This window comes from Rhodococcoides corynebacterioides (assembly GCF_019834675.1).
GTDB classification, from domain to species: domain Bacteria; phylum Actinomycetota; class Actinomycetes; order Mycobacteriales; family Mycobacteriaceae; genus Rhodococcoides; species Rhodococcoides corynebacterioides_A.
The window spans coordinates 57,672-112,951 of the sequence record NZ_JABUBU010000001.1; the positions used below are offsets into that span (position 1 = coordinate 57,672).

The following is a 55,280-nucleotide window of genomic DNA, read 5'->3' on the forward strand; positions in this document are numbered from 1 at the left end:
TGTTCGATCCCGACGACGGCGGTGACGCGGCTCGCTGTCTGGTGCTGCTGGAGTCTCCGGGGCCGAACACGATGCGTCCGGGCGGGACCAACATGTGTTCGTTCGACAATCCAGATCGAACGAACCCCGTGCTGAAATCGGTGTTCGCCGACGCGGGTATCGACCGGGTGCAGTGCGTCAAGTGGAATATTGTGCCGTGGGCAGTGCTCGACGACGCCGGTTATCCGGTATCGCCGACGGCATCCGTTCTCGGTGAGGCGGGCCCATATGTCGGCGAGCTTATGGCCTTGCTGCCGAAACTGGAGGTGGTTTTCGTTCTCGGTGCGAAGGCTCTCGATGGCTACATGCGCGTCATCACCGCATCTGCTCCCACCCGCCTCCTCCCGGTGATAGCGGCACCGCACCCCTCGGCTCGCAACGCACACGCGCCGGCGGCTGCTCGCCAGCGGTTGATCAACGCAGCATTGTCGGTCGCAACGCACCTGGAGAAGGCACCTGAACCCCGGACTGTGCTGAGGTAGGGTGGATCGTGCCGCTGCTGCCTCCGACCGGTCAGTCCTGGTAGGGCTGGCGTTCGCCGGTGTCGGTGTCGATGTCGATCACCTCGTCCGGGCTGTCGGGGTGGTACTGGATGATGTGTGGTTCGGCGGCACCCCGGCGTGCACCGTCTCGATATGAGAACCAACATCCCGCGAACAGCACCACTGTCATGATCGCTGCGACGACGGTCCAGCCCTCGAACCCGCCGGCGAGGGCAGTGAAAAAGGCCCCCGCAGCAGCTGTTCCCGCCATCAGCAACAGCTAGGCCAGATAATTTTCGGTGACTCGTGCCCAGACGCGTCCGCGGCGGCCCCGTCTCGGGGTATCGGAAGTCGGTGTGTCTGCATTCGGTGTGCTCATCGATCGACGCTGTTCGTTCGGTATCAGCGTTTCGAGTGGGTACTACCCGGCGGTCGGTTCAGCTGGGTTGAAAAAGTTTTCCTTGCACGCTGCCGCGGAGAGTGTGGGCGGCGACTGTGCCCCAGGCTGCGAGCAAGGCCGCATACAGTCCGATTGCAAGGGCCTCGATCGCGGCCGACCCCAGAGCGCCGCCGAGGGCAGTGGCACCGGTGACGCAGGTGCCGATGGGGAAGGTGAACGACCACCAGGTCAGTGAGAATGTCAGTCCCTTCTGGGCGGCATGGATGGTGAGGGCGGTTGCGAGGATGAACATCAAGACGCCGAAGCCGCCCATCGTCAGTCCGTACAGAATGCCGAACACGTGCAGACCGGTTGCGACGGAGGCCGTCTCGCCGGTGAACACCAAGGGTGCATCGTTGCCGAGAAGGTTCGCGGCGGTGATCGATTGACCGATCATGCCGAGGGTGATCCACACCGTCGGTGCTGCCTGGACCGGCGGGATTCCGCCGTGGACGAGCCGTCCGTAGATGAGCGTCATGGTCAGCATTCCGATGATCAGTGACAGCCCGAACATCGCGTAGCAACCGGACAGCATGGCCAGGCGCCACTGCCCATCCGCGGTATGAGGGAGCAGCAGCGCACCGGTGGAGGCGGACACCATCGGCGGTACGACGGGCATCAACCACGCCGGGAGTGCGACGGCGGTCTGGTGATCGTGGGCGGTGATCATCAGGTAGGGCACGAGAATGCTGGTGATCAGCCCGAGGGCTGTGCCAGCGGTCCACAGGACGGCAAAAATCACGGTTGCGGGCCCCGCTCCGATGACGTCTTTGCCCAGCAGCATCGTCCCGGCACCGACGGTCAGCAGCGCCATGGGGGGTGCGCCGTAGAACTGCACCATCACCGGATGCGCGGCGTGCTCACGCGCATACTGCCGGTGTCGGATCCAGTGCACTGCGAAGGCACCGGAGAGTGTGATCAAGGCGACCGACGCTGCGATCCACACGATCGTTGCGAACACGTGCAGCCCGGGGATGTGGGCGGGCAGGGTGGCGGCGGCGTTGGCGACGATACCGGTGCCCATGACCGAGGCGAACCAGTTGGGCGTGATGTGTTCGAAGATCTGGCCCGGGTGGTCGAGGTCGGAGAGCACCGGCCACTTGCGCGGCCGCTCGGTATCGTCGCCGCGCCGACACGTGATGGAGGAGCGGTGCAGAGCTGTCGTGGTCATGACTTCCAGCGTCGTCGCACACAGTCGTCACCGGTAGACACCGACTACCTGGCCGGTCCCAACCTCAGGTTATGACTGCGGGGATCTGAGGGCGACGACGAGCAGGTCGCTCGACGGTCCTCGCAGTTCACGGCCCGCGGGCCACACGGCACGCAGGAACCGGCGCAGGTCGAGCCCCTCTGTGTGAACGCGGGCCAGTGTTCCGGCGGCGATCTCGGCGGATACCGCGAGGGAGCTGAGTACGGCCGGTGCGAGGCCGCCGATGACGGCAGCTTTGATGGCAGTGGTGGAGGACACCTCGAGCAGTGGCGCGGCGAGTGGGCCTGCAGTCCGGAGCGCACGTTCGAGCGCGAGACGTGTGCCGGACCCGGGTTCGCGGGTGACCAGCGGTGTCGCGGCCAGTTCGCTCGCCGTGATCGTTCGTCGAACCCATTGATGATCGGGGGCGACGACGACGACGAGTTCGTCGCGGGCAACGTCCTTCGAGTGGAGTCCGCTGGGCAGATCGGGGCTTTCGACGAATCCGATGTCGGCGCGGCCGTCGAGCACCGATGCGGCTACGTCGACAGAGTTTCCGGAGGTGAGAGTCGGTGTGATGGAAGTGTCGTGGGAGCGCAGTGTGATGAGCCATCGCGGTATGAGGTATTCGGCGATCGTGAGGCTTGCGGCGATACGAATGTGGCTGTGGCGGTCGGTGCGCAGCATTGCGATGCTCGTGTCGAGCTCGGCGGCTTCGGCGATGACGCGCTCGGCCCAGCCGGCGACCAGTTCGCCGGTTGCGGTGAGGGTGGCACCTCGCTGCCCGCGATGCAGGAGTGCTACCCCGACGCGGCTTTCGAGTGCTTTCAGGCGTGCGCTCGCCGCTGGCTGCGACATGCCATGCGCAGCCCCTGCGCGTCCGATGCTTCCCAGCTCGGCGACGGACAGCAATAATTCGTAGCTGATCAGGTCGGTCACATGGGTCGGCAGGGGCACGGTGCCAGCGTAGAGACTGCGATCGTAGTGGGCACGGGGCCACAGGCGCGTTTGCCGGGAAAGTCCCCATTCGATGCTCAATGCTCGCGGGAAGTGGAACGGGGTCGCGGCACTGGATCCCGTGGTTCGTTCACCCTCACTGACGCCACCTGCTTTTATCCAATTCTCGTCACCCAGGATTTGCCTTGGTTCGTGCGAGTTGTTTCGAACCTCACCGGTGCTCTCGCAGCGTGAGCTGGGACAAGGCAGGGGATGAGTCGGACGTAGGCGACCATTCCGATCAACTCCACCAGTGTCTGCGTCACCACGACCACGGAAGCAAGAGACAGTGCTGGTGGCAGCGCGAGCGCCAGCGGCAGTACGACCCACGAACTTCGGGTGGCGCCGGAGAAGATCAAGGCCCGAGCGTCCGGGACGTCCTGGCGGGTCACTCTGGCCGTCGCCCATCCGACAACCGCCATGATGACCAGGAACGCTACGAAGATCGGCACCGCGGCAATCAGCTGGGAGCCTTCGGAGCGCACTGCGTCGATCTGCGACGCCACGACGACGGCAAGAGTGGCCATCATGACCGGCACCAGCGCCGCGCCCAAGACATCCATGATCTGTGTGCCGAGTCGGCGGCGCGTCAGGATCTGCCTTCGGCCTCGGTGATACCCGTAGGGGGTATTGCTTGGTACGGTGGCAACGTGTGTGACGGTGCTCGGCGACGATCGTCGGCCTCGTCTGCGCTCTCGGTGCTTCGGACGGTGCTGATCGCGCTCGGCGTGGTGCTGATGCACACGACCCTGCCCGTCCCCACCGCCGCGGCCCACGACGCGATGTCCGCACCAGGGCCGGTGAGCAGCGTGGTCGCCCACCACTCTGCTGACACACACACCGTCGACGTCGAGACGGCGGCGGCGCATATGCCGTGCCCGAGCGGCCACGACATGGTGCATCCGTGCATCGGGACGGTCACGTCTTTCCCTGCGATGTCGGTGCCGACCGGGACCGCCGAGCTCATGCCAGCACTCGACACCGTGTCCGACCGCGTTGTCGCGATCGTGGCTCGGGCAGGTCGTGCGCCCCCGTGGGCTGTGCGCTCGCTGGACAAGTCGGTACTTCTTCGGGTGTGACGGGGAGTCCGGGGCCATGGCGCTCCGGCGGATCGCAGGCAGATCCACCTCGTCTTTCGTTCGACACACCTCAGGAGTACATCCATGCGCATCAACAGAAAAACAACCACTGTCCTCGCCGCCGCGGCGGTCGGCATCACCCTCCTCGCCGGGTGTAGCGACGACGGATCGGACACGTCGATGGAGGGCCACTCGATGGGCTCGTCCACCTCGATGGAATCCTCGTCGGCGCAGTCCGCGGATCCCGCCGCGAACTTCACCGACGCCGACGTCATGTTCGCGTCGATGATGTATCCACATCACGCGCAGGCCGTCGAGATGGCCACCATGGTCGACGGGCGCACGACGAACCCGGAGATCGTCGCCCTGGCAGGGGAGATCGCCGCCGCCCAGAAACCCGAGATGGAGCAGTTGACGTCGTGGTTGGCGCAGTGGGGTCAGCCATCACCGTCGTCGGACGCGAACTCGATGGAAGGTATGGACCACGGATCGGGCAGCGGGATGATGACCGCACAGGACATGGACTCGCTGATGGCCGCGTCGGGTGCTGACTTCGACCGGCAGTGGCTGACGATGATGATCGCCCACCACCAGGGCGCGGTCACGATGGCGGAGAAGGAGATCGCTGACGGCTCCAATGCTGACGCGGTCGCGATGGCCCGCACCATCGTCGAGACGCAGAACGCCGAGATCTCGCGTATGCAGCAGCTCCTGGGCTGACCGAGAACCCGGCCGGAACCGCAGTTTCGGGTCCTGTTCGACGAACGACGCAGCCCCGCATCGATGTCGATGCGGGGCTGCGTCGTGTCGGAGGGTGCAGGTCAGTCCTGCGGGGTAGCAGTGCCGGGCCGGAGGTCGAGTCGGCGGAGCAGTTGGGCGTTGGCGGCGACGATGATCGTCGACAGGGACATCAGTATCGCTCCGACGGACATCGGCAGGACGAACCCGATGGGTGCGAGCACACCGGCGGCCAGCGGCACGGAGAGCAGGTTGTATCCGGCGGCCCACCACAGGTTCTGCTTCATCTTCCGGTACGCAGCGCGGGAGAGGTCGACCACCGACAGCACCGAGCGGGGGTCGTCACTGGCGAGGATCACCCCGGCGGACGCGATCGCGACATCGGTGCCTGCACCGATGGCGATGCCGACGTCGGCGCGGGCGAGGGCGGGGGCGTCGTTGACACCGTCACCGACCATCGCGACCTTCCTGCCCTCGTCCTGCAGGTCCGCCACCCGCTGCGCTTTGTCCTCGGGGCGCACCCCGGCGAAGTAGCGGTCGATACCCAGCTCACCGGCGACCGAGGCGGCGACCGCGTCGGCGTCGCCGGTGATCATGACCACCTGCACCCCACGGGCGTGCAGGTCGGCCACCGCGGCGCGGGACTCGGGACGGATCTCGTCGGCCAGTTTCAGCGCTCCGATCACGGCGCCGTCGCCGAGGACATGCAAGATGATCGCCCCGTCCTGCCGCCACCGATTCGCCACACCGAGCTCGGACCGGTGCTCCTGCTCGAGCATCGCCGGACCACCCACCCGCACGGCGGCGCCGTCGACGACCGCGGACACCCCGACCGCGGGGGAGGACCGGAAGTCCTGTGCACGAGAGACATCGAGCCGACGGCTCTCGGCGGCGGCGACGATCGCGCGTGCCAACGGATGCTCGGAGTCCGCTTCCGCGGCGGCCGCCAGCGCCAGCACGTCGTCCTCGGTGCGTCCCGCGACGGCCTCGACGCCGGTGACGGCGGGTTCGCCGCGGGTGAGAGTGCCGGTCTTGTCGAACAGCACGGTGTCGACGGTGCGCATGGATTCGAGTGCGAGGCGGTCCTTGATCAGGACGCCGCCGCGTGCGGCGCGTTCGGTCGCGATGGACACCACCAACGGAATCGCCAGGCCCAGCGCGTGGGGGCAGGCGATGACCAGGACGGTGATCGTGCGCACGACCGCGTCGTCGGGGGAGCCGAGGACGGTCCAGGCGGCAGCGGTGAGAACGGCCGCGCCGAGGGCGAACCAGAACAGCCACGCCGCGGCGATGTCCGCGATGCGCTGCGCCCGCGACGTCGAGTTCTGCGCGTCGCTGACCAGTCGGCGGATCCCGGCGAGAGTGGTGTCCTCCCCGATGGCGGACACCCTCACGCGGATCCCGGAATCGGTGGCGACGGTGCCGGCGACGACGGTGTCCCCGTCGCTACGGCGCACGGTGCGCGACTCGCCGGTGATCATCGACTCGTCCATGCTCGCCGCCCCGGAGACGACGACACCGTCGGCCGGTACCCGGCCGCCGGGGCGCACGACCACCACGTCCCCGACCTGCAGATACGCCGGATCCACGACCGTCACCTCACCATCGGCGTCGACCCGCTCCGCGGTGTCGGGCAGCAACGCGGCCAGCGAGTCCAGCGCCGACGTCGTCTGCGCGAGCGATCGCATCTCGATCCAGTGCCCCAGCAGCATGATCACGATCAGCAGTGCCAGCTCCCACCAGAAGTCGAGCTGATGATCGAGCAGACCGACGCTCGCACCGAGAGACGAGACGAACGCGACGGTGATCGCCAACGCGATCAACAGCATCATTCCCGGTGTGCGGCTGCGGATCTCGCCGACCGCACCGGTGAGAAACGGGGAGCCACCCCACACGAACATGACCGTGCCCAGCACGGGGGACACCCACCCGATCCAGGAGCTGTCCGGCAGTGAGTACCCGAGGATCATCGCGAACATGTCCGACGCTGCGATCACCGGAACCGCCAGGACGACCATCACCCAGAACAACCTGCGGAACTGGCCTGCATGATCGCCGTGGCCGCCGTGGCCGCCGGCCATGTCGTGATGGTCGTGATCGTGCGAACTGTCCGTCCGGACGGTGGCCGGTGATGACTCGATCATGTCAATTCCTCGATTTCGAAGGTGTTGCTGTGCAATGCCCTGTACCGGTCGGAGATTCGGATGTGCCGTAGTCCATCGCATCGCTGCGGTCGGCTACCCGCTGTGTCCTGCTCCGCATCGATACCCCCAGGGGGTATATAATTCAGACCATACGCCACTCGGTCGGCTGTGGGAAGGTGTGCCGTCTCACTCGGTCTCGGTTCCTGCACGCATCGGATCGTGCAGCTGACGCGATTCCGCACCCTTCTACGGCAGTATCGATGAACACCGGGATCACGATGGTGCCGACGGTTTTGTTCTCGGCCAACCGGATTGCCCGCCCGACCGCCTGAACGATGCCGACCTCCGAGCCTCGTGGGTCGATGAAGGCGACACCGTCGAGGGTGGGGACGTCGACGCCCTCGGCGAGACATCTGGCGTTGGCCAGCACGCCGCGTTCGTCGTCGTCGAGTTGGCGGAGACGCTGAAGCTTCACGTGGCGTTCACCGGACGACATATCACCGGAGGCGAACCCGGCCACAATGTTCCGGACGGTCGTTCTTCTGCAGGCATCCAGTCGAGAACGTCGGGCATCTCGGCGGCGAATCTCTGTGCTCGCAGCACCCGCGAATGGAAGCGATGACCCGGCGGAGGTCATATTTGCGCATGGCTTTGGCCAGCCCGATCCGGCTGTGGTGTAACCGGTCCGTGGTAGCGATGAGGAGGCGATAGTCGAACCACTTCCTCGACGACTCGGAGAGGACCTTGTCGACGTCGCGCTTCGTGACGGCGTGATCGGGGCTCTACGCCTTAACCTGAACCGCCCAGGCCTTCCCGACACTGTCCTCGACCACGAGGTCGATGCCGGCGTCGCTGCCCCACCTGTGCTCCCAGTCGTCCCACAGCCAAACCTCCCGAACCGTGAGTCGGTAGTACGGGTCGTTCTCGAGGTACCACTTGCAGATGCGCTCGAACTGCCTGCCGCGGATGTGATTGTTTTCGGAGAGGCTGTCGTAAAGGGTAGCGAATGTGCCCATTCCGAGAACTTCAGCTGGCCGTACCGACTGGTTTGTCGCCCTCGCGTAACTACTCGAATGACTCCTCGGGACCGTTAGGGCGCAGATCCTGCGCCACACCACCCAGGAGTTGCGCGGATCAAACTAGTTGAGAGAGCTGGCGCGAGTACTTCCGACGAGCGTCCTCTGCGGCTCCGGCAGACCTCCGGTCGAGCTTGGCGGGTTGTCCTCGGAGGTGAGGTCGTTCCCACGCATTGCACTCGGCCGGTGTGGGCCTTCGTTCAGCCGCGTTTGCTAGTGACGCGATCGTGAAGCCGAGTCGCGACTCATTGACGCGTGACCGCAACTGTCATGCGGCTGGACCCGCGTCTGCTGCCTTGTCGATCAACGAGATACGATGTTCACCAGGGTAATACGGACTAGTCGAGTTCGACGTAGGGGATTCTCGGTGTCACGAGAGTGTCACAAGTCTGGACTGACGGAGGTGGACCGGGGCGGACGCTGATGGACGAACACGCAGCTCAGACCGGGTTTCGTGAGTCCAGGTGAATTCACCTGATCGGGCCGTCGAAGCCTTGTAAGCGAAAGGTCGTCAGTTCAATCCTGACAGGAGGCTCTCGATATGCCTCTGACCAGCACGAATGCTCCGAAAGAGCCTGATCTCACCTCTCGTTTCACGACTTCCCCCGGTACGTCCGTGCAGGTCCGCCACGGTCCAGGTGCGTCCGGTCACCTGCGAGAACTGCCGAAATGCGGCTCGATGTCACGAGTTGTCACAACTCATTCGTAACTCGTTCGATGGACTCGGGTGGACGTCGGTGGTGGTGGGTGGACCTCGACACCGAAGAGTCCACGACAGTCTGCGGATGCCCGCGGACTTCCGTGGACGGGAACCACTCGCTTCACGTCCGGTTGCCAAGGGCGTGGACGTGTGCGGACGTCAGTGGACGTGCGACGTTCGATTGCCGGAGCCTGGATCAACCGACAGTCACCGGGCCGAGCCATGTGGGTGGTCGTTGCTGTGACCATTGGCAATCATTCGCCACGGCATAGCTGATCGGGTGTCTGAAAACCGTTGTGCAACAGCAGAGTTTGTGTCACTGGCGAGAATGGCGACAAACGTGCCTCGTTGGGCGCCGCAGCTCTACCGCCGGACGAGGTCACCGCACAGACTCTCGGGGACGACCACGTCACCCACTCCATGATCGACCGACTCGCTCGGATGCTCGGCAGGGCACCGTGGCCGCCGACACGCTCGTCCGGCGACACCAGGACAGCGAGGCGGTGAACATCGCCATCGGGATCCTCGCCGCCCGGCACGGCTGCACCGTTGCGGTGGCCTCGGCGAGGTCTCGCCGTCGGGAGTCGTTGTGCCGACGAGTTGTTCGACGAAGTCCTTGACCAGGGAGTCCTTCAGACCGAAGACGATGTCGTGGCCGAGAAGGTCGTCGCCGCGGCCGAAGATGTGCGTGTCCTGCGTTCGGGGCTCGGGAGATGACGAGCCAGAGGATAAGCGCCACCTCCGACAGGATCGTCGCCGCAAGAACGGCGCCATCCGCCCATGGTGTTGGCGAACGACCAGATGGTGCTGGTGGACAATGCGAATGCGCCGGTGGCGAAGGCGCCGATGAGCTGGTCCCTATCTCAGTGACACGCGCAGCGGCAGGGATTTCCAGGATCGCATCGTGTTGTTGAGATGTCGCTCGGTTTCGCCCGCAAGGCTGATCGTGGAGATCCTCGCGGCCAAGGCCGTCAGAAGGACTTCGGCTTCCAGTCGGGCGACATGTTGCCCGACGCATCGATGGATTCCCATCCCGAAACCGACATGTCCTGAAGGATCTCGGGTCAGATCGTAGCTGTCGGGCGAATCCCACCGACGGGGATCGTGGTTCGCTGCACCCAGAGACAGTAAGACTTTGGCTCCGTCCGGCACATCTGTGCCGTCGATCGACATGTCGCGCGTCGCCGTTCGATGGAAGGTTTGAACAGGAGAATCCCATCTGATTGCTTCATCGAACGCCGTGCGTGCTCGAGTGGGGTCGTCGCGCAGACGCATCCATTGTTCAGGATGTGATGCGAGGGCGTACAGAACTGCCGCCAGACCACTCGCCGTGGTGTCGAACCCAGCTGACAGCAGGGACCGTACAAGGATCGGCGCCTGCTGTTCGGTGATGTCCCCGCGGTCGGCAGCGGACCACACCTGCGCGCCGAAACCGTTGTCTGTGAGGTTCTCGCGTCGGCAGTGAGCCATCGTCCACTCCACGGACCCAGCCTCGTGGACCTTCTGTGCACTGGCTTTCATCAGCGCGCTGTCGAGAGGTCCAACGGAGTTGAACACGAAGTCGCCCAGCGGCAGGAGATGTTCACGACCTGTATCTGGTATGCCGATCTCGTCGGCAAAAATTTTCAGTGGCAGCGCGTTCGAAAGAGCATCGATTCCGTCGAATTCCGTGGAGTCCGAGAGTAGTTCGTCCACCAAGCCCTCGGCGGCGATCGACCAGCTTGCTCGAAGTTGCTGGACGGCTGGTGCTCCGAGAATCTTCGACAGCACCAGGCGAGGCGCATCGTGGCGAGGCGGGTCTGCCTCGAGAAGGGGGCTCGGCGGTCGGATGGGCTTCTCGAAACGGAAGTTCGCAATGCCGACGCCGGCTGACGATTGGTACGACTGCCAGTCCGTGAGTGCTGCACTCACGTGGTCGAATCGACCCATTGCATAGACACCGTAGCGCTCGAGATAGACGACCGGGCCGGTCTCTCGCAGATGGCGATGGAATGTGGACGGATCGGCCAGGATCTCGAGGTCGTACGGGTCTGCGTCGCTCACCGGCGCTCGGGAGGATGTAGACATACGGTCACGCCCTTTCTGCTGTTGTCTCAGAGGTCCAGCACGAGCTTGTCGGAACAGGAGCTGGAGACGCACACGAACATCGAAGTCTGCGAACGGTGTTCGTCGTCATCGAGAATCGAGTCTCGGTGGTCGGGACGTCCCGCGAGGACAGTCACCTGGCACGTACCACAGGTTCCTTCGCGACACGAGGAGAGAACGTTCACCCCGCACGCGCGGACGGCGTCGAGGATGCTGCTACCGGGCCGGACCGTCACGGTTCGGCCTGAACGGGCGAGTTCGACGTCGAAGGGCGCATTGCGGACCGGGGCGCTGCGTTCTCTCGGGACGAAGCGCTCGGTGCGGAGCGTACCGAGCGGCCTGCCGGTGCAGAGTGCTTCCACCGCATCGAGGAGTCGGCCCGGCCCACATGCGTACAACTTCGTGTCGAAACCGGCTTTCTCCGATATCCACTCGGCCAGAGGGAGCAGGCCACCGCGATCCTCCGGGACGATCGTGACATCGCCACCCATATGAGAGATGTCGTCCAGGTACGCCATCGCTCGGCGAGTGCGCCCACCGTAGAGCAGTCGCCACTCCGCGCCGAGTACCTGCGCTTGCCGGATCATCGGCAGAAGTGGCGTGATGCCGATGCCTCCGGCGATGAACGCATATTTCTGTGAGGGCACCATCGGAAAGTTGTTCCTCGGTCCTCCGATGCCGATATGGTCTCCCACTTTCACGTGGTCGTGGATCAGAGCGGATCCGCCGCGTCCCTCGCTCTCTCGCAGAACTGCCACGCGATAGCTGTAAGGGTCCCACCGATCTCCGCACAACGAATACTGACGGGTCATTCCGTTCGGCAATATCAGGTCGATATGCGAGCCAGGCGTCCAGTCCGGCAGTCGTTGTCCGGAAGCGTGGCGGAGCGTCAGGGCGACGACATTCTCTGCGACCGTATTCTTTTCGCTCACGACATAGGGCGACTGCGCGGTCACGTTGCTCTGGAGTTTCAGGTCCATGTCGGATCCCCCTGGTGTTCGAAGACATGTGGAGCGATCAAGTCGAAAGACCTGGATCGTGCGATGAGAGACTCGGGAACAGGCGTCGCCTTTCGTGTGACGTCCGGCCGGCAGCGACGCCGTGCTGCCCGTTTCGGTGGACCGGCACTGCCGTCAGGGCGCGAGGACAGACTGTGTCAGGAATACAGCGATGTCCTGTCGGATCTGTGCGGCCACCGCAGCGGGGCGCGAGAGGAACGGGTTGTGTCCGGCGTCGAATCTGGTCGTCGTGGTGGTGTGCTCACTCATCGACTGTTGAATCGAGGGGGGCAGCGCACGGTCCTGTTCGCAGAGAATGTAACTCGTGGGGACTGACTTCCAGATGGCATCCCGTAGGGGGTGTGCGGCCGAATCGAGACTCTGGTGGGTCAGGCGCCCGCTGTGTTCTGCAGCCCGCTCCGGGGGGAGGTCGTGGTAGAAGACCTCCTCCGGGTGGAGTGCATCCATGTACCCCTCGCTGGGGTGGACATCCCACCAATCCGGAAGCCCGTGCTCCCCGGCGAGGTCTGCCACGGACTGGCCTACGTCCAGCACCCATGCAGCGATGTAGACCACCCCGATGACGTTGTCCAAGCCGCACAACGCCTGGGTTGTCGGTAGTCCTCCGTACGAGTGGGCGACCACGACCACCGGTTCGGTGATCGATCGGACCATCGAGCGAATGGCGTCGACGTCGTCGTCGAACGACCCGAGTTTCGCAGGGTCGTGTCCGGAGGAGGGGAGTTCGACAGCGTCGACAGTGTGGTCGGTCATCTCGGCTCGGAGGTCGTCCCACACCCACGCGCCGTGCCACGCGCCGTGAACGAGAACTACGGTCGGATTCTTCTGATCGTGCGTCATGACAGTCCGTTTCCTAGGGGCGAGGGGATGGTTGCGGTGCAAGGCTTGCGACATCACGTCGCGACAGCTGCGATGGTCAACCGAATGAGTGATCGACGGCCGTCGCGACTGTTCTGTTCGATGTCGCGGCCGGGCGCGGCGCCCGGACAGCGTCGAGGTCACGGCCGGAGCGCTCGGGCAACGACAGGGCGGCCCATGCACTCGCTACCGAGATCACCACCAGGAACAACGCTATCGGCCAGGTGTTCGTGCCGCCGCCCGCGGCTGCGAGCAGCGTTGTGGCGATGAGGGGGGAGAATCCGGAACCGATGGTCTGCGCGAGTTGGTAACTGGTGGATACTGCGGTGTACCGAACCTCGGTCGGGAACAATTCGGTGAGCATCACCGGTGCGACCCCGTTGACCGACGTCATCACGAATCCGATATAGAGCGACACGGTGATGACCATCGTCGCGGTGCTACCCGTGTTGACGAGGTGGAAGATGGGGAAGGCCAGGACTGCGGTTGCAGTGATCCCGGCGATGATGACCGGGCGACGTCCTATCTTGTCGGAGAGCGCGGCATAGACCGGCGTCATGACGATGCTCGACAGGGTGCCCAGGAGTACTGCGGTCAGAGCAGCGGAGCGTGAGTGCCCGATCGTCGGCGTGTAGGAGAGAAAGAAGATCGCGAAAACGCCCATCCCGCAATAGGGTCCGATCTGAAACAGGATCGACTTCAGCAGCGTGGCCGGCTCGGAACGGGTCAAGGCCAGGATCGGGGTTCCCTGTGCGGGAGCCTTCGTGGCCGAGCGGTTGTCCTCGAAGACCGGGCTCTCGGAGATGCGAGCCCTGAAGTACATGCCCAGAGCGAGCAGGCCGAAGCTGCACAAGAAGGGTACCCGCCAGCCCCAGCTGAGCATCTGATCCTCGGGCAGCGAGGCAACCCACAGCATGGCTCCGGTGGCGAGGACCGATCCGGTTGGGGCTCCCATTGCGGCAGAACTGCTTGCAAGGCCTCGCTTTTCAGTACTCGCATGCTCGGACACCATCAGGACCGCGCCGCCGTACTCGCCGCCGACCGCGAAGCCCTGCACCAGGCGCAACATGACGAGCAGCAGCGGTGCCGCCGCGCCTATGCGGTCGTAGGTCGGTAGCAGGCCGATCGCACCACTGGTGATTCCCATCGTGACCATGGTCACCACCATCACGTTCTTTCGGCCGAAGCGGTCTCCGAAGTGCCCGAAGACAATGGCGCCGACGAACCGGGCCACGTAGCCGGCGGCCAACGTCGCGAGAGCGACGAGAGTGCCGACGACCGGGCTCAGGTTCGAGAAGAAGACTCGATTGAACACGAGGGCAGCTGCGGTGCCGTAGAGGAGAAAGTCGTAGTACTCGATCGTCGTCCCGAGGTAGCTGGACAGTGCGACGCGGCGGACGTACGAGGGTGATCGATCTGGTCCGAGGGTGCTCACGGGCAGTCCTTCCGAGGATCTGTGTCGGCGTTTGCAGCCACTACTCGATGCGTGATGTGACTCACACTTGTCGGCCGCGAGCAACGTACATCACATGCAAGATTGAATGCAATAGCGCGTTGATGTGCACCCATCGGCTGGAAAACTGCAGCTCAAAGCTATTGCATTCAAGATTGAATGCAGAGTATGGTCCACATCACACGGTCGATCGTCGGTGATCGGCGCCCATGAAAGTGAGACACATCGATGGTTGCGACAGCTGCCGAACGCGCACCAGCCACCGGCGCGATCCCGACCGAACGCTTCTCCGCTGCCACGGCGCACGAGGCGGCCGGCCGGATCGGCGCGCTTCCGGCCCGGATTCGGCCCGCCTATGACGGTGCGGAGATCTACGGTCCCGCCTACCCGGTGCTGTGTCCGGTGGGGGACAACCTGTGGCTGCACCGCGCTGTCGCCGAAGCGTCCCCGGGAGACGTGCTGGTGGTTCAGACGACCGCCGGCGCGGAGTACGGCTACTGGGGTGAGATCCTCAGCGAAGCCGCGCGCGCCCGCGGCTTGGGCGGACTGGTTCTCGATGGAGGTGTCCGAGACGTGGGCGCTCTCGCGCACGTCGGCTTTCCCGTCTTCTCCTCGTCGATCTGCATCAACGGCACCATCAAGGATCCTGATGCACCGGGCAGGCTGGGTGGCCCGATTCGACTGGGCGCCCACCGAATTGCGCGCGGCGACGTCATCGTCGGTGATGTCGACGGTGTCGTGGTCATCCCCCGAGATCAGTGGCCCGAGGTGCAGAAAGCCTCGCGGGAGCGTGAGGAGAAGGAGGCCGCGATCATCGCCCAGATTCGATCCGGCGCCTCCACCCTCGACCTGTACTCCTTGCCCCGCTGACATCTCCTCCCCGCCGGTGGTCGGGTGCACCGACGCCGTGTCTCACTCACGAAAGAGGTTTTCCATGTACATGTTTCACGCTACAACAGTCAGGAACGAGGTCGATGCACGATGAGTCGAATCGTGGCCGTCGTCGGCACTTCTCACAGCCCGATGCTCGGCATGGAGCCAGAGCGCATGTGGAATCTGCGTGCCGAGAACGACGCGGCAGGCGAGTACGACCTGTACGACCGACGGGGAGCTGTTCGCACCTTCGAGGAACTCGTCACCGCGGCTGACGGCCGATACGACGACGAACTGTCCCTCGAGACCTGGAACGCGAAGTACGACGCAGCATCGGCCTGTGTGGACCGCCTTCGCAAGGATCTGATCGCGCTCGAGCCCGACCTGCTCATCGTCATCGGCGATGATCAGGAGGAACTGTTCACGGCCCGCAACCAGCCTGCGATCGCGGTGTATCACGGCGAGAAGATCGAGACGCACAAGCCGATCGAGATGGGAAACGCTCTGCTGAGCCAGGTGCAGCGCAACCTCGGCATGGACGGCGAGATATACCCCGCACATCCGACGGCCGCGCTCCACATCATCGAGGAGTTGATCTCCCGCGATTTCGACATTGCGTCGAGCTCGGAAACCGAGACCGAAGGTGGCTTCGGCCACGCCTTCGCGTGGGTGGTGGGCAAGATGCTGAAGAACGTCACCATTCCGATGGTGCCGGTACTGATCAACACATACTTCCCGCCCAATCAGCCGACCCCCGGCCGGTGCTACGACCTCGGCCGTGCTCTGGCCGGTGCGGTCGACTCTCTGCCCGGTGACCTTCGAGTCGCGGTCGTCGCCTCGGGCGGGTTGAGCCACTTCGTGGTCGACGACGAGCTCGACCGTCGCATCCTCGACGCCATGATCGACCACGACGAAGCTACTCTGCGCGCTCTGCCTGTCGAGCAGCTGAACTCCGGTACGTCCGAGGTTCGCAACTGGATCGCCGCTGCCGGCGCAGCACAAGATCTCGACCACCGCTGGAGCGAATACATCCCCGCCTGGCGTAGTCCCGCCGGCACCGGTATCGGTCTCGCGTTCGGGCTCTGGACATGAGCGAGTGCGGACGGCTTGCCGCGCTCGACACCTGTGCGGTCTCGGACGCGCTCGACGCGCTTCGACTACCGGGTGCGGCACTGGGTCTGCATGCGGTGTCCGGTGAGCGTCGGATCGCGGGACGCGCCGTGACTGTCGATCTCGTCGAAGCAGAGGGTGCCGGCGCCGCGCCGAGGCATCTGTGCACCGCCGCAGTCGATGCCTCCGGACCAGACACGATCATCGTGGTCGCGCATCACGGACGCTCACACGTCGCGGGTTGGGGCGGCGTGCTGTCCGCCGGAGCCGTCGCTCGCGGTAGCGAAGGCGTGATCGTCGACGGTGCGGTACGGGACCTCGATGAGGCCCGCCAGTTCGGACTGACCGTGTACGCGGCGACGTCGGTACCCGTCACCGCACGCACACGCATCGTCGAACGAGCGTGGGATGTGCCGGTCGAGATCGCCGGCGTCCGAGTCGAACCGGGCGACTACGTACTTGCCGACGGCAGCGGAGTGGTCTTCGTTCCGCGCGATCGTATCGACGAGGTACTCGCCATTGCCGAGAGGATCGCCGCCAAGGAGGCCCTCATGCTCGCCCGTGTCCGAGAGGGCGAATCGATGGCGACAGTCATGAGCGCCGACTACGAAACCATGCTCGATCGAGAGGCAAGCCGATGACCGACCATGCGCAGATCACCGAAGACCTGTCCTCGCTCGACACGAGTCACCTCAGCGACGCACTGGACAAACTAGGCCTCGCCGGACAGTGCGCGGGGCTGCTCCCCCTCGATCGCACGGTTCGTCTCGTCGGTCGGGCCTTCACCGTTCGCTATGTCCCGGTGGGGGACGACGGCGGAACAGTCGGTGACTACATCGACGACCTCGACCCCGGCACCGTTGTCGTCCTGGACAACGCGGGGCGCCTCGACACGACAGTGTGGGGGGATCTCCTCACCGCGACCGCATCTCATCGCGGTGTGTCCGGGACCGTCATCGACGGAGTGTGCCGTGACTCCGATTGCGCAGTGGAGCTGAACTACCCGGTGTTCAGCCGTTCGCGGTGGATGCGAACCGGCAAGGACCGCGTACGGGTGGACGGCTACAACGTGCCGGTGTCCGTCGGCGGGGTACGGGTCGAACAAGGGGACTGGCTCGTCGGCGACGCCGACGGGGTCGTCTCCATCCCGCTCGGCCGGGTCGGCGAGGTCATCGACCTCGCGTCCGGAATTCGCGACACCGAAGACGTCATTCGACGCGCCGTCCGATCAGGACAGTCGCTGACCGACGCGCGCCGCGCGCACGGTTACCACACTCTGCAGACCCGACGGAAAGGCTGACCGGCATGGCTCTCGCCGACATCGCCGATGTCGTGATCGTGGGCGGTGGCCCTGCGGGGTTGACGGCCGCGATCCAACTCGCGCAACTGGGAATCGACGTCACCGTCTACGAGCGACGTGCCACCACGTCGCACCTCCCGCGAGCACACCTGCTCAACCAGCGCACGATGGAGATCTTCGACGCGATGGGGGTCGCGGACGACGTGTATGCCCTGTCACCGCCCGAGGACCGATGGCACCGTGTCGGCTGGTACACCTCGCTCGCCGGCGACCGACCGGGACAAGGCAGGGAAATCGGCCACATCGACGCCTGGGGAGGGGGCGCGGACCGCGAGCGGTATGCAGCAGCCAGCCCCAATCGATACGCCAACGTTCCGCAGATGCGCCTCGACCCGCTGCTCCGGACACACGCAGACCTGCACTGCGCGGGCAAGATCCACTACGGACACGAGGTGCGTGACCTCCGGCAATGCGATGGCCATGTCGAGCTCGACATAGTCGAGATGGCCTCGGGTTCCACGCACACGGTGCGAGCTCGTTACGTCATCGCCGCCGACGGTGGGCGAGTGTGCTCGACACTGCTCGGCGTGTCTATGGAAGGGCCGACACAGCTTCTGGACATGGTCAGCATGCACGTCACCGCAGACCTGTCCTCCTGGGCCGTCGACGACCAGGTACTGCTCTACTACTTCGTCGATCCCAGTGGTTCGGGTTCCTTTCGAGGAAGCATCTGCGCCATGGGGCCCGACACGTGGGGGACAGAATCTCGCGAATGGGCATTCCACCAGGCGTTCTCCTGGGGAGACCCCGCAGCCAAGGACACCGACACCCTCGTCGCTCGTGTCCGGGACATGCTGGGTATCCCGGATCTGCGCTTCGATGTCCACGCGATCAGCCATTGGGAGTTCGAAGGAGTGACTGCCGCGCAGTACCGTGTCGGCGACGTGTTCCTGGTGGGCAACGCGGCTCACCGCCATCCGCCGACCGGTGGGCTCGGACTCAATACCGCGGTGCAAGACGTCGACAATCTTGTCTGGAAGTTGTATCAGGTACTGCGCGGGCACGCCGGCGACGAACTGTTGGACACCTACGACGCAGAGCGCCGCCCGGTCGGCCTGTTCAACGTCCGTCATTCGCTGGAGAACGTCGGCGGTCATCGACGCGTCGCAGCAGCCCTGGGATTGAGTGCGGGCATCTCGACCGACGAGGGCTGGGCCGCCATCGACGCGTGGCTCGCACCGGGTGCCGACGGGGAGCGGCGCCGCGCCGATGTCGCCGATGCGGTGGCCTCCAACGCCGACGATTACGGCCAGCTCAACGTCGAACTGGGCTTTCACTATTCGGAGGGCGCTGTCGTCCCCGACGGCAGCGCCCCACCGGTCCCGAGCAACCCGTTACGGGACTACATTCCGACCAGCCGGCCAGGCCACCATCTGCCGCACGCACGGATCGACCAGAGCGCGTCGGCCGGATCGACTCTCGATCTGATAGATCGCCGGCGGTTCACCCTGCTCGTCGATCCTCGGACCGCACAGATCTGGACCGATGCCGTCGCCGCACGACACTTGCCCGTCGAGGTCGTCGCCATCGGCGGAGACGGCTCGGACGAACGGCCGGGAAGTTGGACACGACTACGCGAAGTGGATTCCGGCGGTGCAATTCTCGTTCGTCCCGACCGCCATGTTGCATGGCGGGCGATGACACTGCCGTCCGAACCTGGATCCGACCTCGCTGCTGCGCTGCACACACTCACACGCACGGAAGGAGCGCTGGCATGAACGACTCGGTCCCTGTCATCGATGACGTGATCTCCGCCCGTCGACATTCGGTGGCAGACGTCCTGCACCGCACCGCGAGGCGAGTCCCGACCAAGACGGCACTCGTCGGCGGCGATCGCGTCATCGACTACCGCGAACTCGACACCTCGGTCGATGTCGTCGCCGGGGCACTCCATGCCCGTGGTGTCCGCCGCGGCGATCGAGTTGCGATTCTCTCGCGCAACAATTGGCAGTTCGTCGTGCTCACCTACGCCACAGCGCGGCTGGGTGTCATCCTCGTCCCGATCAACTTCATGCTCACCGCAGACGAGATCGCGTTCATCCTCGGCAACAGCGAGATCGCAGTCATGGTCACCGAACCGGCGTTCGTACCGGCTGCCGAGCGAGCACTCGCCGTCTACGATCGGCCTCTGGCGGCGAGGGCAGTCATCGGAGCCACCGACGACCACACCGGCTGGGAGCCATTCGAGTCCTGGCTCGGGGTAGGCGACGCCGCTCCCGATGTGGTTGTCGGAGATGATGATCCGGTACGGATCATGTACACATCGGGTACCGAGTCGCGTCCCAAGGGCGCACTGCTGTCCAACCGTGCGCTGATTGCGCAATACACCAGCTGCATCATCGACGGCGGAATGGCGAGCGAGGACGTCGATCTGCACACCCTACCGCTGTATCACTGCGCGCAGCTCGATTGCTTCCTCGGCCCCGACATCTACCTCGGAGCCACCAGCATCATCCTTCCCGCGCCCGACCCCGACAAGATCCTGGCGGCGATCGAGACCCATGGCGTCACCAAGTTCTTCGCACCACCGACGGTGTGGATCTCGCTGCTGCGATCTCCGAACTTCGATCGAACGGACCTGTCGTCTCTTCGCAAGGGGTACTACGGCGCATCCGCGATGCCCGCCGAAGTGCTGCGCGAGATTCTCGAGCGCATACCGGACGTGCGGCTGTGGAACTTCTACGGACAGACCGAATTGGCCCCGGTCGCCACGATCCTCGGTCCCGATGAACAGGTGAGTCATCCGGGTTCCGCCGGCCGCCCGGTGCTCAACGTCGAGACCGTCGTCGTGGACGAGAACAACACCGTTCTTCCGGTCGGAGAGATCGGGGAGGTCGCTCACCGCAGTCCACAAGCCACCCTCGGCTACTGGCGTGATCCGGTACGTACCTCGGAAGCGTTCCGCGGCGGCTGGTTTCACTCGGGTGATCTGGGCTGCTTCGACACCGACGGCAGGCTGACCATCGTCGACCGCAAGAAGGACATGATCAAGTCCGGCGGGGAGAACGTCGCCAGTCGCGAGGTCGAGGAAGAGATCTACCGTCATCCGGATGTCGCCGAGGTCGCCGTCTTCGCGATTCCCCATCCGAAATGGGTGGAGGCCGTCTGCGCGGTTGTCGTGGCCAAACCGGGAACCGACCTCGACGAGGTGGCAGTGCGGTCACACTGCTCGAATCGATTGGCGGGATACAAGATCCCCAAACACGTCGTGATCGTCGACACCTTGCCGAAGAACCCGAGCGGAAAAATTCTCAAGCGAGACCTACGCACCGCCTTCGCCGACCTCGCAACTACAGCCGACCTCGCAACCACGGAGAGATGACCGATGACACGTCGATCGATCGAGATCCCGGGCCTCCACCACGGCAGAGCCCCCATCCCGCAGGCCTCGCTGGTGGGTCCGTTACTGACCTCGAGCGGAATCAACGGACTCGACCCCGACAGCGGAGCCGTACCCGAGACCGTGGACGCGCAGGTAGCGCTGATCTTCTCCAATATCGGCCGCATCCTCGACAAGGCGGGCGGCACCACGGACGACATCGCCAAACTGACGTTCTTCGTGCGAGACCGGGCGGCACGGGCGGTCATCGATCCGCACTGGGTGGCGATGTTCCCCGACGAGGTCAGCCGCCCGGCACGGCACACCCTCGAGTACCCGCTTGCCGACCCGCTGCTCATCCAGTGCGAACTCATCGCGTACGTCGGCGACGCCTGACACCCCGCGTGACCCACACGATCGAACTACCCCCAGACACGAGGAACATGATGATCATCGACTCACACGCCCACATCGTGGCACCCGACGGTTTGTACGCCTTTCGCGCGAACCTGATGGCCGACGGTGGGTATCACATCGGGCAACCCAAGATCAGTGACGACTCGCTGGCCGCGTGTTCGCACAGCAACGTCGAGACCATGGACGCCGTCGGCACCGATGTGCAACTGCTGTCCCCGCGCCCGTATCACCAGGGACATTCGATGAAGCCCGCACGGCTGGTGGACGCGTGGATCCGCGCGAACAACGACGTCATAGCGCGCACCGTCGAGATGCACCCGACACGGTTCGCCGGTGTGGCCGGTCTGCCCATCACACCCGACGAGCCGGTCGAACGTGCGTTCCCGGAGCTGCGCCGTACCGTCGAGGAGCTCGGATTCGTCGGTGTGACCGTGAATCCGGATCCCCACGAAGGCACCGGCACAGCGCCGGCCCTCGGAGACCCCTACTGGTATCCGCTGTTCGAGCAACTCGTCGAACTGAAGGTTCCGATGCAGGTGCACTCGGCCGGGTGTTACAACGGCCGTGAGACCTACAGCGAACACTTCATCACCGAGGAATCGATCGCGATTCTGTCGATGATCCGGGGAAAGGTGTTCGAACGCTTTCCGACGTTGAACGTGATGATCTCGCACGGCGGTGGCTCCGTGCCGTATCAGCTCGGTCGATGGCAGGCCGAACATCTTCATCCCGGACTCGGCGGCGACCCGCATGCGCCGCGCTTCGAAGACCACCTGAAGCATTTCCATTTCGACACCGTTCTGCACTACTCACCCGCGCTCGAACTGCTGCTCAAGACTGTCGGGTCGGACCGAGTGCTCTTCGGAACGGAACGTCCGGGTAGCGGCTCGACCGAGAATCCTGAAACGGGGCGCCCATTCGACGATTTGAAGCCGGTCATCGAGGGCTTCGACTTTCTCGACGAGACCGACCGCAGAAAAGTGTTCGAAGAGAACGCGCGACGCGTCTTCCCACGGCTGAAGGTCTGAACTGCGCGGAGTGGACCTCCTGTCGGACGAGGGGCGTGATCTGCGATTAGGCTGCAGGTCACGCCCGTCCTGTAGGGACGGGTTCGGATCGTGGAACGGATGACCTCGGGCGAGGAGGATGGGATGGCGTTGCGGACACGGCTGGGTACCGCCGGAATCATCGCCCAGCTACGCAAGCTGATCCTCCTCGGAGAGCTTGTCCCCGGGGAGGCGCTGCGCCAGGAAGAGCTGTCACAACGACTCGGCGTCAGCCGCGTCCCCATCCGCGAGGCATTTCTCGTCCTGGCCAACCAGGGTCTGCTGGTGCACCGCCCGAACCAAGGCTTCGTCGTGGCGAAGCGAACAGCGTTCGAGCTCAATCAGTTGCACACCCTGCACACTCTCCTCGAGACCGAACTCAACTCGAGCATTCACTGGCCGGACGCATCCGCACTCGAGCACCTGCGCAGCCTCAACGCCGAGATGGAAGCGAAGGACGACGACGGCGATGTCATCGGGTTCATCGACCTCAATCACGAGTTCCATCGGTCAGTGTGGAGTTTGTCGCCCCACAACCTGGTGATCACCGAGGTCGAACGCATCTGGACTCTGTCGGATGCATATTTCGTCAGCAACTACGGATCCTCGGAGCGACGGCGGCACGCTGTCGAACAGCATGCGCAGATCATCGACGCCCTCGCCGCCAAGGACATGACGATGTTCCAGAAAGTGTCGGCCGAGCACCGTGACGACACGCGCGGGGGAGCAAACGACGCCCTGACGCGCGCCCACACCTGACTGATCCGGCGGAGCCCTGACATGCTGCTCAGGAAGCAGGCCTTCGTTAGTCCGGGTAAATCCAGCTGATCGGGTCGTCGAAGCCTTGGAAGCGAGAGGTCTTCGGTTCAATCCTGACAGGAAGCTCTACGTCCGCGCAGGTCCGGCACGGTCCCGGGGCGCCCGGATCAGAGGTCTACGAGCACTGTGATGCGCTTGCCGTCTCGCAACTCTGCGAAGGTGTCGACGAGTGCGTCCAGTGGTGCGTGGGTGACCCAGCCGTCGAGTGGTGGGGGCCGATTCTTCACGAGTCGTACTCGTCGACGGAGGCCAACGGCATCACCCTCATCGGACCCGACGACTGGCTCGAGCATCCCGGAAGTGTGGGCAGAGCAGGGTTGGGCATCATCCACATCTGCGACGACGCGGGAACGGAACTCGCGGTCGATGAGATCGGCACAATCTACTTCGAACGTGACTCGATGCCCTTCGCGTACCACAACGACCCCGAGAAGACGCTGAGCGCGCAACATCCGACCGAACCGACATGGTCCACCGTCGGTGACATCGGCTACGTCGACGACGACCGATACCTCTATCTGACGGATCGGAAAGCGTTCATGATCATCTCGGGTGGGGTCAACATCTACCCGCAGGAAGCGGAGAATGAATCACCCTAGGTTCCGTGCCGTCTCCAATCGGGGCTGATCCTCGGTGATGAGGCCAGCGTAGTGGAGCGTCTCGTACTCGATCGGTGGCACGTGCCCGATGCTCGAATGCAACCGCCTGTTGTTGTACCAGTCGACCCATCCGGCGGTCGCGAACTCGACATCGGAGGCCGTCCGGTACGGCCCGGAGTGGAAGATCGTCGTGCGGATGCACTCGCTCTTGTAGAGCCCGTTCGCCGACTCGATGAGGGCGTTGTCGTAGGCGTCCCCGACGGACCCGATGGATGCGGCGATGTCCTCGAGCGCCAATCTCTCGGTCAGCGTCACCGACGTGTACTGACTGCCTGCATCCGAATGATGTATCAGCTCAGCAGCTTTCACCGGATAGCCTTCCCTCCGGCGTTGCCGCAACGCCATCCTCAGCGGCACCGTCACCAGCTCCACCGACTTCGAGGTGGAGGCGTGCCAGGCGACGATCCGGCGTGAGAAGACATCGACGATGAACACCACGCATACCCACCCAGCCCACGATCTGACGTAGGTGAAATCGGTGACCCAGACGCGGTTGGGTTCGTCCGCCCGGAATTGCCGGTTCAGCAGATCCCCGGCACGAATGCCGTCAGCGGCGGGAATCGTCGTCCGGATACCCTTCGACCTGCGCACACCGTTGTGGCGCAGGGTTCTCATGGCACGATCGACCGCCCCGTGGGACACACCGGGCAGAACGGTGCGGTCGAGGTGGGCTCGCATCTTGACCCGCCCGTACAGGCCTTCCGGCGTCATCCGCCGACGCCCGTCGTCGGCGGTGCGCCAGACGGCATCGCGCACCGCGTCGACGACCACTGCGTCGGAGACGGTCCGTACCGCGGGCCGACGTGTTCTCCAGGCGCGGTAGGTTCTCGCGGCGATCGCCACACCCTGCTCCCGCAGGACCCGGCAGATCGACTCGACCGCAAAACCATTCGCGCGCAGCGTATCTATGAATCCGATGATCATCGGTTGCGGGGGTCGAGTTCCCCCGCGAAGAAAGTCGTCGCTGCTTTGAGAATCGCGACGTCCTCGCGGAGTTGCCGGTTCTCCGCTTTGAGTTTGCGAATCTCAGCCGATTCCTCCGACGTCGTCCCCGGGCGAGCGCCGGCGTCGACCTCCGCTTGCACCGCCCACCGGCGCACTGTCTCAACACCGACACCGACCTGCTTCGCGATCGCCGCCGACGCCGCAGTCAGCGACGGGTACTCCTGGCCGTGGGTCTGCAACAACCTCAAGGCCCGCGAGCGGACCTCCGGATCGATCTTCTTGGGCATGTATTGCATCCTTCCTGACTCAGAAGGAAGCGGCATCAAACCCGGGGTGATTCAAGCTCACCGGAAACTCTCCGCATCAGCAGGTCACGCCAGGGGGCACGGGACGACAGTGGGCACATCACGATGGTGAGCGCCACCTCCAGCTGCTGTCGGCGCTCGGTCCACGTCGAGGGTCCGGTAGACGATGCGGTCGATCATCGCCGAGGCGATGGTGGCTTCGCCGAACACGTCTCCCCAGCGGGCGAACGGCGAGTCGATCCTCCAGCGGCACCCTCATCGGCAGCACGCAGGGTCCAGGACGGCGCGAAGTGCGTGGTGGCCTCCGAACGCCGGGGCATGAACGTCTACTACTCGGCGCGCCCCGAGGCGCTCGACCCTATGCGGACACCTATTCGACATATGTCGCAACCCTGGAGGTTCGGATGTCCCGTGCTCAGCTCGCCCTCGACGTCGACGACATCGACACCGCGATCACGTTCTACAGCAAGCTCTTCGGCGTGGCGCCGGCGAAGGTCAAGCCCGGCTACGCCAACTTCGCCATCACCGAACCGCCCTTGAAGCTGGTGCTGATCGAGAACCCCGGCCAGGGCGGCACCATCAACCATCTCGGCGTCGACGTCGACTCGTCGGGCCGGGTGCACGAGGAGATTGCCCGCCTGACCGGCGAGGGGTTGTTCACCGACGAGGAGATCGGCACCACCTGCTGTTTCGCCACCCAGGACAAGGTGTGGGTGACGGGACCCGGTGGGGAGCGCTGGGAGATCTACACCGTTCTCGCGGACTCCGACACCTTCGGTTCGCAGCCGATCCCGGCGCCCGCACCCAGCGTTCGCGCCGATGCGGCCCCCGCAGGGGCGACGAACACCACCTGCTGTTGACACCGGTCGGCGTCCGCGCGGTGCATCGCGCACCCGACACTGGTTACCGCTCAGGTCAGGGTCGAGGTGAGGTGCTCCACCGCATATCGTGCGGTGCGGCCGACGCCGATGAGTGTCGCGGATGCGGGGCCGGTCCAGTCGCCGTAGCCGAGGAAGACCATGGTGGGTTCGCCGGCGGCGTGCAGCCCGTCCATCGCGATGCCGCCGTCAGCGGTGGGCAGGTGCAACGGACGGAGATGTCGTAGCGCCGGCCGGAATCCGGTGCACCACACCACCGCATCGATCCGTTCGACGCCGCCGTCGTCGGTGACGACACCGTCGGTCGTGAGTGCGGCGAACATCGTGCGCGCCCGCAGGGCGCCGCGATCACGGGCGTCCCGCACCGACGGCACCATGACGACATCGCCCAGCCCGGCCACACCGCCGGTGTCGTCACCGGCGGCGAGTGCGCGGGCGCGCCGGGTGGCGACGTCGAACAGCACACGACCGTCGACGTCGTCGGGCAGGAACCGCGGCGGCCGGGTGGTGAACCACAGTGTGTCGGCGAAGGTGGAGATCTCGGCGAGAATCTGCGCGGCGGAGTTGCCGCCCCCGACGACGGCGACCCGGCGCCCGGTGACGGTGCCGGGCCCGTCGTACTGCGCGGTGTGAATCTGACGGCCCCGGAACGATCGCATGCCGGGGTAGGTGGGCCAGAACGGCCGGGACCAGGTGCCGGTCGCGTTGATCACCGCCTCGGCCGACCAGGATCCCGCTGTGGTGTCGATCCGGTACCCGGAACCGTTGCGGCGCACCGCGGTCACGGAGACCGGTCGTCGCACCGGCAGCTCGTAGCGTTGTTCGTACGCGCTCAGGTAACCCACGACGTGCGATCCGGGTGGGAACTCCTGTGACGACGGGGACATCGGCCACCCGGGCAACCGGGAGTGCGCGGCGGGGGAGAACAGATGCAACGACGGCCAGTGGTCCCGCCAGGACCCACCAGCGGCCGGTTGGTCGTCGAGAATCATGTACTCGAGGCCTGCTCGGCGTAAGTAGTACCCGGCGGCGAGGCCTGCCTGACCGCCGCCGATGACCACCACCCGGGTTCGGGCGGTGGTCATCGGGTTCGTGCCGTCGGTGTGCGGTGCGGTGATGGCGTCAGTCCCGCAGGCGAGCAGCGAGTTCGTCGACGCGGGCGGCGATGTCGTCGCGCACCAGGCGCATCCGCTCGATGCCCTCGATCCCTCGCGTCGAGGGCTCGTCGGTGTGCCAGGTCAGGTAGGTCGGTCCCTCGACCGGGTCGAGGGTTGCCTCGCTGCCGAGGGTGATCACGTAGTCCATCCGCGACAACAGGTCCGGATCGATCGGCTTGGGGTGCTCGCCGGTCAGGTCGACACCGATCTCGAGCAGCGTCTCGGCGGACAGGGCATTGACCGCGTTTCCGGGGGCGGTGCCGGCGGAGTGCACCTCGACGTCGTTGCCGGCGGCCTTGCGCATCAGCCCGGCGGCCATCTGCGATTTGCCGCCGTTCTTCACGCAGACGAACAGCACACTGGGTGTGTCGGACATGGGGGACTGCACCTTTCGGGTGTTCAGCGGCGGAAGTGCGTCAGGTGTGCGCAGTGCTCGGACATCACGATTCCTTGCTCTGGGATACCGGCGCGGTCCGCGAGGAGGTGAAACGCCTGCGGAGAGCGAGAGAGACGTACACCAGGCCCACCAGGACAGGTACTTCGATCAACGGTCCGACGACGCCGGCGAGGGCCTGGCCGGACGTGGCGCCGTACGTGGCGATCGCGACGGCAATGGCGAGCTCGAAGTTGTTGCCCGCTGCGGTGAACGCCAGGGTGGTGGTTCGCTCGTAGCCCAGGCCCATCGCTGCGCCGAGTGCGTATCCGCCGCCCCACATCACCGCGAAGTACACCAGCAGCGGCAGTGCGATACGGACGACGTCGAGGGGCTGGGAGGTGATGCGGTCGCCCTGCAGGGCGAAGAGAACGACGATGGTGAACAGCAGCCCGTAGAGTGCCCACGGCCCGATCTTCGGGATGAACGAGGTCTCGTACCAGTCGCGGCCCTTGGCGCGTTCCCCGAAGTGGCGCGAAGCGAATCCGGCGATCAACGGGATGCCCAGGAAGATCAGGACGGACTTCGCGATCTGCCACGGCGATGCCTCGATGGTGGTCTGGTCGAGGCCGAGCCAGCCGGGGAGAACCGAGAGGTAGAACCAGCCGAGGACGGCGAACATGACCACCTGGAAGACCGAGTTGATCGCCACGAGGACGGCTGCGGCTTCGCGGTCGCCGCAGGCGAGGTCGTTCCAGATGATGACCATCGCGATGCACCGGGCGAGCCCGACGATGATGAGGCCGGTGCGGTACTCGGGCAGGTCGGGAAGGAACAGCCAGGCTAGGGCGAACATCAACGCCGGTCCCAAGATCCAGTTCAGGGCAAGGGAACCGAGCAGGAGCTTCTTGTCGCCGGTGACGGTGTCGAGCCGGTCGTAGCGGACCTTGGCCAGCACCGGGTACATCATGATCAGCAGGCCGATCGCGATGGGGAGCGAGACGCCGTCGACGGAGATGGACGACAGCGCGTCGTTCATCCCCGGAACCAAGCGACCGAGCAGCAGTCCGAAGACCATCGCGACGCCGATCCAGATCGGCAGGAAACGATCGAGCGTGGACAGCTTGCCGACGACGGCGGGGTGGTCGGCGGTGTTCGCCGTGGTGCTCACGCCGTCACCAGCCCGGTGTCGGAGACGTCCACGTCGTCAGCGGTGGGATCTGTAGCGGCGAGCACCGCCGACAACTGTTGCAGCGCAGCGGGAACGACCCAGTAGTAGACCCAGGTGCCGCGGCGCTCGCAGTCCAACAGTCCGGCCTCGCGGAGCACCTTGAGATGGTGGGAGATGGTCGGCTGAGACAGGTCGAACGAGCCGGAGATGTCGCAGACGCAGGCCTCGCCGTTCTCGTGGCTGGCCACCAGGCTCAGCAGGCGCAGACGGGCCGGGTCGCCCAGTGCCTTGAACATCCGCGCGAGATCCTCGGCCCAGTCGGTGGTCAGAGGTTCGCGGGTCAGCGGTGAACAGCATCCGCCGCTGGTCGCTGCGACGGCCACGGTTTGATTCGACACCCGTCTATATTGACGGTTGTTGAATCGACGGTCAAGTGCATCGACGCTCTCGGGCCCGAAGCCACTCGACCCGAGGGTCTTTCGTTGCCTCCGTCGGTGTCCCTCGTCGCTGACGAGGCCGCACTGCTGCGCGCGACGATGACGTCGTGAGCATCGTCGATCGCGACGATCCCTGCGGAGCGACAGGAGCGAAGCCCCATGGCATCGAGACGCATCGTGGTCGCCACTGCCAGCCGTCACGGCGCCACCGCCGAAATCGGTGAGCGCATCGCCCGCGTCCTCGTCGACGAGACCAGCTCGGGTAGGCGGTTCCGCACCCCGCGTCAGCCTCGCCGCCGCAGGACGAGGTACCGCAGCCCGAACGAGCCCATGGCCACGACGAGCACCGACGCGAGCGCCACGGAGGCGGGCATGTCGAATCCGGTCAGTGACACCACGGTCGCCGCCGTTCCGGCGACGAGCAAGACGTCGGTGAACGCTCCGCTCGCCGCGCGGTCGTGCCAGACGCTCTCGATCGACCGATCGGGATCTCGCGGAGCGCCGGAGATCGTGTTCCTGTCGACCGCCACCACCCAGGCCAGGCCGGCTGCGGCCCAGCCGAAGGCGAACGCCATGGCGAGCTGTCCGACGCCGGCGGGAGTGCCGATGGAACCGGTGTCCACGACGACGACCGCGACGACCACTGCGACGACGACACCGATGGGAACCGCCAGCCACAGGGCGGACAGGTGATGGGAGCCGACCGTCGTTCGGCCCCAGCGACTTCGCGATGCGTCAGCTGTCGATGCGGTGGCGATTCCCGGATCGTCCACGGCGGTTCCCTTCGCTCGGTGTCACGTGTGCTCGACGCGTGCCGACAGGGTCGCATGTCAAGCGTGCTTGACACAAGGGGACGGCGTCGAGCTCACCGGCCCATCGTGTGGAACTCGGCGTTGGGCACGACCCCGGTCAGATGTGCGAGACGGTTCGACGCGGCGAAGAACGCCGTGATCGCACCCACGTCCCAGATCTCCTCGTTCGAGAGACCGGCTGCGCGAGCGGCGTCGACGTCGTTGTCGGAGAAGCGTTCCGGTGTCCTGGTCAGAGCGAGCGCCACATCGACGATGGCGCGCTCCCGATCGGTCAATCGCGCCTGCTCCGGATTGGTGGCGACCCGGTCGGCGATATGAGGATCCTTCGTCCGTACCCGGAGGATGGCGCCGTGGGCGACCACGCAGTACACGCATCGGTTGGCCCCGGAGGAGGCCACCACGACCAGTTCTCGCTCGGCCTTGGTGAGCGGCCCGGGCTGATCCATCAGAAGATCGTGATAGTCGAAGAATGCTCGCATCTCGTTCGGTCGGTGGCCGAGCGCGCGAAAGATGTTGGGCACGAACCCCGATTTCTCGACGATCGGGTCGATCCGCTCCCGGAGGTCCGCGGGAAGTTCGCCGATCTCGGTCAGGGGGAAACGGCTCTCGTTCATGGGACCTCCGGTGGTGCGACGTTGGGGCACTGTGTCCGTGAACGGTAGAACAGCCGTCTCAGCGCTCGCCGGCATCGTCGCGTTGGCCGGCGGGGATTGCCCGCATGATCAGCCACGCGGCGCCGCCGGCCACGACCATCAGGCATGCCGCGACGGCAGACGTGAGGACCACCCCGCCGGTGAAGGCGTTCGCTGCCGAGTCGAGCAGTCCGTCGGCCAGGGCGGTCGGCAGTCGGTCCGCCACGGTGCGGGCGCCACCGAGAGTCTCACTCGCCGCGGACGTGTCCAGCCCGGCGCTGTCGGGCGTGATGACGTCGGCGCGGTACTTCGCCAACAGGATCGCGCCGAGTACCGATGTGCCGGTGACGGCGCCGATCTCGTAGGCCGTCTCCGAGATCGCGGCCGCTGCACCGGCCTTCTCCGGAGGAGCCGTCGACAGGATCATGTCGTTGGAAATGGTCTCGGCCACTCCGATACCTCCACCGAGGACAGCGAACGCGATCACGAAGGGCCACACCGCTGTCGGCTCGGCGAACACCGCGATCGTTCCGTACCCGAGCGCCGCCAGGGTCATTCCTGCGGAGATGATCACCGCCGGCCGCAGTACCCGCGCCAGGAGCACCGCCAAGAGACCGGCGGCGATCATCGCCAGGATGCCCGGCACCAGGCGAAGCCCTGCCTGCATGGGGCCCAGCCCGACGACGAGCTGGAGGTGTTGCGAAACGAAGTACAGGAATCCGACGAGCGCGAAGATCGAGAGCAGGTTGACCACCACGGCGCCGGCGAACGCGGGCACGGTGAACAGGCGGACGTCGAACATGGGGTCGGGCCGTCGGAGCTGACGGCGGACGAACAGCCACACGGCCAGCGCGCCGATCACTGCGGGCACGGCGGTTCCCGACCAACTTCCGCCGTTCGCCGAGTCCTTGATCGCGTACACGATCGGGGTCAGCGCGAGCAGGGACAGGGCGATGCTGACCGCGTCGACACGTGCGGGGTGCGGATCCTTGGATTCGGGCACCAGAGCGGGTGCGAGCAGCAACAGGGGAACGAGAAGGGGGACCGCGAACAGGAACACCGAGCCCCACCAGAAGTGCTCCAGCAGAAACCCGCCGACGACCGGTCCCATGGCGGCTCCCGCACCGATGGAGGCGGACCAGATCGCGATGGCCAGGCGGCGCTCGGATCGATCGGTGAACAGATTGCGCAGCAGAGACAGGGTCGCGGGCATCAAGGTGGCACCGAACAGGCCGAGGCCGACGCGTGCTGCGATCAGCATCTCGGCGGACTGGGAGTAGGCCGCGACGACGGATACGGCGGCGAAGCCGGTCGCGCCGACGAGAAGCAGTCGTCGCCGTCCGATGCGATCGCCCAGGCTCCCCATCGCGACGAGGAGCCCTGCCAGAACCAGCGGGTAGGCATCGATGATCCAGAGTTGTTGCGTCCCAGTAGGTTGCAGCGATTCTGCAATCGACGGCAGGGCAAAGGACAGCACCGTGTTGTCGATGGCGATGATCAGCACGGGAAGCATCAGGACGGCGAGTGCGGACCATTCGCGCGGTCCGGCTGTTCTGCCCCGGGTTTGCCGGGTCTCGGTCGGGGGATGGGTGAGTTCTGACATGTGCCGTCCTCGGTGAGTGGGTGTGATCGTTACTGTACCGACTGGATGGCGCAGTAACGAGGCCGACTCGATCCGACCCGTACCATCGCCCCGTGCCCCCTCCTCCCGTCGCGCGCGAGAAGTCGCTGAACGCCTTCGTCAAACTCGTCCTCGAACAAGGTGAGAAGGCTGCGACCCTCGACGCGGTCGCGGCGGCGGCCGGCATCTCGAAGGGCGGCCTGATGTACCACTTTCCCAACAAGGAAGCCCTGGTGGACGGACTGATGGGGGTGGTCGAGGAACTGGCGGCCGAGGACGTCCGACGGATGCGAGCGCACCCAGAGGGCGCTGCGGTCTATCACCTCCGCACCTCGACGTTCCACGACACTCCCGTCGACCGCGCCGTGGTGGCCACCATGCGCCTCAGTCAAGGGTCGAATGCGGTCGCGCAGCAGACCCTCGCGCGGATCCGGCAATCCTGGCTCGACGTGTTGAACGAGCAGATCGCCGATCCTGCCGTGGCGGAGGCCGTCCTTCTCATGGGGGACGGCCTCTACTTCGCCGCGGCCTCGACCGGACCGTACGGCCGGCCCCCCGACAACATCGACGCGCTCGTCGAGGTCGCGCAGAGGCTCGTCGACGCTCGATTCTGACGTGTGGACAGTGGACGGTCAGCTTTCGACCGAGGAGCCGACAGTCCACGACACAGGGCAGTCAGGAGCGGCAGCTGTCGAAGACGTAGGCCTCGTCGTCGGGCTTCACGAGGTCGTGATCGCGCAGGATCACCGAGAGCGCAGGGTCCGTGTTCGCGCACGCCCTGTCGAAGGAGTCACGACCCAGCTCGTCGGTGTACTCGATGTCCAGGACGACGTCGTAGTGCTCGGTGTAGTCGGCGCATTCCTCGAACTCGATGCAGGACTCGGTGATCGCGAAGTCGTATCCCGCGCTGCGGAGCTCGCCCGCCCGGTCGGCCGTGTTCTTCTGGGCGATGGCCAGGCCGGCCCGGTGAGCGGTGTCGGCGAACAGCCGTGCCAGGGCCAGGTTGTCGTCGGCGCTCAGCATGTCGTTCGAGCGGGTGTAGGAGTCGAGGTTGTCGATCTCCACCGCCTCGTAGCCGTCGCTCCCGCATCGCTCGATCCACGGTGCGACGACGGCCGCGAGGGCGGAACGCTTGGCGTCGGTGGAGGTGTCATAGATGTACTCGTCCGGCCACCCGGGGTCCACCAGCGGCTCGCCGTCGACGCGCAGCACCAGATCGGGATTGGCGGCGGCGAAGGACGCGGACTCCGCGGGTTGGGTTTGGAAGCCGTTGACGTAGCAGATGTCGTACCCGGCGTCCGCGGGTCGATCGGTGCGGTCGCGGGCGACCACCGTCACGCCGGGCGGCGGGGGATACCCGCCGCCGAGCTGGTAGTCGAACGCGGAGCCGGGGAGCGGCAGCGTGACACCGCCGTGGCCGACGACAGAACTGCCGGTGGTGTCGGCGGTGACGGTGTCGTCGCCCTGTCCGGCGTCCGCGTCGTCGTCGAGGGAACACCCCGACACGGAGACGAGCACGTAGGCGGCGACGAGCAGGACAGCACGGGAGAAGGGCCGGAGCACAGCGCCTCGCATTTCGGTTCGGATGCCCCGCCTCGAGCTGCTCTCTGGCGACCGGTGCAGACGTGCGGTCTGCTGGACCCTCCGATGACGGTAGGAGCTTAGCTTCCGACCGCTGCGGCGTCTCGGGATCCCGTGGTGACCGGCGAGGGGTGTCCGTTGGAATTCGGGCGGGACGAGGTGCCTGCCCGCCGCAGAGCGGCGGCGGACGCTGTGTCGAGGACACGGTCGGGGACGAAGTTCCCCTCCGCGATCGTCGTTGCTGCACAACGCATGTGCGACGAGTTCCTCGTCCTCGTGGTCGACGCCCTCGCCGAGCGGAACGCGCAGCGCTACGCGGCGGTGCTGCTGACCGGCGCCCACGGTGCAGGCGGTCTGGAGTCGATTTGTCAATCGTTCGATCCTGATACCTCTACCTACGCTCGACGTCAGGCGAACACGAGCCGATCCGCGAGCCCGGCCTCGCGGAAACGCGCCACGAGGTCGTCGGCGCCTTCCGTGAAGTGGCTCCACCCCTCGTAGTGCGTCGGGACGATCGTGGCGTTCGGCGTCAGCGCCGCTGCCCGGGCGGCGAGTGCGCTGTCGAGCGTGAGCAGGTTTCTGTCCGCCACGGGGGCGATGCGGGCACCGCCGGCGAAGAGGGCCGTGGGCCACGTTGATCGTGCGCGAGCTGCTGTCGGGGCCGCGCCGATTCACCGAGCTGCGGGACGGGCTTCCGGGAATCAGCGCGCACACCCTGACCGCCCGCCTGCGGTTGTTCGAAGAGCGGGGCATCGTCACCAGGACGGTGTTCCCCGAGATTCCTCCGCGCGTGGTGTACGCCCTGACCGATCGCGGCGCATCGCTCGAGCCGGTCCTCGCCGCGATGAACGAGTGGGGACGATCGACGGACGCGTCCGCGTTCGTGCCGTCTCGATAGGTGGCGCCGCGGAGTCGATCCGGCTGATCCACCCGACGTGGATCCACCGTGTCCCGCACAGAAGTCCCCGCGTCACGTCGGGGGCACGCGCGGTCCGAGCCGATCGCCCGAATCCGTTGCGGTGCAGGAGTGGTCCGCAGGAAGCAACCTTCGGCGGGAACGACAGCGGCCGGGTGGCGGAGCGCACTCACTCCTGCGTGGAGTCGGCGTCGTCGAAGATGGCCTCGATGGGGCACTCGAAGACGCGAGCCAGACGGAACGCCAGGGGAAGAGAGGGGTCGAAGCGCCCGCGCTCGATGGAGATGACGGTCTGACGCGAGACGCCGAGTACGTCGGCCAACTGCTGCTGCGACCAGGTGCGCTCTCGCCGTAGTTCGGGCAGGCGGTTCCGCACTCCGCGTCAGCCTCGCCGCTGCAGAACGACGTACCGCAGGCCGAACGAGCCCATGGCCAGGGCCACCACCGACGCGAGTGCCACGGCGGTGGGCATCTCGAATCCGGTCAGCGCCACCACCGTCGTCGCCGTACCGGTCACGAGCAGGACGTCCCCGAACGCACCGCTCGCCGCGCGGTCGTGCCAGACGCTCTCGATCGAGCGCTCGGGATCACGCGGAGCGCCGTCGAGCGTGTTCCGGTCGACCGTCAGTACCCAGGCCAGGGCGGCCGCGGCCCCACCGAAGGCGAATGCCATCGCGAGCCCTCCGACGACCGCAGGAGTGCCGGCGGTGCCGGTGGCCACGACGACAGTCGCGACGACCACCGCCACGACGACGCCGATCGGAATCGCGACCAGCAGAGCGGACACGTTCTTCGTGCCGACAGTCGTTCGGCCCCAACGGCTTCGCGAGACGTCAGCGGTGGACGTCGAGTCGGTTCCCGGATCGTTGTCCACGGTGGCGCCCTTCGCTCGGTGTCAAGTGTGCTTGACGCTCGCCGACAGTGTTGCATGTCAAGCGTGCTTGACACAAGGTCGTTCGGCGACCGGAATCATCCAGAACGCGGGGTCGATCCGTCGGCCGTGACCGCATCGACCACGGCGATGGCGTCGGTCGCACCCAGGCCGGCGATGACCAGGGCCACGACGGCGACATCGCGCGCCGGGTCGGCCGAGTTCCCGGCATCCGCGTCGGCGAGCAGGCCGAGTGTCGCCCCGTCGGTCAGCGTCACGATGGTGCTGGGCGGCAGGTAGGCCGGGAAGAGCCCCGACCGTTGCCCTGCTTCGACCAGGTCGATCGACAACTCGCGGCCGGGGGCCAACAGTTCCAGCACGCGATCGTCGCCCAGTTCCTGCCGCCCGATGCCGAGCAGTGCCCGGTAGCGGCCCGCGACGGGCCAGGTAATCATGGCGAGAGCTGCGACCGCGCGATCCGGTTCCGCGGGCAGGGCCGCACGCGCCGGGATGATCGCGGTCAGGTCGGCGGCGGCCGATTCCGCGATGCCCACGATCAGATCGCGCCGAGTCGGGAAGTGGCCGTAGATGGTTCGCCGCGCTATTCCTCCTGCGGCCGCGATGTCCGCGATGCTCGCGTCGGGCTGTCTCCCCAGGACGTCGATGGCCGCGTCGATCACGATCTGCCGTTTCGACGTGGTTCCGCGCCTACCGGCGCCCGCCGTGGAGTTGTCCGTCACCACCCGATCATCCCTACTTGCACACTGTTGTGCAAGTAGCTAACTTGCACATTGTTGTGCAAGTCGATGCGGAGGGAGTGCGGGATGTCCACGAACACGGAAGTCGCGACGGAGGACCGGGCGGCCGATCCACGCCGGTGGTGGGCCCTCGGGGTGCTGTGCGTGAGTTTGTTGGTGGTGGTCATGGCCAACACGTCGTTGATCGTCGCCCTGCCGTCGATGACGCGCGATCTCGGGCTGGACAGCAGCGGCATGCAGTGGGTGGTGGACGCGTACACCGTGCCCTGCGCTGCGTTGATGCTGCTCTGCGGAGCCGTCGGCGATCGGATCGGCCGTCGGCACGCCCTGGTCGGCGGGTTGGCACTGTTCGGAGCCGGGGCGATCGTCGGCGCCGTCGCCGACACCACCGCGGGTGTCATCGTGGCTCGCCTGGTCATGGGTGTCGGCGCCGCCGTCATCATGCCGGCGACCCTCGCTCTGCTGGTGGCGATCTTTCCCCGGCACGAACGCGCGCGGGCGATCTCGCTCTGGGCGGCAACGTCCGGACTGGCCATCGCGGTGGGCCCGTTGCTGTCCGGCGCGCTGCTCGAGGTCACCGAGTGGGGGAGCACCTTCCTGGTGAACGTGCCGATCGTGGTGGTCGCCGTCGTCGCCGCCTTCTGGCTGCTGCCCGTCAGCCGGTCCACCGCCCGGTCCCCGATCGACTGGGTCGGCGGTGCACTGTCCGTGATCACCGTCGGCTCGCTCGTCTACGCCGTCATCGACGGATTCCACTCCGGCTGGGCGGGATTGCCGACCGTTCTGTCGATCGTGGCGGCGGCCGCGGCGATCGCGTTCGTCGTCTGGGAACGCCGGCACCCGGCACCGCTGCTGAACATCCGTCGCATCACCGACAGAACCGTCGGTGGCGCGACGCTGGCCGTGCTCATGCTGTTCCTCGCGGCGTTCGGTGTCATTTACTTCGTCGCCCAGCATTTCCAGTCGGTCTTCGGGTACGGCGCGCTCGAGACCGGGCTCCGACTGCTTCCGCTGGCGTTCGCGGTCATGATCGGCTCGGTCGTCAGCAGCCCACTGACGACGCGCGTCGGGCTCCGCGTCGTGATTCCGGCCGGCATGGCACTGGCCGCGGTCGGCGCCTTCGTGCTCACGGCCGTGGACGCACAGTCGGAGTACGGGCATTTCCTGATCGCCCTGGTGGCGATGGGCCTCGGAATGGGCCTGGCGGAACCGCCGGCGACGGACGCCATCATGGGCGGCTTCGACGAATCCGACCTCGGCGCAGCGGGTGGAGTGACCGACACGTCGATCGAACTGGGCGGGTCACTCGGCATCGCCGTCATCGGGTCCGTGCTCGCGACGGAATACCGGAACGGGATGTCCGACACGGTCACCGCGGTCTCCGGCGGGGCCGCGGGACAGCCACCCGAGGTCGCGGACGCTCTCAGCGGTGCCGCGTCCGCAGCGTCCGAATCGGTGGGCGCCGGATCCGCCGTCGCGACCGAACTGTCGACGGCGTCCCCCACCCTGGCCGACGAGCTGCGGACGGCCGTCGTCGACTCGTTCGCCGCGGCGGTGGGCACCGCGAGCGCTGTGGCGGGCTCCGTTCTGATCGCCGGGTGTGTCGTTGTCGCACTGACGCTTCCGGCCCGTCGGCGGCCATCGACCTCGGCCGTCGCGGGCGCCCCGGTTCGGTAGTCGACCCGGCCTCGTGGGTTCCCGCGGGCGGTTCCTGCTCGTGCTGACGGTGCACCGTCCGCCGGTGCACGAGCGGTCCGCGGGAACGGCACACGGTCAGGAAAAGACGTACGGTATGCCGGACGATTACCTCCACGGCGCGAAGATCGCCGGGATCCGTCTACTCGGGGCGAACCGTGAGCACCGGCACGGGGGAGAGCATCAGCAGTCGCTGACTCGTGCTGCCCAGCAATGCTTTTCCGACTCGGCTGCGCTTCCGGATGCCGATCGCCAGGCGGGTGACCTCGGGGTGCTCGTCGAGCTCGTCGAGCACCGCCGCGACCGGGTCCCTGTCCTCGCGGCCCACGCGGTGGACGACGCGAACCGCGTCGCCGTACTCGGACGCGTCCAGTCCCGTCAGCCCGAGGTTCATCGCCAGGACCGAGGTGTTCAGCATCTCGGCTTCCCCGACGGCGGCACGCAGAGCCGCGCGCCCCTCCTCGTTGTCGGTGACGGCCACCAAAACGGTCATCGGTACATCCTTTCGTCCTGGGTCGCAGCAGCGGGGTGACGTCGCGGGGTCGCGCTGGGGCGGCCCGGTCGCACGATCACGAGTACTCCCGGCGGAAGCGCTCCTCGAGCTCCTCGAGCGTGCGGCCGCGGGTTTCCGGCACCTGGGTGACGATGAAGAGCAGGGCCACCAGGCCGAGGGCCACGAAGACGAAGAACGTGGGGGCGATGCCGACGGCGTTCACCACGGGCGGGAACGCCAGGGCCACGGCGGCATTGGCGAACCACAGCATGAAGACGCAGATGCCGATGGCGAAGCTGCGGATCTCGAGGGGGAAGATCTCGGCCAGCATGAGCCAGACCAGGGGGCCGATGGTGCCCTGCATGCAGAACACGAACAGCACCACGAACACCAGGATGAAGTAGGCCTTGGCCGTGCCGTCCGGGAGGAGCAACGCCGACAGGCCGACCAGCAGGTGGAAGAAGGTGGTCAGGGAGAAGCCGGCGATCAGCATGGTGCGGCGGTCGACCTTGTTCATGATGATCAGACCCACGGTGATGCCGAGCACGCTGAACAGGCCGTTGAGCGTGTTGGCGATGATCGCGGAGTTGCTGTCGAAGCCCGCGTCGGCGAGAAGCTGGGTGCCGTAGTACATCACCGAGTTGATGCCCGTGAACTGCTGGAACACACCGAGGCCCACGCCGATGAAGATCAGCCGTCGGATCCAGCGCACCGACAGGTCCGTGGTGCCACCGGTCTGCGAGACCTTCTCCTCCTCGGCGAGCGCGTACACCTCGGCCATCTCGGCCTCGGCCCGCTCTGGTGAGCGGACCTGACGCAGCACCTCGAGAGCCTCGGCGTCCCGCCCCTGCGACACCAGCCACCGCGGACTCTCGGGCATCCGCAGCATGCCGACGACGAGCGCGATCGCGGGCAGCACGGCCACGAGCAGCATGAACCGCCACACCGACTGGTGCTCGCCCCACACGTTGAAGATGATCGCGTTGATCACGAAGGCGGCGAACTGGCCGCTGACGATCATGACCTCGTTGCGGGTGACCAGGGATCCACGCTTCTCGAACGGCGAGACCTCGGCGAGGTAGACCGGCACCGTGGCCGACGCCCCGCCGACGGCGAGACCGAGGACGAAGCGGAACACCGCCAGGATCTCCCAGTTCGGGGCGAGGACGCAGCCCAGCGTGCCGACGACGAAGATCCCGGCCAGCAGGAGAATGTTGTGTCGGCGCCCGAATCGGTCCGACAGACGGCCGCCGATCAGGGCGCCGATCGCGGCACCGAGGATCAGGATGCTGACGACGAACCCTTCCGTGAACGCCGTCAGCGAGAGGTCGTCCTTCAGCGGTTCGAGAGCACCGTTGATGACGCCGGTGTCGTAGCCGAACAGCAGGCCGCCGAACGTGGCGACGACCGCGATGACGCCCAGTCGGCGTGAGTGCGGTCCGGCGGTGTTCGGCGGTAGAGAACCGGTGGGCGTGCTGCCTCGAGTGGTCATGGCGTCCTCGCTCGGTTATATGTCCTTTTGTCCGAACATATTACGTTGCGACGGGCGTCACACGGAGGTGAATCCGGAACGGTCGCACAGCCACGACCCCTCGAATCCCTTGTGCCGCGTACCCGTTCCCGCGGACAGCCTGTGCTCGTGCGGAAGGCGAACGGTAGTTGTCAACCTGTCTGAGACAGTCTGTGGTGGTTGATGCCGGTGAGTCCGGGTAGGTCCGGCGGCTGGGGCGGGCGCCGGAACCGTTCGGGGTGTTGGGCGTGGTAGCGGGTCAAATACTGTTGCCGGTCCTGTCGGACCAGGTGCGCGGTGCCGTGGTGGGTGTCGGCGGGGGTATGTCGGCCGAGGCCGCTGTGACGGTGTTCGGTGGCGTAGCGGCGCAGGAATTCTGCTGTCCAGGTGCGGGCGTGGTCGATGCTGTCGAACCGGGTGGGGCAGTCGAGGTCGTACTTGATCGTCTTGAACAGCGATTCGGAGAACGGATTGTCGTCGCTGACCCGTGGGCGGGAGAACGAGGTGAGCACACCATGTTCGGTGAGGGCGTCGATCAGGGTGTGTGAGCGCATGACGGCGCCGTTGTCGCCGTGCAGCACCGTCGGGGCGCCGTGGGTGGTGATGGCGTGGGCGAACATGGCCGTGGCCAGGTGTCGATCCTCGGTGTGCTCGATCCGCCACGCCACCGGGTAGCGGGAGAACACGTCGATGGCGAGGTAGAGCTTGTATCGGTCCTGCGGTCGGGGTCCGCGCAGTTCGGTGATGTCCCACGACCACAGGTCACCGACCGCGTGGGCGGCGACCACCGGGGTGCGGCGGGTCGCCGCGGCGCCGACTCCGCGGCGTCGGCGGCGGTCACCGACGCAGTGCGCGGCGGCGGCGACACGGTAGAAGGTGCGCTGTGAGCACGCCACCCTCCCTTCGTCGAATGCCCGCCAATACGTTTGCACCACAGACAGATCGGTGTAGTCGTCGTCGGTGACGACGTCGAGGATCCGGCGGCGTTCGTCGGCGGTCAGTGCTGCCGGTTGGGTCCGCTCACGGTGCGGGATCGGCGTCGGGACCCGGCGGTAGTGGGCGTAGCGGCGGGTGAGTCGGTAGTAGGTGGAGCGGGCGATCCCGACCAACGCGCACGCCGCCACCACCGACACCGACGAGGTCGTGGTCACCTCCTCGACGGCGGCGGTCAGGACAGCTTGGTGCGTTCGAGCCACTTGGCGTACTCGGTGGCGCTCATCAGCGCCGGCGGGATCTGCTCGTCGGTGTCGGTCGAGCTCTCGGTGATCCCTTCCAAGAGCTCGTATGCTTTTCCCAGAATCGCCTGTACCGCTTCGCCCTGCGCCACCTTCTTCTTCAGGGCCTCGTTCTCCTTGCGCAGCCGGGCCAGTTCGGCGCGTTCGGTGTTGGTCACCTCGAACCTCGACTTTCGTGCGGCGGTCACCATCGATGCGGTGAATTCTCCACGCTCTCGTGAGACGAGCCACCGATCGACCGTCTGCCGCGCAAGGTTGTGTTCGCGCATCAGCCGAGCCTTCGCACCTCGCTGCACAGCGGCGTCCCACTCGCGTAGGAACTCGACCTTGAACGCGAACGAGAACTTTCGAACTCCGGTCGCCGTACGTCCGACCTGTACATCGGTCACTAGGATGCTCCGATCCTCACGCTGTCGCCGAATGTCTCACGACCATCCTGGCAACGAACGCGAACCGCCCGCAACGGCAGGAGCGGTCCGCGGAAACGGCTCACGGTCGGCGGCGTCGCCGCGGTGTGCTCGCCTCACCGAGGAGGGCAGGCGTGGGGTGCCGGATCCGCTCGACGGCCTCGACTGCCGCGGCGATGCAGTCGGCGCGCTCGCTCGGGTCGGTCCCGTCCGCGTCACCGAGTGCGTCGACCACGTTCTCGACGCGGTGCGCCTCTACGTCATGAGCAGTCCCCTGGTTATCCGCGCGGCGGGGCGCATCGGCACGGCGACGACGTCACCGGAGAGACCCGTCGGCGGTTCGTCGGGATGCAGCACAAACGAGGGGTCCGGTTCGACAGCGATGGATGCGGGGCATCCACCGGTCATGGCAGACAACGGTCGCACCCTCACCCTCCACCTCGGTCACGACGAGCTCGTGATCCGCCGCAAGTGGGAGACCGCCAGCATCGTCAACGACGTCCTGGTCGCGCTGTGGTTCGTGATCGGCAGCGTCCTGTTCTTCTGGGAATCGACCACTACGACGGCCACGTGGTTCTTTCTGGTGGGCAGCCTGCAGTTCCTCGCCAGACCCGTGATCCGCCTGACTCGGCGTATTCATCTGCAGCGCATCGGCTCCGACGACGGAGGGACATCGGCCGACTTCTGATCGGGTGGCCGAGCAGCGCGGAGAACCGGCCTGCCTGTCCGCAGCGGAAACGCGAACAGCACGTTCAGCCGGGTTCGACCGCGGGCGGCAGGGGGCGACTGCTCCGATCCGAGTCGTCGGGCTCGACGACGTCGAAGGGAACGTCGACGGTGACCTCACCGGCTCGTTCGAACCGGAACGTCACTGCGACAGAGGTTCCGGGCTGCAACTCGCCGTCCGCCAACTCCACCGCCACGGTGAAGGGCCGGTCCGCACCGCTGCCGTCGCCGCCCACGTTCTCCACCGGCTGCCCGGCGGCGATCGAGGTGCCCGGTTCGACGACGAGTTGCTCGGCGGTGGCGTCCAGGGTCACCGACGACGCCGCAGGAGAGGTGATCGAGACCAGGGTGTCGGATTCCGCCGGGTCGGTGTTGATCGCGGTGAAGTTCAACGTCGCACTGCCGTACGCCGACGACGGATCTTCGGGTGTCGCGCCCGTCGGTTCGGCGTCGATGCTCGTGTCGCGGATCTCCACCGCCCCGATGGACGGACCGTCGGTGTCGGCCTCGCGCGCGGTGTCGGCGGAGCACGAGGTCAGCGCGACGGCCGCGGACACGGCGGCGGCCGCGAGCAGGACGGGCCGGTGGAGACGGGGACGGCGCGGTGGCGGCATGGATCTGTTGTACCCCCGTCGGTGTCGACCGAAGCGCTCGGTCCTCGGGTCAGGACGTGCGGGAACGTCGTCTCGAGCGGGGACGCGGTGGCCGGCTCCGTGAGGGATACGTCAAGAAGTGCCGCGGTGCGTCAGGGGCACGTGAAGGCCACCCGGCTGCGATGGGACCAGCGCTAGACACGATGCATGACAACGAGTTTCGTCGCCGTTCCTACGGTCGCTGCGCACGGTGATCCGGTACACCGGATGCGCCGCGTCATCCCCGCTGTCGGTTGCGCCGTGTCCGCCCACGCGCTCGTCGACTGTGACGTACTGCTCTGGGTCCAGCGCAGCGCCATCACTGTTCTCGTGCTCGACGACACCGGTCTCGACCTGGTGCAGTCGGTGAGCGTGCGTCCGAATCAGGTCGTGTTCCGCACGGGCGACTGCCCGGACTCGATCCGCCGAGCGGTGCATCACGGAATCACGCGGTTCATCGTGGGCAGGCAGGAGCACGTCGATCACCTGGTCGAGTACGCGCGGAGAACGACCTTCGTCTATCTCGCGCCGGGTCTCCCCACCGTGGTGCCCGCTCGCAGGATCGTTGTGGTCGGCCTCCACGGTGACATCGACGCGTGCGGGACACCCACCGAGTGGGCCGACGCTGCCGAGTACGCGCTCTGCCGGACCGCGCAGGCGAGGACCCTGGGCACTCCCGCTCACAGGATCGTGCTGAGCCGGTCCGCCGGCACCGTGGTTCCGCTCTCGGTCGAGCGGCTCGACTCGATCGTCCGCGCGGTGGACGAGGCTCTTCGCCAGGGCTGCGCTCGATGGCGACTGGCGCGCCCCGCGGTGACGATCGCCGCTCTGTAGCCCTGCGGCTCGACGGGCCGGCGTCGCCCGGACGGTTCGCGAAAGGATTGAGAACAGCGACGACGAGGCATTCGGTGGTCACCGCCGGGTCCGTCCTCGGCGAGATCACGAACGACAGGGAGGCGCGCCGAGCGCATGAGCACCACCAACGAGTACGCAGTGCAGGACAAGGTCATCGTCGTCACCGGCGCCGGATCGGGGATCGGACGAGCCATCGCGCGTGCCTTCCTCGCCAACGGCGCGATCGTCGTCGTCACCGGCCGCCGTCGCGAGCCTCTCGAGGAGACCGTCACGGACGCCCGCAACGGGCATGCGCTCGTCGTCGCGGGAGACGTCTCGCGTCGCGACGACGTCGAGACGCTGGTGGCGACGGTCCTCGAAGCGTTCGGGCGAATCGACGTCGTCGTCTCCAACGCAGGAGTTCACGACGGCGGTGGCGACATCACCGACCTCACCGACGAGGACTGGGCCCTCCTGCGCGGGGTCAACATCGACGGCTTTCTCCACCTCGCTCGGGCGACGCTGCCCGAGTTGGTGCGGTCGGGTGGGAATCTCGTCGCGGTCTCGTCGGTATCGGGCATCGCCGGGGACTGGGGACAGGCTGCCTACAACGCGTCCAAGCATGCGATGACGGGGTTCGTACGTTCTCTCGCACTCGATTACGGCGGTCGCGGTGTGCGCGTCAACGCGGTACTGCCCGCGTTCACGCTGACCGAGATGACCGCGGGGATGGCGACGGACGAGGAGTCCCTGGCGCCGTTCGTCGACCGAATCGCCCTGGGCCGGCCCGGGGAGCCCGACGACATCGCTCCCGCCGTGCTCTTCCTGGCCTCCGACGACGCGCGGTACATCACGGGTGCGCTGCTGGCCGTCGACGGTGGCACCAGTGCCTCGACGGGTCAGCCCCACACGGAGTGAACGGAACCCGCTACGCGGAGTGAGCTTCCCGCTACTGAAACGGGTTCAGGGTGCGGCCGAGGACGTATCCGATGCGTCCGGAAATGGGACGCATGGCTGCTGCCGAGACCTTGTTGGCGACGCCCGTGATGCAGACCGGCTTGCCGGCGCGTCCCGTGCGGCTCGAGAAACGAGACGAGATCGTCGTGGCCGCGCGAAAGTCGTTCGTCGAGGCCGGCTTCGGGGGAACGTGAACGAGCAAGAGCCGGAGCGTGGTGATGTCCGTTCGATTCGTGCGCCCACGGGGCACCCATCGGGCATGACGGACGACGGGCGCACCCTCACCCTCCACCTCGGACACGACGAATTGGTGATCCGCCGCAAGTGGGAGACCGCGAGCATCGTCAACGACGTCCTGGTCGCGCTGTGGTTCGTGATCGGCAGCGTGCTGTTCTTCTGGGAGTCGACCACCACGGCGGCCACGTGGTTCTTTCTGGTGGGCAGCCTGCAGTTTCTCGCCCGGCCCGTGATCCGTCTGAGTCGGCGTATTCATCTTCAGCGGATCGGCTCTTTCGACGGTGGTTCCTCGGGGGACTTCTGATCGCGCGATGAGTTTCGGTCCGTCGACGTGTCTGCCCAGTGAAGGGTTCTCGAGCACGACGACGAACAGGAGCCGCATGTCCGACGAGCACGACACCGACCACGTCTCGGCGCTGACCGCGACGCAGAGGCAGGCGACCGTCGCGGTACTGGACGGGCTGTCGCCGTCCGACTGGGATCGACCGACCCCGTGCGAGGGGTGGACCGTGGCCCATCTGACGGCGCACATGTCGATGTCCTTTCGGGTGGGTATCACCAAGCTGGTGCTTACGATGGTCCGTGAACGGGGAAACTTCGATCGTGCGGCGGACCGCCTCGCTCGCGACGATGTCGCGCGGATGGCTCACGTCGAACTCGTTGCGGCTCTACGACACAACGTGACCACTGCCTGGAGTCCACCGGGCGGCGACCTCGTCGATGCGTTGTGCCACGACGTCGTTCACGGGCTCGACCTGACAGAAGGACTCGAAAGGCCCACGACCGCCACCGAGGAGCAGCTCGACCTCGTCCTGCGCACGATGAGGACAAAGAATCGGATGGAGTACTTCGGCGCGGACCTCGCTGGACATGCACTCCAGGCGTCCGACCTCGACTTCCGAATCGGCCACGGTGACACCCTGGTCCTGCCGGCAACGGCGATCGTCCTGATCCTCACAGGCCGGGAGAGCGTGCACGACCACCTCGTGGGATGACCGAGGTGTCGACCTTCCACCGGGCCCGGGCCTACAGTGCTCGGCAACTCGACCACCGAAAGAGGCCGTCTCATGTCGCGCACTCGGATTCACAATCTGTCCATCTCGCTCGACGGCTTCGCCGCGGGGGAGGGGCAGAGCGAAGAGACGCCGATGGGCCACGCGGGTCAGCGTCTGCACCGATGGATGTTCGCCACGGACTTCGGCACCCGGATGATGGGCGGTGACGGCGGCAGTACGGGCGTCGACGACGCAGTGGCGCACCGGCACGAACTCGGTATCGGGTCGGAGATCATGGGCGCGAACAAGTTCGGTCCACCCGGATGGCAGGACGATCCGGACTGGACAGGGTGGTGGGGCGACAACCCGCCCTTCCACACCCCGGTGTTCGTCCTGACCCATCGGCCCCGTGCGCCGATCGAGATGGCGGGTGGGACCGTCTTCCATTTTCTCGATGTTCCTCCCGCCGAGGCGCTGGTGGTCGCTCGCGACGCGGCCGGTGGCCTCGACGTCCGGATCGGGGGCGGCGCGACGACCGCGGGGTACTTCATCGCTGCCGGCCTCGTCGACCACCTTCACCTCGTGCAGGTCCCGATCGTTCTGGGGAGAGGCGTTCGTCTGTGGGACGGTCTGGAAGGAATGGAGTCGGGGTACGACGTCGAGGTCGTGTCCACCCCGAGTGGCGTTACCCACCTCACCTTCACCCGCCGCGCCGAGTGAGGCCGGGCGAACCGACCACGCACGGGCGACACGGCAGACGCGCCGAGAGCGTGAGCGAAACTCCTGCTACTTGAACGGATTGAGGGTGCGGCCGAGAAAGTAGCCGATGCGTCCGGGAATGGGACGCATGGCTGCCGCCGAGACCTTGTTGACGACGCCCGTGATGCAGACCGGCTTGCCGGCGCGCACGGCGTCCCAGCCCTCGCGGACGACGTCTTCCGGCTGCTGCCACAGGAATCCGGGCAGACGGTCGGCGACGTCGCGGGTGTCCATCACGTCGTGGAACTCGCTGCGCGTGAAGCCGGGGCACAACGCGGTGACGTGAATGCCGTGCGGTTTGAGCTCCATGTCGAGCGACTGGGACATGTTCAGCACGTAGGACTTGATGCCGGTGTAGAGCAGTCCGGCCCCGGGAGGGGAGACCGCGGCCACGGACGACAGGTTGACGATGCGTCCCCACCGACGAGCCTTCATGCCGGGAAGCACGCGATGGGTCAACTCCGTCACCGCGGTGACCATCAGCTGGAGTTCGGCGGCGAGCGTGTCCCACTCGGTGTCGGAGATCATGGTCTTCGACGACAGCCCAGCATTGTTGACGAGGACGTCGACGGCCATACCCAGCTCGTCGACGCGATCCACGATCGCGGCGGGAGCAGAGCGGTCGGTCAGGTCGGCCGTCACCGTCTCGGCGCGCACCCCGTGATCACGGCGGAGTTCGGTGGCCAGCGTCTCGAGTCGGTCGGATCGCCGCGCCACCAGGATCAGGTCGTGACCGTCGGCGGCGAGATGCCGGGCGAAGGCGGCGCCGATCCCGGCGGAGGCGCCGGTGACGAGGGCGGAACGGCGGGGCTGGGGTGTGGTCATCGTGCGTCTCCTGTGTGGCGGTCGAGGAAGTGGATCTGGTCTGTGACGATGGTGTCGAAGAACGGATCGAGACAGGGCTCGAAGTGGCCGCACTCGTAGGTGCGCACCTCACCCTTCGGTATGCGGCGGGCGACGGCCCTGGCCGTGTCGATCGGCGTGACGTCGTCGTGGGCCGCGAGTTGGGCGAGAACGGGCACGTCGATGGCGGTGGCGTGGCGTCCGGGGGAGTAGAACGGCACACGAACTGCGACGCGGGCGGCGACGTCGTTCTCGGCGAGCAGTTCCTCGCGCATGTCTCCCATGCGTTCGACCAGTTCGTAGGCGCCGGCGAGGTCATCATGGCGTTGTCACCCGGTCGTCCCACGGCGGCGAGGCGGTACGGCGACCGGCCCGTCCAGGCACGAATCTGGTCGTACACCCCGGCGGCGATCAGCCGTGCGACCGCTCTCGGGTTCCGAGCGAACGCCGACGCGGGTCCGCTCACGTGTGGGACCTGCACGATGGCGGCGGCGAGGCGCCGATCCCGGGCGGCCAACCGGAGGACGTGTCCGCCGCCGAAGGAGGACCCCCAGGCCACGACCCGCGTGGTGTCGACGCCGTCGATGCTGCGGGCGAACTCGATCGCGGCCTCCCAGTCCGCCTGTTGCTTGCCGATGTCGAGGATGCGTCGAGGTAGTCCTGCGCTGGCGCCCCAATGGCGGTAGTCGAAGACGAGTGCTGCGTAGCCGGCTTCGGCGAATCGCGCGGCGTACGCGTCGAGACGAAGTTCTCGGAACGCGGCGAATCCATGTGCGAGCACGACGATCGGTGGGTTCACGACGTCACTCGGCCGGTAGAGCCACGCTGCGCATTGGGTGCCGCCGGACTCGAACGCGACATCGGAGCGCACGTACTCGAACTGACGCGTCATGGCCGGAACCTCCACCTCGGTACCCCCTCGCCGAATCTGTCCTTCGCGATCGGCACGTGCAGCGCGCCGAGTGACGACCTCTTGACATCGACCACATTTGTGATCACGCTTACAGCACCAAATGATAGCAACTATCACACTGTGAGAGGCAAGCATGAAGGTAGCGATTCTGGGGCTCGGTGAAGCGGGCACCCTCTACGCCGCGGGGTTCCTGGCGGCCGGCTGGACCGTGACCGGGTTCGACCCGGCGGACATCTCCACCCCGTCGGGCGTGGAGCGGTTCGACGACGTGGCCGACGCCGTCCACGGAGCCGAACTGGTCCTCAGCCTGACCAGCTCGTCCGTGTCCGAACGCGCGGCCGCGGCGGCGGCGCCGCACCTGCGGTCCGGCGCGACCTACGCCGACATGAACTCGGCCAGTGCAGCGGTGAAGACCGCCGTCGCCCGAGCGGTGGACACCGCGGGGGGCGTGCTGTTCGCCGACGTCGCGGTCGTCGGGTCCGTTCCCGCGAACGGTGCACGGACCGCCCTGGTCATCAGCGGCTCCGGCTCCACCGCCGCCGCGGCGCACTTCGAATCCCTCGGTGCGCCCGTCGACGACATCGGCGGCGCTCCCGGCGACGCCTCGCGTCGCAAGCTGCTGCGCAGCAGCTTCATGAAGGGACTCGGCGCACTCATCGTCGAATCCACCGAGGCCGGCGTGGCGGCCGGTGCCGAGCAGTGGATCCGCACCCAGATCGCCTCGGAACTGAGCGGCGGGTTCGAGTCGCTCGACCGCCTCCGCGACGGGACTCGCAAGCACGCGGGCCGCCGCGCGATCGAGGCCGCCGCGTCGGTGGCGCTGCTCGACGAGATCGGCGTTCGTCCGGTGCTCGCCGCGGCCGCCACCGAGTTGCACGCCGCGCTGGCGGATGCGAACGGACGCGACACCGACGGGCTCGCCGCGGCGTACGCCGGACTTCCGGTCGCCAACATCGGCGACGCCCGCGATCGCATGGGGATGCTCGATTCGGGCATCCGATCGATGTGGAAGGGCGCCCGAGTCGTCGGCCGAGCCCGTACCGTGTGGACCCGCGGCGGAGACAACAAGGCACTGCAGGCGGCCGTTGCCAAGGTGCTGCCGGGGGAGGTCATCGTGATCAACGGTCAAGGTCACCTCGACCGCGCACTTATGGGTGAGCTCCTCGCCGAGCGAGCGCGTAACCGCGGCTGCGTCGGCATGGTCATCGACGGCGCCGCCCGCGACATCGACGTCCTCGAGGAGATCGGGTTCGGTGTCTGGGCTCGTGCGGCCAGTCCCGCCGGGCCCTACAAGAACGGACCCGGTTACAACGACATCCCGGTCGCGGTCGGTGGCGTCGTCTGCAACCCCGGCGATCTCGTCGTCGCCGACGACGACGGCGTCATCGTCGTCCCGGCGGCCGAGGTCTTCACCAGTCTCGACGGCGGACGAGCGGTCGAGGCCGACGAGGCGCGCCGCCGCGCCGCCATCGTCGCCGAGCGGACGGCGTCGTGATCGCCATCTGGGCGTTGGTGGCCTTCATCGTCGCCATCGTCTTCTGGAACGCGGTTCTCAAGCGCAACATCGGTGAGTCGATGATCGTCGGCTTCCTGGTCGTCGGTGCTTTCGCAGGTCGGCAGGCGCCCGAATACATGTGGCACGGATTCCTCGACTCCATGCAGGAGGAGGTGACGTTCGCCGGGCTCGCATTCATCTTCATGAGCTTCGTTCTGGCCAAGACGCCCGTCCTCGACCGGCTGATCGACATCCTGAACAGCCTCCTCGGACGGCTGCGAGGCGGGCCGATCTACACCTCCACCGTGGCCGGCGGCATGTTCGGTGCCATCGCCCACGTCGGTGCCTCGGTCACCGCCGCCGTCGGATCCGTGACGGTGCCCTGGATGAAGCGCTCGGGTGTCAGCGGAGAGCTGTCGGCCACCGTCGTCGCCGGATGCGCGGGCATGGGCGTCACCTTCCCGTTCAGCGCGACCATGTTCATCCTCGTGGGGTCCACCACTGTCACCGGACTGATGGAGCCGGACGAGATCATCCTGCCGCTCGCGCTGGCCGGCCTCTGGTGCCTGGGTTACCGCCTGCTGCTCAACTACTACCTGGTGCGCAAGAACGGCCTGCAGCCCATCGCACCGGAGGACCGCATTCCCGCCAAGCGCAGCCTACGCGCCGGCTGGACGTCTCTCCTTCTCTTCGTCCCGATCATCGTCCCGCTGCTCCTGACCCGTGGACCCATCGCCGTCCCGATCGCCGAGTACACCGATCTGGTGATGTCGAGCGCGATCAGCCTCATCACCTGGATCCCGGTGTTGATGATCCTGCTGGTGTTCTTCCTCGGCCGTCGGCATCTGCCGCGGACCGGTCGCGGATGGTGGAAGATTCTCGGCGAGACCGCTCCCCAGTTCGGCGTCATCGGCGTCACCATCGTCGCCGCCTTCTCCGCCTCGAACGTCCTCGGTGACATCGGGTTGCCCGAGCAGCTCACCACGGTCCTCGAAAGCCTCAGTGCCCCGGCCTGGTTGATGGCCATCCTCGTCGGCGTCATCATCGTCGTCATCGCCATCCCTCTCACAGCGTCGGCCACCATGGCAGCAGTCGGCGGAGTGGCCGTGGCCGCGCTGGTCGGCGTCGGAATCCCCGCCCCGGTCGCGGCGGCAGCCGTGCTCGTCTTCGCTTCCACCGAGGGTGCCTCCCCGCCGTCGGGAGCCCCGATCTACGTCGCCGCGGGCATCGCCCGCGTCGATCCGGGCAAGATGTTCGCCCCGCTGCTCAAGTACTACTGCGTCCCCATCCTGGGCGTCGGAGTGCTCATCGCACTCGGCCTGCTCCCCGTCAGCTGATCCCACGCCATCCCATCGAAAGAGCACTCGTCATGGCCGAGAAAGTCATCTCCACCGTTTTCCGTATCAGCGTCGCCCTGTTCCTGCTCGGCGGTCTGGTCATCGTGATCCTGCAGGGCGTCGGACTCGTTCTGGGTGACGGGGACTTCGTCACCGGGAGCGAGGAGGCGCTCGCGCCCTGGGCCTACGGTTCCGCCGGCGTGGCCGGGCTGCTCGCCTTCGCGTTGTCCTACTTCCACCATGCGGACGCCGAGACGCCGGCCGACGCGGACACAGTCGTCACCCCGGAACACGCATGACGACGACCGCGTCGGGCATTCATCCCGGCTCGAATTACCGAGATCTGGCGTCGCGACACGACGGCGCCCCTCCCGGGTCGAGCTGGGGGGTGTTCTCCGAGCCGGATCGGGGGACGGCGAACTTCGCCGGTCCCCAGCAGGTGCGCGAGGCGGCCGGGCTGGTGCGACGCGGAGTCGTGTTCGGTCTCGACCATGCCCTGGGCGCGTTCGATCCGCCGATGTCGCGGTCGAGGTCCGCCCCGCGCCACACCATCGTCTCCGCCCACGCTCAGTCACGAGACGACCTGCTCGACGGCTTCTTCCTGCAGGCGAGCAGCCATCTCGACGGTCTGCGTCATCGTCGCGTGTCGGGCTACGGCTTCTACGACGGCGTCCCCGACGACGCCGTCGTCGAGGGTGAACCGCGACTCGGCATCCAGGCCTGGGCGGAGCATCCGATCGTGGGCCGCGGCGTGGTGTTGGACCTCGAGGGTCTGTTCGAGGCGGACGGGGCCCCGCTGCACCACCTCGACGGTCCGGCCCTGGACGCCGCGGCGCTCGACCGTGCTGCCGCACGCCAGGGTGTCACCGTCGAGGAGGGTGACATCGTGCTCGTGCACACCGGGTGGGCACGGTGGTTTCTCGACGCGTCGGCGGCGGATCGGACCGCGGTTCGCGAGGGCCGGCGCTCGACCGGGTTCGCTCAACACCACGATCTTCTGTCGTGGGTGTGGGACCACAGGATCGCGGTGTTCGGAACCGATACGTTCGCCGTCGAGGTGCTCCCCGTGGCGCCGACGTCGCCGTTCCGCGACACCGCACCCGAGGACGCCGGCATGATGCACCAGGAGCTGATCGCCAAACTCGGTGTGCCGCTCGGAGAGCTGTGGAACCTCACCGCGCTCGTGGAGGACAGTCGCACCCACGGGCAATGGGATGCGATGGTGACGATCAAGCCGCTGGCGATAGTGGGCGGGGTCGGTTCGCCCTGCAACGCGACCGCGGTGCGCTGAGACTCCGGTTCTCGCACGGTGATAGTTTTTCTCGATCAGCGTGCGAGACCACAGGAGTGGCGATGTCGGCACCGGCGAGCAACATGCGGTCCCTCGACCGCGCTTTCGACGTCCTGACCGTGTTGCAGTCCACCAAGCACCCCCTCCGCCTGGCCGAGGTCGCGCGGTCGTCGGAGTTGCACATCGCCACCGCGCAACGAATCCTCGGTGTGCTGGTCCACCGCGGATACGCCGCACGCACGGCGGACGGCTACACAGCGGGCCCGGCGGCTCTGGCCGTCGCGCACGCGTTCATGGTCACCAATCCGTTGTCGGTCCTCGCACAGCCGATCATGCAGCAGCTTGCGTCGAGCACCGGCTTCACGGCATCGCTCTACGTCCGGGTGGAGCATTCCCGCGTTCTCATCGCTCGGGTCGAGAGCGAGAACCCGCTGAGTTACGTACTGCCCGTGGGGGAGAGGCTACCGTTGCATCTCGGCGGGGCGGGGAAGATGTTCCTCGCCGGTCTGCCTCCGGAGGAGGTCGACAGCGTGCTGGCGGACGTTGCCGGTGCCACGGTGGCCGGCGGTGGCGCCCTCGACGTCGACCTGCTGCGCCGACAGCTCGAGGTCATCGCCCGCGACGACTACGCGGTGTCGGTCGGAGAGCGTCTGGTCGGCATCGCGTCGGTGACAGCTCCCGTCCGCGCTCGCGGTAGCGACGTCGTGGCGGTGCTGGGTGTCACCGGATCCTCCGACCGGCTGAACGGAGACGCCGTCTCGTCGGTGGTCGCCGAAGTCCGCCGCGCCGCCACCACTCTCGGCGACCGGATACCCCCCGCCGGGTGACAGTGTCTGGCGAGGATTCCTCGATGTCAGGACGTCGGCGCGGCGTCGGGCCGATCGATTTCGGGTGCGGACGCACTGACGGAGTCGACGAACTCCGCCGCCACGGTGCGGAGCTTGCGATTGGTTCGCTGGGATTCGGCGGACAGTGCGGCGAACGCGGCGTCGGCGTCGATGTTGCGGAGGGCCATCAGGATTCCCTTGGCCTGTTCGATGGGTGCGCGGTGGTTCATCGCGTCGCGCAGACCGGCCACCGTCTCTTCGAGCGATCGTCGATGGCGGTTCCGCTTCAGCGCGTCGCCCACCGCGTTCGCCACCAGTTCGAGCGCGTGTCCTTCCCGCCCTTCGAGCAACTCCCGGGTTCGGGAGAACAGGGTCAAGGAGCCGATGGATGCGCCGTCGGCATGGATGGGTGCGCACAGCATCGACTGAACGCCGAGCGCCTGCGCGGACGCACCGAAGTCCGGCCAGCGCTCGTCCGTGCCGGTGCAGTCCGCGACCACGACGCGCCCGGTGCGGGCGGCGTGCAGACACGGCCCGTCACCGAGGGCGAACTGCTCCTCGTTGATCGGGGCGATGGTGGGATCCGAGGAGGCGCCGGTGAACGTGAAGCCGGCGAAGGCGATGGCGATACCGCAGTAGTCCGCGCGGTCGACGCACGACCGAAGCTCGTGGGTGAGGCGGTCGAGGAGTTCGGCGACGTGGTCGTCCTCCCCGCCCAGTTGCGCGACCTCGCGCACGACGGCGGCGATTCGCAGGTCGATCGACGCCAGTTCGTCGTGCGCAGTCATGGTGACATTCCACCATGCTCCTCGGGCGTGGTGTCACGCCCGAGGAGACCGGGACGATCAGTCGATCGCGGAGTAGCTGTCGATCCAGGGGCGAGCCTTCTCGACAGCCCGTCCGACCCGAAGGACGGTGGTCTCGGCCCGGTGGCGTCCGGCGATCTGGAAGCCGACCGGCTTTCCGTCGGACGTCATTCCGGCAGGAACGGTCAGCGCCGGCGCTCCGAGCATGTTGTACGGGTACGTGAGCAGCCAATCGAGAATCTGCTCGCGTACGGTGCGACCGGCCAACCAGTCCGGAGCGAACTGTGTCAACGGGAAGGCAGCGCTGGTGAGTGTCGGGGAGACGAGCACATCGAACTTGGTCAGGAACTGCGTCCAGGTGTTCCACATCGCGCCGCGTTCCGCTTCGGCTCGCCCGACGTCCACGGCGGTCGTGCGCTCTGCCTCCGCCATGATGTCGATCAGATTGTCGTCGACACGACCGTGCATCGTGCGCCAATCGAACAGGTCGTACGCGGTGGCGAAGCCGGGTACCCACGTCGAATGCCACATGGCCTGCGACGGCGGCTGCCAGTCCGGTGTTGCCTCCACGACCTCGGCGCCGGCATCGGACAAAGCAGCGAGCACGAGCTCGCACTGACGGAGGACCTCCGCATCGACGTGTTGACCGGTTCCCAGGTCGCGGGACCACGCGATCCTCATGCCCGTGACGTCATGGTCGGCCGCCTGTAGGTACGGGGCCGACGCTTTCGGTAACGACAGCGGGTCCGATTCGTCGGGTCCGGCGAGCACGTCGAGCATGAGGGCGTTGTCGTCGATCGTGCGGGTGATGGGGCCGTGGAAGAGCCAGGTGTTGTACCGCCCCGGGAACAGGGTTTGCGGGATGACGCCCGTGGTCGGCTTGAAGCCGACCGTGCCACAGAGGGACGACGGAATTCGGACCGAGCCCGCA

General features: G+C 66.5%; 59 protein-coding genes and 6 pseudogenes (2 of these 65 cut by a window edge). 30 read left to right on the forward strand and 35 right to left on the reverse strand.

The window, feature by feature from the left end; all coding sequences use genetic code 11:
* Positions 1 to 521: the 3' portion of a uracil-DNA glycosylase gene (locus tag HQ603_RS00185; protein WP_222682408.1), read on the forward strand. The gene continues 100 nt to the left of window position 1, outside the view; only the last 521 of its 621 coding nucleotides appear in the window; its start codon lies off the left edge, out of view; it ends in the stop codon at positions 519 to 521.
* Positions 522 to 552: 31 nt separating this feature from the next.
* On the opposite strand, the gene HQ603_RS00190 is transcribed toward HQ603_RS00185, so the two are convergent.
* The 4 genes from HQ603_RS00190 to HQ603_RS00205 all read right to left on the reverse strand — a co-directional run bounded on the left by HQ603_RS00190 (position 553) and on the right by HQ603_RS00205 (position 3,708).
* Positions 553 to 792 carry a hypothetical protein gene (locus HQ603_RS00190; RefSeq protein ID WP_222682409.1) on the reverse strand — a complete coding sequence of 80 codons (240 nt, stop codon included), beginning with the start codon at positions 790 to 792 and terminating at the stop codon, positions 553 to 555.
* Between the two features lie 166 nt (positions 793 to 958).
* Positions 959 to 2,131, reverse strand: coding sequence for a TDT family transporter (locus tag HQ603_RS00195; protein ID WP_222682410.1), 1,173 nt, complete (start codon positions 2,129 to 2,131; stop codon positions 959 to 961).
* Positions 2,132 to 2,200: 69 nt separating this feature from the next.
* On the reverse strand, positions 2,201 to 3,106 hold the full coding sequence (locus HQ603_RS00200) for a LysR family transcriptional regulator (protein ID WP_308126283.1): 906 nt from the start codon (positions 3,104 to 3,106) through the stop codon (positions 2,201 to 2,203).
* 155 nt (positions 3,107 to 3,261) lie between these two features.
* Positions 3,262 to 3,708 carry a hypothetical protein gene (locus HQ603_RS00205; protein WP_308126284.1) on the reverse strand — a complete coding sequence of 149 codons (447 nt, stop codon included), beginning with the start codon at positions 3,706 to 3,708 and terminating at the stop codon, positions 3,262 to 3,264.
* 147 nt (positions 3,709 to 3,855) lie between these two features.
* Between HQ603_RS00205 and HQ603_RS00210 the strand changes: the two genes are divergently transcribed.
* A complete protein-coding gene (locus HQ603_RS00210; protein WP_222682411.1) occupies positions 3,856 to 4,224 on the forward strand; it encodes a hypothetical protein in 369 nt (122 codons plus the stop codon).
* An 84-nt stretch (positions 4,225 to 4,308) separates the two neighbouring features.
* Entirely contained in the window at positions 4,309 to 4,944 is a 636-nt protein-coding gene (locus HQ603_RS00215) for a DUF305 domain-containing protein (protein ID WP_222682412.1), read from the forward strand.
* Positions 4,945 to 5,045: 101 nt separating this feature from the next.
* Here HQ603_RS00215 and HQ603_RS00220 read toward each other — a convergent pair whose 3' ends face one another.
* The 8 genes and pseudogenes from HQ603_RS00220 to HQ603_RS00245 all read right to left on the reverse strand — a co-directional run bounded on the left by HQ603_RS00220 (position 5,046) and on the right by HQ603_RS00245 (position 14,279).
* On the reverse strand, positions 5,046 to 7,106 hold the full coding sequence (locus tag HQ603_RS00220; protein WP_222682413.1) for a heavy metal translocating P-type ATPase: 2,061 nt from the start codon (positions 7,104 to 7,106) through the stop codon (positions 5,046 to 5,048).
* A gap of 142 nt (positions 7,107 to 7,248) precedes the next feature.
* Positions 7,249 to 7,626: a helicase-related protein gene (locus HQ603_RS18720; RefSeq protein WP_308126285.1), complete on the reverse strand. Its 378-nt coding sequence runs from the start codon at positions 7,624 to 7,626 to the stop codon at positions 7,249 to 7,251.
* Positions 7,627 to 7,888: 262 nt separating this feature from the next.
* Positions 7,889 to 8,122: a restriction endonuclease gene (locus HQ603_RS18725; RefSeq protein WP_261767241.1), complete on the reverse strand. Its 234-nt coding sequence runs from the start codon at positions 8,120 to 8,122 to the stop codon at positions 7,889 to 7,891.
* Positions 8,123 to 9,516: 1,394 nt separating this feature from the next.
* Positions 9,517 to 9,733: pseudogene (locus HQ603_RS19165) on the reverse strand (hypothetical protein); the annotation flags it as partial.
* Between the two features lie 7 nt (positions 9,734 to 9,740).
* Complete coding sequence (locus HQ603_RS00230; RefSeq protein WP_222682414.1) at positions 9,741 to 10,949, reverse strand: cytochrome P450; 1,209 nt, start codon at positions 10,947 to 10,949, stop codon at positions 9,741 to 9,743.
* Between the two features lie 26 nt (positions 10,950 to 10,975).
* Positions 10,976 to 11,947 carry a PDR/VanB family oxidoreductase gene (locus tag HQ603_RS00235; RefSeq protein ID WP_222682415.1) on the reverse strand — a complete coding sequence of 324 codons (972 nt, stop codon included), beginning with the start codon at positions 11,945 to 11,947 and terminating at the stop codon, positions 10,976 to 10,978.
* Between the two features lie 153 nt (positions 11,948 to 12,100).
* On the reverse strand, positions 12,101 to 12,826 hold the full coding sequence (locus HQ603_RS00240; RefSeq protein ID WP_222682416.1) for an alpha/beta hydrolase: 726 nt from the start codon (positions 12,824 to 12,826) through the stop codon (positions 12,101 to 12,103).
* Between the two features lie 76 nt (positions 12,827 to 12,902).
* Positions 12,903 to 14,279, reverse strand: a complete 1,377-nt coding sequence (locus HQ603_RS00245) for an MFS transporter (RefSeq protein ID WP_222682417.1) — start codon at positions 14,277 to 14,279, stop codon at positions 12,903 to 12,905.
* 246 nt (positions 14,280 to 14,525) lie between these two features.
* On the opposite strand from HQ603_RS00245, the gene HQ603_RS00250 reads away from it, so the two are divergent.
* The 11 genes and pseudogenes from HQ603_RS00250 to HQ603_RS18735 form a co-directional block, all read left to right on the forward strand.
* Positions 14,526 to 15,167: a 4-carboxy-4-hydroxy-2-oxoadipate aldolase/oxaloacetate decarboxylase gene (locus tag HQ603_RS00250; protein WP_068148323.1), complete on the forward strand. Its 642-nt coding sequence runs from the start codon at positions 14,526 to 14,528 to the stop codon at positions 15,165 to 15,167.
* A gap of 111 nt (positions 15,168 to 15,278) precedes the next feature.
* Positions 15,279 to 16,262, forward strand: a complete 984-nt coding sequence (locus tag HQ603_RS00255) for a hypothetical protein (RefSeq protein WP_222682418.1) — start codon at positions 15,279 to 15,281, stop codon at positions 16,260 to 16,262.
* The gene (locus tag HQ603_RS00260) at positions 16,259 to 16,921 is read left to right on the forward strand and encodes an RraA family protein (protein ID WP_188547908.1); all 663 of its coding nucleotides are present in this window, start codon (positions 16,259 to 16,261) and stop codon (positions 16,919 to 16,921) included. The genes HQ603_RS00255 and HQ603_RS00260 overlap by 4 nt, the downstream gene beginning before the upstream one ends.
* The gene (locus HQ603_RS00265) at positions 16,918 to 17,580 is read left to right on the forward strand and encodes an RraA family protein (protein WP_068148314.1); all 663 of its coding nucleotides are present in this window, start codon (positions 16,918 to 16,920) and stop codon (positions 17,578 to 17,580) included. The genes HQ603_RS00260 and HQ603_RS00265 overlap by 4 nt, the downstream gene beginning before the upstream one ends.
* Before the next feature lie 5 nt (positions 17,581 to 17,585).
* Positions 17,586 to 18,686, forward strand: a pseudogene (locus HQ603_RS19170) (FAD-dependent oxidoreductase); the annotation flags it as partial.
* A gap of 177 nt (positions 18,687 to 18,863) precedes the next feature.
* On the forward strand, positions 18,864 to 19,358 hold the full coding sequence (locus tag HQ603_RS19175) for an aromatic-ring hydroxylase C-terminal domain-containing protein (protein WP_371829997.1): 495 nt from the start codon (positions 18,864 to 18,866) through the stop codon (positions 19,356 to 19,358).
* Positions 19,355 to 20,962, forward strand: a complete 1,608-nt coding sequence (locus HQ603_RS00275; protein WP_222682420.1) for a fatty acyl-CoA synthetase — start codon at positions 19,355 to 19,357, stop codon at positions 20,960 to 20,962. Before HQ603_RS19175 ends, HQ603_RS00275 begins: the two co-directional genes overlap by 4 nt.
* A 3-nt stretch (positions 20,963 to 20,965) precedes the next feature.
* Positions 20,966 to 21,355, forward strand: a complete 390-nt coding sequence (locus HQ603_RS00280) for a RidA family protein (protein ID WP_188547900.1) — start codon at positions 20,966 to 20,968, stop codon at positions 21,353 to 21,355.
* A gap of 47 nt (positions 21,356 to 21,402) precedes the next feature.
* Positions 21,403 to 22,404 (forward strand): amidohydrolase family protein, encoded by a 1,002-nt coding sequence (locus HQ603_RS00285; RefSeq protein ID WP_222682421.1) that lies wholly within the window; start codon positions 21,403 to 21,405, stop codon positions 22,402 to 22,404.
* A gap of 99 nt (positions 22,405 to 22,503) precedes the next feature.
* Positions 22,504 to 23,181: a GntR family transcriptional regulator gene (locus HQ603_RS00290; RefSeq protein WP_222682422.1), complete on the forward strand. Its 678-nt coding sequence runs from the start codon at positions 22,504 to 22,506 to the stop codon at positions 23,179 to 23,181.
* Positions 23,182 to 23,441: 260 nt separating this feature from the next.
* Positions 23,442 to 23,828: pseudogene (locus tag HQ603_RS18735) on the forward strand (acyl-CoA synthetase); the annotation flags it as partial.
* Between the two features lie 3 nt (positions 23,829 to 23,831).
* Here the strand turns inward: HQ603_RS18735 and HQ603_RS00300 are convergent.
* Together HQ603_RS00300 and HQ603_RS19180 are read right to left on the reverse strand one after the other, a co-directional pair.
* A protein-coding gene (locus HQ603_RS00300) for an IS3 family transposase (protein WP_222682423.1) occupies positions 23,832 to 25,132 on the reverse strand; the annotation gives its coding sequence in 2 pieces (ribosomal slippage) (positions 23,832 to 24,859 and positions 24,859 to 25,132; 1,302 coding nt in all).
* 177 nt (positions 25,133 to 25,309) lie between these two features.
* Positions 25,310 to 25,381, reverse strand: a pseudogene (locus HQ603_RS19180) (ATP-binding protein); the annotation flags it as partial.
* 173 nt (positions 25,382 to 25,554) lie between these two features.
* Between HQ603_RS19180 and HQ603_RS00310 the strand changes: the two are divergent.
* Positions 25,555 to 26,010, forward strand: coding sequence for an ArsI/CadI family heavy metal resistance metalloenzyme (locus HQ603_RS00310; protein ID WP_222682424.1), 456 nt, complete (start codon positions 25,555 to 25,557; stop codon positions 26,008 to 26,010).
* Positions 26,011 to 26,060: 50 nt separating this feature from the next.
* Here the strand turns inward: HQ603_RS00310 and HQ603_RS00315 are convergent, their stop codons facing one another.
* The 7 genes from HQ603_RS00315 to HQ603_RS00345 all read right to left on the reverse strand — a co-directional run bounded on the left by HQ603_RS00315 (position 26,061) and on the right by HQ603_RS00345 (position 32,213).
* Entirely contained in the window at positions 26,061 to 27,113 is a 1,053-nt protein-coding gene (locus tag HQ603_RS00315; RefSeq protein ID WP_222682425.1) for an ArsO family NAD(P)H-dependent flavin-containing monooxygenase, read from the reverse strand.
* Between the two features lie 37 nt (positions 27,114 to 27,150).
* Positions 27,151 to 27,561, reverse strand: coding sequence for an arsenate-mycothiol transferase ArsC (locus tag HQ603_RS00320; protein WP_222682426.1), 411 nt, complete (start codon positions 27,559 to 27,561; stop codon positions 27,151 to 27,153).
* Positions 27,562 to 27,625: 64 nt separating this feature from the next.
* Positions 27,626 to 28,729, reverse strand: a complete 1,104-nt coding sequence (gene arsB, locus HQ603_RS00325; RefSeq protein ID WP_222682427.1) for an ACR3 family arsenite efflux transporter — start codon at positions 28,727 to 28,729, stop codon at positions 27,626 to 27,628.
* Positions 28,726 to 29,112, reverse strand: a complete 387-nt coding sequence (locus tag HQ603_RS00330; protein WP_371830947.1) for an ArsR/SmtB family transcription factor — start codon at positions 29,110 to 29,112, stop codon at positions 28,726 to 28,728. The genes arsB and HQ603_RS00330 overlap by 4 nt, the downstream gene beginning before the upstream one ends.
* A gap of 338 nt (positions 29,113 to 29,450) precedes the next feature.
* Positions 29,451 to 29,939: a hypothetical protein gene (locus HQ603_RS00335; RefSeq protein ID WP_222682429.1), complete on the reverse strand. Its 489-nt coding sequence runs from the start codon at positions 29,937 to 29,939 to the stop codon at positions 29,451 to 29,453.
* A gap of 92 nt (positions 29,940 to 30,031) precedes the next feature.
* Entirely contained in the window at positions 30,032 to 30,592 is a 561-nt protein-coding gene (locus tag HQ603_RS00340) for a peroxidase-related enzyme (RefSeq protein WP_068148171.1), read from the reverse strand.
* A 58-nt stretch (positions 30,593 to 30,650) separates the two neighbouring features.
* Entirely contained in the window at positions 30,651 to 32,213 is a 1,563-nt protein-coding gene (locus HQ603_RS00345) for an MFS transporter (RefSeq protein ID WP_222682430.1), read from the reverse strand.
* Positions 32,214 to 32,305: 92 nt separating this feature from the next.
* On the opposite strand from HQ603_RS00345, the gene HQ603_RS00350 reads away from it, so the two are divergent.
* On the forward strand, positions 32,306 to 32,845 hold the full coding sequence (locus tag HQ603_RS00350; RefSeq protein WP_068148166.1) for a TetR/AcrR family transcriptional regulator: 540 nt from the start codon (positions 32,306 to 32,308) through the stop codon (positions 32,843 to 32,845).
* A gap of 61 nt (positions 32,846 to 32,906) precedes the next feature.
* On the opposite strand, the gene HQ603_RS00355 is transcribed toward HQ603_RS00350, so the two are convergent.
* Both HQ603_RS00355 and HQ603_RS00360 read right to left on the reverse strand, forming a co-directional pair.
* On the reverse strand, positions 32,907 to 33,806 hold the full coding sequence (locus HQ603_RS00355) for an endo alpha-1,4 polygalactosaminidase (protein ID WP_222682431.1): 900 nt from the start codon (positions 33,804 to 33,806) through the stop codon (positions 32,907 to 32,909).
* A gap of 413 nt (positions 33,807 to 34,219) precedes the next feature.
* Positions 34,220 to 34,402: a hypothetical protein gene (locus HQ603_RS00360; protein WP_222682432.1), complete on the reverse strand. Its 183-nt coding sequence runs from the start codon at positions 34,400 to 34,402 to the stop codon at positions 34,220 to 34,222.
* A 44-nt stretch (positions 34,403 to 34,446) separates the two neighbouring features.
* Between HQ603_RS00360 and HQ603_RS00365 the strand changes: the two genes are divergently transcribed.
* Complete coding sequence (locus HQ603_RS00365) at positions 34,447 to 34,710, forward strand: winged helix-turn-helix transcriptional regulator (RefSeq protein WP_214502478.1); 264 nt, start codon at positions 34,447 to 34,449, stop codon at positions 34,708 to 34,710.
* A 187-nt stretch (positions 34,711 to 34,897) separates the two neighbouring features.
* Here the strand turns inward: HQ603_RS00365 and HQ603_RS00370 are convergent, their stop codons facing one another.
* The 3 genes from HQ603_RS00370 to HQ603_RS00380 form a co-directional block, all read right to left on the reverse strand.
* Entirely contained in the window at positions 34,898 to 35,104 is a 207-nt protein-coding gene (locus HQ603_RS00370; RefSeq protein WP_214502479.1) for a helix-turn-helix transcriptional regulator, read from the reverse strand.
* A 6-nt stretch (positions 35,105 to 35,110) separates the two neighbouring features.
* Positions 35,111 to 35,515, reverse strand: a complete 405-nt coding sequence (locus tag HQ603_RS00375) for a hypothetical protein (protein WP_222682433.1) — start codon at positions 35,513 to 35,515, stop codon at positions 35,111 to 35,113.
* A 182-nt stretch (positions 35,516 to 35,697) separates the two neighbouring features.
* A complete protein-coding gene (locus HQ603_RS00380; RefSeq protein ID WP_222682434.1) occupies positions 35,698 to 36,339 on the reverse strand; it encodes a TetR family transcriptional regulator in 642 nt (213 codons plus the stop codon).
* Between the two features lie 84 nt (positions 36,340 to 36,423).
* Here HQ603_RS00380 and HQ603_RS00385 point away from each other — a divergent pair, with 84 nt between their 5' ends.
* Positions 36,424 to 38,034, forward strand: coding sequence for an MFS transporter (locus HQ603_RS00385; protein ID WP_222682435.1), 1,611 nt, complete (start codon positions 36,424 to 36,426; stop codon positions 38,032 to 38,034).
* A gap of 160 nt (positions 38,035 to 38,194) precedes the next feature.
* Here HQ603_RS00385 and HQ603_RS00390 read toward each other — a convergent pair whose 3' ends face one another.
* From HQ603_RS00390 to HQ603_RS00400, 3 genes are all read right to left on the reverse strand, one after another.
* Positions 38,195 to 38,545, reverse strand: a complete 351-nt coding sequence (locus HQ603_RS00390) for a universal stress protein (protein ID WP_222682436.1) — start codon at positions 38,543 to 38,545, stop codon at positions 38,195 to 38,197.
* A 76-nt stretch (positions 38,546 to 38,621) separates the two neighbouring features.
* Positions 38,622 to 40,037, reverse strand: coding sequence for a sugar porter family MFS transporter (locus HQ603_RS00395; RefSeq protein ID WP_222682437.1), 1,416 nt, complete (start codon positions 40,035 to 40,037; stop codon positions 38,622 to 38,624).
* A 170-nt stretch (positions 40,038 to 40,207) separates the two neighbouring features.
* The gene (locus tag HQ603_RS00400) at positions 40,208 to 41,599 is read right to left on the reverse strand and encodes an IS3 family transposase (protein WP_308125418.1); all 1,392 of its coding nucleotides are present in this window, start codon (positions 41,597 to 41,599) and stop codon (positions 40,208 to 40,210) included.
* A gap of 504 nt (positions 41,600 to 42,103) precedes the next feature.
* On the opposite strand from HQ603_RS00400, the gene HQ603_RS00410 reads away from it, so the two are divergent.
* Positions 42,104 to 42,385, forward strand: coding sequence for a YrhK family protein (locus tag HQ603_RS00410; protein WP_068366152.1), 282 nt, complete (start codon positions 42,104 to 42,106; stop codon positions 42,383 to 42,385).
* A gap of 64 nt (positions 42,386 to 42,449) precedes the next feature.
* Here HQ603_RS00410 and HQ603_RS00415 read toward each other — a convergent pair whose 3' ends face one another.
* On the reverse strand, positions 42,450 to 43,037 hold the full coding sequence (locus HQ603_RS00415; protein ID WP_222682438.1) for a hypothetical protein: 588 nt from the start codon (positions 43,035 to 43,037) through the stop codon (positions 42,450 to 42,452).
* A 279-nt stretch (positions 43,038 to 43,316) separates the two neighbouring features.
* On the opposite strand from HQ603_RS00415, the gene HQ603_RS00420 reads away from it, so the two are divergent.
* Positions 43,317 to 43,889, forward strand: coding sequence for a hypothetical protein (locus HQ603_RS00420; protein ID WP_222682439.1), 573 nt, complete (start codon positions 43,317 to 43,319; stop codon positions 43,887 to 43,889).
* A 135-nt stretch (positions 43,890 to 44,024) separates the two neighbouring features.
* Positions 44,025 to 44,807, forward strand: a complete 783-nt coding sequence (locus tag HQ603_RS00425) for an SDR family NAD(P)-dependent oxidoreductase (RefSeq protein WP_222682440.1) — start codon at positions 44,025 to 44,027, stop codon at positions 44,805 to 44,807.
* 31 nt (positions 44,808 to 44,838) lie between these two features.
* On the opposite strand, the pseudogene HQ603_RS18745 reads toward HQ603_RS00425, so the two are convergent.
* Positions 44,839 to 44,958, reverse strand: a pseudogene (locus tag HQ603_RS18745) (SDR family NAD(P)-dependent oxidoreductase); the annotation flags it as partial.
* Between HQ603_RS18745 and HQ603_RS00430 the strand changes: the two are divergent.
* The 4 genes from HQ603_RS00430 to HQ603_RS00445 all read left to right on the forward strand — a co-directional run bounded on the left by HQ603_RS00430 (position 44,900) and on the right by HQ603_RS00445 (position 46,798).
* The gene (locus HQ603_RS00430) at positions 44,900 to 45,040 is read left to right on the forward strand and encodes a hypothetical protein (protein ID WP_222682441.1); all 141 of its coding nucleotides are present in this window, start codon (positions 44,900 to 44,902) and stop codon (positions 45,038 to 45,040) included. The pseudogene HQ603_RS18745 and the gene HQ603_RS00430 overlap by 59 nt on opposite strands.
* Positions 45,041 to 45,105: 65 nt before the next feature.
* Positions 45,106 to 45,387 (forward strand): YrhK family protein, encoded by a 282-nt coding sequence (locus tag HQ603_RS00435; protein ID WP_222682442.1) that lies wholly within the window; start codon positions 45,106 to 45,108, stop codon positions 45,385 to 45,387.
* Positions 45,388 to 45,463: 76 nt separating this feature from the next.
* Entirely contained in the window at positions 45,464 to 46,078 is a 615-nt protein-coding gene (locus HQ603_RS00440) for a maleylpyruvate isomerase family mycothiol-dependent enzyme (RefSeq protein ID WP_222682443.1), read from the forward strand.
* A gap of 72 nt (positions 46,079 to 46,150) precedes the next feature.
* Positions 46,151 to 46,798: a dihydrofolate reductase family protein gene (locus HQ603_RS00445; RefSeq protein ID WP_222682444.1), complete on the forward strand. Its 648-nt coding sequence runs from the start codon at positions 46,151 to 46,153 to the stop codon at positions 46,796 to 46,798.
* 66 nt (positions 46,799 to 46,864) lie between these two features.
* Here HQ603_RS00445 and HQ603_RS00450 read toward each other — a convergent pair whose 3' ends face one another.
* The gene (locus HQ603_RS00450; RefSeq protein ID WP_222682445.1) at positions 46,865 to 47,662 is read right to left on the reverse strand and encodes an SDR family NAD(P)-dependent oxidoreductase; all 798 of its coding nucleotides are present in this window, start codon (positions 47,660 to 47,662) and stop codon (positions 46,865 to 46,867) included.
* Positions 47,659 to 48,572: pseudogene (locus tag HQ603_RS00455) on the reverse strand (alpha/beta hydrolase). The gene HQ603_RS00450 and the pseudogene HQ603_RS00455 overlap by 4 nt, the downstream one beginning before the upstream one ends.
* A 154-nt stretch (positions 48,573 to 48,726) precedes the next feature.
* On the opposite strand from HQ603_RS00455, the gene HQ603_RS00460 reads away from it, so the two are divergent.
* From HQ603_RS00460 to HQ603_RS00480, 5 genes are all read left to right on the forward strand, one after another.
* A complete protein-coding gene (locus HQ603_RS00460) occupies positions 48,727 to 50,088 on the forward strand; it encodes an NAD(P)-binding domain-containing protein (protein WP_068103153.1) in 1,362 nt (453 codons plus the stop codon).
* Positions 50,085 to 51,425, forward strand: coding sequence for a TRAP transporter large permease subunit (locus HQ603_RS00465; protein WP_222682446.1), 1,341 nt, complete (start codon positions 50,085 to 50,087; stop codon positions 51,423 to 51,425). Before HQ603_RS00460 ends, HQ603_RS00465 begins: the two co-directional genes overlap by 4 nt.
* A 32-nt stretch (positions 51,426 to 51,457) precedes the next feature.
* Positions 51,458 to 51,724: a hypothetical protein gene (locus HQ603_RS00470; RefSeq protein WP_222682447.1), complete on the forward strand. Its 267-nt coding sequence runs from the start codon at positions 51,458 to 51,460 to the stop codon at positions 51,722 to 51,724.
* The gene (locus HQ603_RS00475; RefSeq protein ID WP_222682448.1) at positions 51,721 to 52,716 is read left to right on the forward strand and encodes a cyclase family protein; all 996 of its coding nucleotides are present in this window, start codon (positions 51,721 to 51,723) and stop codon (positions 52,714 to 52,716) included. The genes HQ603_RS00470 and HQ603_RS00475 overlap by 4 nt, the downstream gene beginning before the upstream one ends.
* 62 nt (positions 52,717 to 52,778) lie before the next feature.
* Complete coding sequence (locus HQ603_RS00480) at positions 52,779 to 53,543, forward strand: IclR family transcriptional regulator (RefSeq protein WP_214502490.1); 765 nt, start codon at positions 52,779 to 52,781, stop codon at positions 53,541 to 53,543.
* 26 nt (positions 53,544 to 53,569) lie between these two features.
* Here the strand turns inward: HQ603_RS00480 and HQ603_RS00485 are convergent, their stop codons facing one another.
* Complete coding sequence (locus HQ603_RS00485; RefSeq protein WP_222682449.1) at positions 53,570 to 54,331, reverse strand: ANTAR domain-containing protein; 762 nt, start codon at positions 54,329 to 54,331, stop codon at positions 53,570 to 53,572.
* 57 nt (positions 54,332 to 54,388) lie between these two features.
* Positions 54,389 to 55,280, reverse strand: the 3' portion of a protein-coding gene (locus HQ603_RS00490; protein WP_222682450.1) for an amidase. 536 nt of this gene lie beyond the right edge of the window; 892 of the gene's 1,428 nt are visible here — the last part of the coding sequence; its start codon lies off the right edge, out of view — the gene reads right to left on this strand; it ends in the stop codon at positions 54,389 to 54,391.

Excerpts from the sequence above, each read along its gene's own strand:
- HQ603_RS00285 (WP_222682421.1), top strand. The coding sequence starts at position 21,403 with ATGATGATCATCGACTCACACGCCCACATCGTGGCACCCGACGGTTTG.
- HQ603_RS00425 (WP_222682440.1), top strand. The coding sequence starts at position 44,025 with ATGAGCACCACCAACGAGTACGCAGTGCAGGACAAGGTCATCGTCGTC.
- HQ603_RS00485 (WP_222682449.1), bottom strand. The coding sequence starts at position 54,331 with ATGACTGCGCACGACGAACTGGCGTCGATCGACCTGCGAATCGCCGCC.
- HQ603_RS00250 (WP_068148323.1), top strand. The coding sequence starts at position 14,526 with ATGGTTGCGACAGCTGCCGAACGCGCACCAGCCACCGGCGCGATCCCG.
- HQ603_RS00345 (WP_222682430.1), bottom strand. The coding sequence starts at position 32,213 with ATGTCAGAACTCACCCATCCCCCGACCGAGACCCGGCAAACCCGGGGC.
- HQ603_RS00430 (WP_222682441.1), top strand. The coding sequence starts at position 44,900 with ATGGCTGCTGCCGAGACCTTGTTGGCGACGCCCGTGATGCAGACCGGC.
- HQ603_RS00320 (WP_222682426.1), bottom strand. The coding sequence starts at position 27,561 with ATGTCCGACACACCCAGTGTGCTGTTCGTCTGCGTGAAGAACGGCGGC.
- HQ603_RS00275 (WP_222682420.1), top strand. The coding sequence starts at position 19,355 with ATGAACGACTCGGTCCCTGTCATCGATGACGTGATCTCCGCCCGTCGA.
- HQ603_RS00235 (WP_222682415.1), bottom strand. The coding sequence starts at position 11,947 with ATGGACCTGAAACTCCAGAGCAACGTGACCGCGCAGTCGCCCTATGTC.
- HQ603_RS00440 (WP_222682443.1), top strand. The coding sequence starts at position 45,464 with ATGTCCGACGAGCACGACACCGACCACGTCTCGGCGCTGACCGCGACG.
- HQ603_RS00395 (WP_222682437.1), bottom strand. The coding sequence starts at position 40,037 with ATGACCACTCGAGGCAGCACGCCCACCGGTTCTCTACCGCCGAACACC.
- HQ603_RS00205 (WP_308126284.1), bottom strand. The coding sequence starts at position 3,708 with ATGGATGTCTTGGGCGCGGCGCTGGTGCCGGTCATGATGGCCACTCTT.
- HQ603_RS00240 (WP_222682416.1), bottom strand. The coding sequence starts at position 12,826 with ATGACGCACGATCAGAAGAATCCGACCGTAGTTCTCGTTCACGGCGCG.
- HQ603_RS00340 (WP_068148171.1), bottom strand. The coding sequence starts at position 30,592 with ATGAACGAGAGCCGTTTCCCCCTGACCGAGATCGGCGAACTTCCCGCG.
- HQ603_RS00290 (WP_222682422.1), top strand. The coding sequence starts at position 22,504 with ATGACCTCGGGCGAGGAGGATGGGATGGCGTTGCGGACACGGCTGGGT.
- HQ603_RS00470 (WP_222682447.1), top strand. The coding sequence starts at position 51,458 with ATGGCCGAGAAAGTCATCTCCACCGTTTTCCGTATCAGCGTCGCCCTG.
- HQ603_RS00195 (WP_222682410.1), bottom strand. The coding sequence starts at position 2,131 with ATGACCACGACAGCTCTGCACCGCTCCTCCATCACGTGTCGGCGCGGC.
- HQ603_RS00280 (WP_188547900.1), top strand. The coding sequence starts at position 20,966 with ATGACACGTCGATCGATCGAGATCCCGGGCCTCCACCACGGCAGAGCC.
- HQ603_RS00310 (WP_222682424.1), top strand. The coding sequence starts at position 25,555 with ATGTCCCGTGCTCAGCTCGCCCTCGACGTCGACGACATCGACACCGCG.
- HQ603_RS00450 (WP_222682445.1), bottom strand. The coding sequence starts at position 47,662 with ATGACCACACCCCAGCCCCGCCGTTCCGCCCTCGTCACCGGCGCCTCC.
- HQ603_RS00390 (WP_222682436.1), bottom strand. The coding sequence starts at position 38,545 with ATGACCGTTTTGGTGGCCGTCACCGACAACGAGGAGGGGCGCGCGGCT.
- HQ603_RS00255 (WP_222682418.1), top strand. The coding sequence starts at position 15,279 with ATGAGTCGAATCGTGGCCGTCGTCGGCACTTCTCACAGCCCGATGCTC.
- HQ603_RS00445 (WP_222682444.1), top strand. The coding sequence starts at position 46,151 with ATGTCGCGCACTCGGATTCACAATCTGTCCATCTCGCTCGACGGCTTC.
- HQ603_RS00355 (WP_222682431.1), bottom strand. The coding sequence starts at position 33,806 with ATGCGAGGCGCTGTGCTCCGGCCCTTCTCCCGTGCTGTCCTGCTCGTC.
- HQ603_RS00230 (WP_222682414.1), bottom strand. The coding sequence starts at position 10,949 with ATGTCTACATCCTCCCGAGCGCCGGTGAGCGACGCAGACCCGTACGAC.
- HQ603_RS00480 (WP_214502490.1), top strand. The coding sequence starts at position 52,779 with ATGTCGGCACCGGCGAGCAACATGCGGTCCCTCGACCGCGCTTTCGAC.
- HQ603_RS00265 (WP_068148314.1), top strand. The coding sequence starts at position 16,918 with ATGACCGACCATGCGCAGATCACCGAAGACCTGTCCTCGCTCGACACG.
- HQ603_RS00260 (WP_188547908.1), top strand. The coding sequence starts at position 16,259 with ATGAGCGAGTGCGGACGGCTTGCCGCGCTCGACACCTGTGCGGTCTCG.
- HQ603_RS00415 (WP_222682438.1), bottom strand. The coding sequence starts at position 43,037 with ATGCCGCCACCGCGCCGTCCCCGTCTCCACCGGCCCGTCCTGCTCGCG.
- HQ603_RS00475 (WP_222682448.1), top strand. The coding sequence starts at position 51,721 with ATGACGACGACCGCGTCGGGCATTCATCCCGGCTCGAATTACCGAGAT.
- HQ603_RS00410 (WP_068366152.1), top strand. The coding sequence starts at position 42,104 with ATGGCAGACAACGGTCGCACCCTCACCCTCCACCTCGGTCACGACGAG.
- HQ603_RS00190 (WP_222682409.1), bottom strand. The coding sequence starts at position 792 with ATGGCGGGAACAGCTGCTGCGGGGGCCTTTTTCACTGCCCTCGCCGGC.
- HQ603_RS00215 (WP_222682412.1), top strand. The coding sequence starts at position 4,309 with ATGCGCATCAACAGAAAAACAACCACTGTCCTCGCCGCCGCGGCGGTC.
- HQ603_RS00460 (WP_068103153.1), top strand. The coding sequence starts at position 48,727 with ATGAAGGTAGCGATTCTGGGGCTCGGTGAAGCGGGCACCCTCTACGCC.
- HQ603_RS00435 (WP_222682442.1), top strand. The coding sequence starts at position 45,106 with ATGACGGACGACGGGCGCACCCTCACCCTCCACCTCGGACACGACGAA.
- HQ603_RS18725 (WP_261767241.1), bottom strand. The coding sequence starts at position 8,122 with ATGGGCACATTCGCTACCCTTTACGACAGCCTCTCCGAAAACAATCAC.
- HQ603_RS00220 (WP_222682413.1), bottom strand. The coding sequence starts at position 7,106 with ATGATCGAGTCATCACCGGCCACCGTCCGGACGGACAGTTCGCACGAT.
- HQ603_RS00315 (WP_222682425.1), bottom strand. The coding sequence starts at position 27,113 with ATGACCACCGCCCGAACCCGGGTGGTGGTCATCGGCGGCGGTCAGGCA.
- HQ603_RS00385 (WP_222682435.1), top strand. The coding sequence starts at position 36,424 with ATGTCCACGAACACGGAAGTCGCGACGGAGGACCGGGCGGCCGATCCA.